The organism is Mycobacterium sp., from assembly GCF_965229265.1.
Taxonomy (GTDB): Bacteria; Actinomycetota; Actinomycetes; order Mycobacteriales; family Mycobacteriaceae; genus Mycobacterium.
The window spans coordinates 1-57,671 of record NZ_CBDDIY010000011.1; the positions used below are offsets into that span (position 1 = coordinate 1).

A 57,671-nucleotide genomic window follows, 5' to 3' on the forward strand; every position below is an offset into this window, starting at 1 on the left:
GCATCCGGCGAACGATCGGTGATATCAAGTCCAACGTGCGGCAGCTCACGGTCTGCCTGATGTCGGCGCTCTGGCTGGCTGCGTGTGCCACGCAGCCGGCCGGCCCGGCAGCGCCGCCGTCGGCGACCAGCACCACGGCCGCCGCGGGTCCGATCAATCCGGCCAACATCAAACGGATCCGGCCGGCACTGCCGGCCGGCTACGAGATCGCCGACGTGTCCGGTCCGGTGAGCGCCGCCGGGATGTGGGGCTTCGGGTCCGGCTGGACCGCCGAACCCCCGCAGTGCGGGGTGCTGGCCGACCCGGCCCCGGCCGACCCGTCCGCCCGGGGCTATTCCGCGTCGGGGCCGGGCGGCATCGTGTACGTCGTCGTCGCGGCACCCGGCCACCCCGCCCCGGACCCCGGGTTGATGGGCGAGTGCGGGCAGTGGACGATGACGTTCGCGCACACCAGCGGAGCGGCGCGGCTCGTCGATGCCCCGCACATCGATGGCGTCGACAGCGTCGCGATGGACGTCGACACCCGGACCGTTGTGGAATCCGGCACCGAGACCGATGGGCAGGCGTCCACGGCGATGGCCTACGCCGGCGACCATGTCGTGTTCGTCACCCTCGTCACCGATCCCGGATCCCCGCATCCGCCGCTGAACTCGCATTTCGTCGGTGAGCTGCTGGTGGAAACGGTGTCAGCCCTGCGCGGCTGAGCGGGCCGGGTTGGGTACATTTGCCACGATGTACACCCCCAGGGCGGTCATCGCGATCCTGTGCGCCGGCCTGCTCGCCGCGTGCGGATCAAGCGGATCGGGGCAACCGAGCGCCGACATCGCCAAGATATCGACGCTGAAGGCCAGCTTCGGTCCGCAGTACAAGATCACCGAGGTGGCCCCGACGGGCATCGACCCGAAACTGCTGACCGCCCAGAAGCTGCCCGACGGCCTGACGTTCGACCCGGCCGGCTGTGCGAAGTTCGCCACCGGGCAGCTCGTGCCGCCGGGCACCGAAGGCAACATGGCCGCCCTCTCCGCCGAGGGCGCGGGAAACCGGTTCATCGTGATCGCCGTCGAGACCAACGCACCGGTGCCGGTCACCGAACCAGGGCCGGATTGCCAGAAGGTCGCCTTCAGCGGCGGTGCCGTGCGCGGTCTGGCCGAGACCATCGAGACACCCACGATCGACGGCACCCAGACCCTGGGCGTACACCGGGTGCTGCAGACGGTGATCAACAACCAGCCCCGCACCGGCGAGATCTACAACTACTCCGCCCACTTCGGCGACTACCAGGTGATTGTCACCGCCAACGCGCTGGTGGCACCCGACAAGCCCATCGTGCCGGTGAACACCCAGCGGGCGCGCGAACTGCTGGTCGCCGGCGTCAACGCCATCCGGGGCTGAGTTCAGCGCACGTCGCGCGGCCGGAACTGGATGCTGATCCGCGGGCCCTTCGGGACTGCCGTCTTGGGAACCGCGTGCTCCCAGGTGCGTTGACACGAGCCGCCCATCACGAGCAGGTCGCCGTGGTGCTGCGGAAGCCGCAGGGACGGTCCGCCGCCGCGCGGGCGCAGCGCGAACACCCGGGTCGCACCGAGGCTGACGATGGCCACCATGGTGTCCTCGACGCTGCTGCGGCCGATGGTGTCCCCGTGCCAGGCGACGCTGTCGGAGCCGTCCCGGTACAGGCACAGCCCGGCGCTGGTGAACGGCTCGCCGAGCTCCCCGGCGTAGATGTCGTTGAGCCGACGCCGCAGTTTGGTCACGACCGGATGCGGTGGCGGTTCGGTGGTCAGGTCGTGGAAGCTGACCAGCCGCGGAACGTCGAGCACCCGGTCGTACATCTGGCGGCGCTCGGCCCGCCACGCGACGCTGTCGAGCAGGCCGGCGAACAGCAGGTCGGCATCCTCGACCCAGGCCGACCGGATGTCGATCCAGGCTCCCGCGCCCAGGTCGCGACGCTCGCTGTGTTCGAACAGCGCGCCTTGAACCGCCACAGACACCCGGCCAGAATATCGCACGTCTGTTCGAACAGGCTAGAGTCGGGCCGCCCCGGGTCCCTGGCCGGCGAGCACGTCCTCGGGATTGGACAGCGCACAGCTGCGCAGGCTCATGCATCCGCAGCCGATGCAGTCGGCGAGGTTGTCACGCAACCGCTGCAGGTGTCCGATCCGCTCGTCGAGGTCCTCGCGCCAGCCCGCCGACAGCCGCGCCCAGTCCCGGCTCGTTGGGACCCGGTCTGTCGGCAACGACGCCAGTGCTTCGCGGACCCGGGCGAGCGGGATGCCCAACCGTTGCGACATTCTGATGAAGGCCACCCGCCGCAGCGTCTCGCGGGCGTACCGGCGTTGATTGCCCGCCGTGCGCCGGCTGCTGATCAGGCCCTCGCGCTCGTAGAAGTGCAGTGCCGAGATCGCTACCCCGGCCCGGCGGGCGAGTTCACCGGGTGACAGTTCCTGCTCGGTCACACCTCAACGATAGTTGAGGTGAGTGGGATGTTGTTACGGTGCTATGTGTGACTGCGACCGCGCTGGGCTCCAACTCCGAGGTCGGGACTCTGCGGGTCGTCATCCTGCACCGGCCCGGCGCCGAACTGCAACGGCTGACCCCGCGCAACAACGACAAGCTGCTCTTCGACGGCCTGCCCTGGGTGTCGCGGGCCCAGCAGGAGCACGACGTGTTCGCCGAGTTGTTGCGCTCGCGCGGCGTCGAGGTGTTGCTGATGGCGGACCTGCTGACCGAGGCGCTGGCCAGTGGTGCGGCCCGGATGCAGGGGATTGCCGCGGCGGTCGACGCCCGGCGCCTCGGACTGCCCCTGGCGCAAGAGCTTTCGGCCTACCTGCGCAGCCTGGAACCAGCCCCGCTCGCGCACGTGCTGACTGCGGGCATGACGTTCACCGAATTGCCTTCGAGCGCCGAGGCCGACACCTCGCTGGTGCGCCGGATGCACCACGGTGGTGACTTCGTCATCGAGCCGCTCCCCAACCTGCTGTTCACCCGTGACTCTTCGTTCTGGATCGGCCCTCGGGTGGCCATCACCTCGCTGGCGTTGCCGGCCCGGATCCGCGAAACCTCGCTGACTGACCTGATCTACGCCCACCATCCGCGCTTCCTCGGTGTGCGGCGCGCCTACGAGTCGCACACCGCGCCGGTGGAAGGCGGAGACGTGCTGCTGCTCTCGCCCGGTGTGGTGGCGGTCGGCGTCGGGGAGCGCACCACACCGGCGGGCGCGGAAGCCTTGGCGCGCAGCCTGTTCGACGACGGCCTGGCGCACACGGTGCTCGCTGTGCCGATTGCCCAGGAGCGTGCGCAGATGCATCTGGACACCGTCTGCACGATGGTCGACGTCGACGCGGTGGTGATGTATCCGGCCATCAGTGACTCGTTGTCGGCCTTCACCATCAAGCGCACCCCGGGCGGGGTGAAGATCTTCGATGAGGCGCCCTTCGTGCGGGCGGCCGCCGAGGCGATGCAGATCGAGCGGCTGCGGGTCATCGACACCGGGCTGGACCCGGTGACCGCCGAGCGCGAGCAATGGGACGACGGCAACAACACACTGGCGCTGGCCCCCGGCGTCGTCGTCGCCTACGAACGCAATACCGAAACCAATGCTCGCCTTCAGGATTCGGGTATCGAGGTGCTGCCGATCGCGGCCTCCGAGCTCGGCACCGGGCGAGGCGGCCCTCGATGCATGTCGTGCCCGGTCGCCCGGGATCCATTGTGACCCAACTGCTCATCGACGGGCGGCTGGTCGACGGCGGCGCGGGTAGGTTTCCCACCCTCAATCCCGCCACCGAGGAGGTCCTCGGAGTGGCGGCCGATGCCGATGGCGCGGACCTGGACCGGGCGATCGGCGCTGCGCGTGCCGCCTTCGACGACACCGACTGGTGCCGCGATGTCGCCCTGCGGGTGCATTGCCTGCGCCAATTGCGTGCGGAGCTCAACGTCGAGATCGAACTACTGCGTGCCGTCACCGTCGCCGAGGTGGGTGCTCCAGTTGCCTTCACCGCGGGCCCGCACCTGCAGGGACCCGTCGACGATCTGGACTTCCCGGCGAGTACCGCCGAAAATTATTCCTGGACAGCTGATCTCGGTGTAGCCAACCCGATGGGTGTCGCCACGGTGCGGGAACTCGTCCGCGAGCCCTACGGTGTCGTCGGAGCGATAACGCCGTTCAATTTCCCGCACCAGATCAACTTCGCCAAACTCGGCCCGGCCCTGGCGGCCGGCAACACCGTCGTGCTCAAACCCGCCCCGGAGACGCCTTGGTGTGCCGCGCACGTCGGGCGGATCATCGCCGAGCGCACCGACTTTCCGCCAGGAGTGGTCAATATCGTCACCTCCGGTGACGCCCGGCTGGGGGAACAGTTGTGCGAGGACACCCGGGTGGACATGGTGTCGTTCACCGGGTCGACCGCCACCGGCGCCGCCGTCATGCGCACCGCCGCGCAGACCGTCAAGAAGGTCTTCCTCGAACTCGGCGGCAAATCGGCGTTCGTGGTTCTCGATGATGCCGATCTGGTGCGGGCCTGTGCCACCGCGGCGGTGGCCGTCGCCCGCCACGGCGGGCAGGGCTGCGCCTTCACCACCCGCCTGCTCGTTCCGCGCGCCCGCTACGACGAGGCGGTCGACGCCGCGGCCGAGGCGATGGCCCGCGTTGCGGTCGGAGATCCCACCGACCCGGCCACGGTGTGCGGGCCACTCATCTCGGCGCGCCAACGGGACCGCGTCCAGAGCTATCTGGACCTTGCGACGGCCGAGGGTGGCTCGTTCGCTTGCGGTGGCGGTCCGCCCGCCGAGCTGACCCGCGGATACTTCATCACGCCCACGGTGATTCGCGGTCTCGACAATGCCGCGCGGACCGCCCGCGAGGAGATCTTCGGGCCGGTCCTGGTGGTGCTGGCCCACGACGGTGACGACGACGCGGTCCGTATCGCCAACGACTCGCCCTATGGGCTTTCGGCTGCGGTGTGGGGCGCCGACGCCGACCGGACCGCCGAGGTGGCGGGGCGGCTTCGCGCCGGTACCGTCAGCGTCAACGGGGGTGTCTGGTATTCGGCCGACACACCATTCGGCGGCTACAAGCAGTCGGGCATCGGCCGCGAGATGGGTCTGGCCGGCTTCGAGGAATACCTGCAGACCAAGGTGATTGCCAGCCTGGTCGATCAGTAGCGCCGGCTCGGCGCCCGGTGCGCCACGGGTTCACCTCCGCTTCACCTTGAACAGTCATCCGGGGGGCGAAGTCGTGATAGATATGCCGCTGATACGCGGCGAATGGCCGGGCCGGGTTCTCGACCGAATGGAGCTGTTGATGGGCACTGCTGTGGGCCGGGTTGGGGGCTTGGCGATTGCGCTGGGTGCGGGTGCCGCGGTGCTGGCATTCATGCCGGTCGCGTCGGCGGACACGACGGAATCGTCGGCCGGGAAGGCGCGGCCCTCGGCGGCGCATGCAGAGCACGCGCGGACCGCGCTTGGCTCACAGGCGCCCGGTTCGACCCCATTTTCATCGCGCTCAGGTGTGCAGAAGTCGACGGCATCGTCGAGATCCGCCAGGCCGGCGGCGCAGCCGCGACTGGCTTCGACCGATCGGGGCCGCCGCGTGCCGGCGGCGGCAGTCACCGATCTTCCAACGCCGGAGACGGTTTGGCGGTTCTTCGTCGGCAACGGGACGGCCGCGCATCCCAATGGCGGGATTGTGATCGGCAATGGCTACAGCTGGGATGCGTCATCCTGCACCTCGATGTGCAACGGCGGCAACGGTGGGCTGTTAGGCAATGGCGGTGCTGGTTACAACGGCGGCAATGGTGGTTCGGCGGGATGGATCGGCAACGGCGGTAACGGCGGAGCTGGAGTCAACGGTGGTGCCGGCGGCGCGGGTGGGGCCGGCGGCCTGTTTGTCGGCAATGGCGGCAAGGGTGGCACCGGTGGCGCCGCCACGGTAGCCGGCGGCAACGGTGGTGCCGGCGGCGGCGGTGGCCGGGTGGGACGAATATCGTTGTGGGGCAACGGTGGTGATGGTGGCGCCGGTGGCGCGGGATCGTCAGGTGGGTCCGGTCAGGCCGGCGGCAACGGTGGTAGCGGTGGAGCGGGCGGGGTAGCCGGATTCTTTGGTGCCGGTGGTGCGGGCGGTTCCGGTGGCGCCGGCTCGGCCCTTGGCTACGGCCTGTCGGCGGGTGTCGGCGGCAGCGGTGGCGCCGGTGGCGATGCGGGCTGGATTGGCGCGGGCGGGGCCGGTGGCTCCGGGGGTACGGGTCAGGCCGGTGGCGCCGGCGGCAGGGGCGGCCTGGTGCTGGGCGATGGCGGTGCCGGCGGCGTTGGTGGTGGGGCGAGCCCCGCTGCGCACGGTGGGGCGGGTGGCGCCGGAGGCAGCGCGGGCCTGTTGTCGCTGTGGGGCAACGGTGGAGCCGGTGGAGCGGGAGGCGCAGGTGGTTTCGGCTTCGCCGGCGGACGCGGTGGTGCCGGCGGCAGCGGCGGGACGGGTGGCGCCCCGGGGCTGTTCGGCGTCGCCGGTGCCCGGGGCGCTGCCGGTGTGACCGGCGTGGACGATACGGTTCCAGCGCTCGACCCATCCGGGTGGACGAGCACCGTCTACCAGAACCTCACCCAGGCCATCAGCCGCGACGCCGGGCAGGGCAAGATCGCCGTCTTCGACTTCGACAACACCACCCAGGCCCGCGACATCAGCGAGGCGATGATGGCCTATGTCCAACTGAACGGAGTCATCGACCCCACCACGTTGCCGACTGCATTGTTCCCCTCGTTCGCCACATCTGACAGTGCCGGTGAAGCGTCCATTACCCAGGGTGTGTACACCTATTACGAGGCCGTGCTCGACTCCCTTGCGAATGATCCATTCGGCGAATATTCAAGCCTGACAATGCCGAGTTCGGTGTTCAACGGATATTCGATCGCCGATTTCCTCGGGGTGACGTCGGCCGTCTACGACAATGGTGCGGCCGAGGCTGATCTGACAACCGGGCAAGAGTCGATGATATTGAGTGCGGGGCAACCCTTCATCTATCCGCAGATGGCCGATTTGCAAGGCAACCTGATCGCCCACGGCTACCAGGTGTATATCGTCTCGGCCGGGATCACCTGGGCGGTGCGCTGGATGGTGCAGAATGCCGAGAATCCCACCATCACTGCCAAGTACGGCGACGGCGCGGCGATTCCGCTTGACCACGTGGTCGGGATCAACACCCTGATGAAGGACACCACGACCGGGCAGATCGTCACCGACTATCAACTTGTCTTCCAGAATCCGGATGAGGACTACATCAATCTCGATCCGCAGAGAATGTCGCAGCTGCAGATTCTGGGCACCCCGGACGGTCTGTCGTCCTGGCGCGGGGGCAAAGTGGGCGCCATCGTCAACTACATCACCCAGGGCCCCATTTCGGTGGGTGATCTGTTCCTGGTGGGTGGTGACTCCACGGGTGACATCGAGATGTTGAACGAGGCGGGCATCCATTTGACGATCGATCGCATGGATCAGCCCGCCCTTGTCGACGCCTTCGTTCAGAATGCCGATTCGTTCCCGGACGGACTGTGGCTGATGCAGCCCACCATCGAAACGGCGCCGGTCGGATTCCTGCCGACACAATGCGTCATGAACACCAAGATCGCCGGATACCCGAACCTGACTCAATCGGTCGCCGAGTCGATGGCGGCATTGGAGGGCTCGGGACGAATGGGGTCATTCGGGGCCTGCTAGCCGACGGCCGAAATCCGGCTGATCGCCGACGTTGCCCACATATAGTGCGGACAACGTGATTGATCTGCCCTTCGACCCCGATGAACTGCGCGCCCGTTACGCCCGCGAGCGCGAGGTCCGGCTGCGCCCCGACGGCATCGGCCAGTACGTCGAGGTGGCGGGCGACTTCGCGGGATTCGCACGCGACCCGTGGTCGGGCGAGCCGGAACCCCGCGACCGGCTGACCGATGAGGTCGACGTCGCGATCATCGGCGCCGGATTCGGCGGACTGCTGACCGGCGCGCGGCTGCGCGAGCGCGGGGTGGACAGCATCCGGTTGATCGACAAGGCCGCCGACGTGGGCGGCACGTGGTACTGGAACCGTTACCCGGGCATCGCCTGTGACGTCGAGTCGTACGTCTACATGCCGTTACTGGAAGAGGTCGGCTACCTGCCGACCGAAAAATACGCCAAGGGCCAGGAGATCCTCGCCCACTGCCGCCGCATCGCCGAGCACTACGACCTCTACCGGGACGCCTGCCTGCACACCGAGGTGACGCAGATCCGGTGGGACGAGCGGCTGTCACGGTGGATCGTGGCGACCGACCGCGGCGATGCCATCCGTGCCCGGTACGTCGCGATGGCCAACGGCTACCTCCAGAAGCCGAAGCTTCCCGGCATCCCCGGGATCAGTCGGTTCGGCGGACACATGTTCCACACCAGCCGCTGGGATTACGCCTACACCGGTGACAACCTCGAACGGCTGGCCGACAAGCGAATCGGCATCATCGGCACGGGGGCGACCGCGGTGCAGTGTGTGCCCCACCTGGCTTGCGCAGCGGGCCAGCTCTCGGTGTTCCAGCGCACACCGTCCTCGGTCGACGTCCGGAACAACCAGCCCACCGACTCGCACTGGGCGGCCGCGCTGACACCGGGCTGGCAGCGCCGCCGCATCGAAAACTTCCAGCAGCTCACCGCGGGCGGGGAGGCCGAGGAGGACCTGGTCGCCGATGCCTGGACATCGATCACCAAGACCCTGCTGGTGCTCAACGACGGTGAGCTGGCCGATTTCGCCAAGATGGAGGAGGTCCGGGCCCGGGTCGATGCGGTGGTCGCCGATCCGGCCACCGCCGAGGCGCTCAAACCCTGGTACGGCTACTTCTGCAAGCGGCCCTGCTTCCACGACGACTACTTGGCGACCTTCAACCGGCCCAACGTGACTCTGGTCGACACCCATGGCCGCGGCGTGCAGTGCATCACCGAACGCGGGGTGGTGGTCGACGGGGTCGAGCACGAACTCGACTGCCTGATCTTCGCGACCGGATTCGAGGTCGGCACCGAGTACGCGCGGCGCACCGGGTTCGACGTGGTCGGCCGCGACGGGCTCACACTGACCGACAAGTGGAACGAGGGCGTGCGGACGCTGCACGGCCTGCTGGTGGCCGGGTTCCCGAATCTGTTCGTGGAGAGCATCGCCCAGTCCGGATTCACGGTGAACTTCCCCTACCTGCTCGACGTGCAGGCGTCGCACGTCGCATGGATCATCGACTGGGCGCTGTCCCACGACGTCATCAGCCTGGAGCCGACGCCGGCGGCCGAGGCCGCATGGGTCGACACCGTGCTCGTCCGATCGGCCGGTACCGCCGACCGGGCCCGGGCGTGCACCCCCGGCTACTACAACCGGGAAGGCCAGGCCAACACCCGAACCCGGCAGGGCAGCTTCTTCTACGGCGCACCAACCGAATACGGTGACCTACTGCGGTCGTGGCGCGACGGCGGCCTCGACGGACTGGACATTCAGCGGAGCGATCCCCGGTGAGCAACCGTTACCTGGCCGGCCGTCTCAGGGCAGCCGCTCGCCGCGGTCGCTCGCCGCGGGTGGCGATCATCGGTGCCGGTTTCGGCGGTCTGGCCGCGGCGGTGGCGTTGCGCCGCATCGGCATCGACGATCTGGTCATCGTCGAGCGCTGCGACGGTGTCGGCGGAACATGGCGCCTGAACACCTATCCCGGCGCGGCCTGCGACATCCAGAGCCATCTGTATTCCTTCTCCTTCGCGCCCAACCGCAACTGGAGCCGGACCTATGCCCATCAGCCCGAAATCCTGGCCTACCTGGAGTCGGTGACAGACCGGTTCGACCTGAGGCGACATCTGCTCACCGATACCCGTATGCGCGCCGCGCGCTGGAACGAGCACACCCAACGGTGGGACCTTGACCTTGAATCCGGCTCCAGCGGAATCAGTTTCGGATTGACGGCCGACGTGGTGGTCAGCGCGGTCGGCTTGTTCGGGGAGCCCAAGCTGCCCGACATCGATGGTCTGCGCGAGTTCGGCGGGACCGTCATGCACACCTCCCGGTGGGACCCCCGCGCCGACCTCGGCAACCGCCGGGTGGCGGTGATCGGCACCGGAGCCAGCGCGGTGCAGGTGGTCCCCGAACTGGCCAGGGTGGCCGCCGAGGTGACGGTCTTCCAGCGCACCCCGCCGTGGATGGTGCCCAAGGACGACCGGCCGTTCAGCGCCGACGAACGCGCCCGGTTCCGTCGCAGCCCGTTGGCGGCCCGCTGGGAGCGGTGGCGGTTGTGGAAGGAACAGCACGACAACACCGCACTGCGTCTCGACGATCCCTTGGTCACCGGCCGGCAGGGGATCGCCGAAGAGTTCCTGCGCCGCAGCGTCGATGATCCGGCGTTGCGTGCGGCCTTGACCCCGGACTACCCGTTCCGGTGCAAGCGGGTGCTGCTCGGCGGCGACTATTACGCCGCCCTGCAGCGCGACAATGTGCGACTGGTCACCGAACCGATCCGCGCGATCAGCGGCGGCGCGATCTGCACGGCGCGGTCGGCCACCGATGTCGATGTCATCGTGGCGGCCACCGGGTTCCAGACCGACCGCTATCTGGCGGGCATCGAGGTGACCGGTGTCGGAGGGCAGTCGCTGCATCAGCGGTGGGGCGAGGATCCGAGCGCCTACCTCGGTGTCGCGGTGAGCGGGTTCCCGAGCTTCTTCATGCTCTACGGGCCCAACACCAACCAGGGCGGCAACTCGATCGTCTACATCCTGGAGGCTGGTGCCAGGCTGGTGGCCGACGCCGTCGGCCGGCTCGCCCGCCGGGGCGGAACGCTCGAGGTCCGTCCAGACGCCGAGCAGCGATTCAATGCCGAGATCTCCGCGGAACTCGAGCACACGGTATGGACCCAGTGCGGCAGTTACTTTCGTTCGCCGAGTGGCCGGATCGTCACCCAGTGGCCCTATACCGAGATCGACTACGCGCGGCGCACCTGGCGGTTGCGGTCACGGGATTGGGTCCAGCGGTAGTCACATTCCCAACGGCCAGGATCCGATGACCGCCTCGCCCTCCAGTCGGGCCAGTTCCTGATCGGTCAATCCCAGTGAACCACCCAGGATTTCGCTGTTGTGCTGGCCGAGAAGCGGGGCCGGGCCGGTGACGAAGTCACCGACGACCGGCGGCCGGGGATAGGCCAGCGGACCGCACAGCGGGTGGGTGTGCGTCTGGAAGAAGCCGCGGGCCCGCAGCGCTGGGTTGTCGAACACATCGGGCGGTGACAGCACCGGCGCGGCGGGAACCCCCGCCGCCAGAAGCGCGGCCACGGCGGCGTCACGGGGTTGCGTCGTGAACCAGCCTGCCAGCGCGGCGTCGATTCGGTCGGCTGACTCCGCGGTGTAGGGCATCCGGCCCCAGTCGGATCTCCCGAGAGCTGTTGTGAGGGAATGCCAGTCGCCGGCATGGCGGAGGCTGACGGCGATCCACTGGTCGTCATCGGCGCAGGCATAAACGTTTTGGACGGCGAACTCGTGGCCGCGGTTGCCCCGGCGCGTCAGCACGACGCCGGTGGCATCGTGCTCGATGACCTGCAGCGCGCTGGCGTTGAGCACCACCTCGATCATGGGTACTTCCACCAGCTGCCCCAACCCGGTGCGGCGCCGGTGCTCCAGAGCCGCGATGGTGAGGAAGGCGGCGTGCACGCCGGCCAGCGGATCGCAGGCGCCCCGCGGCGCGGTGGGCAGGCCGTCGGGGTATCCGGTGATCCAGGCCAGGCCGGCGAGTTGTTCCATCGTCATCGCGAAGCCCACCCGGTCCCGCCAGGGGCCGTCGAGCCCGAAGCCGGGCATCCGGACCTCGATAATCTGGTCGTTGAACCCCCGCAGCACGTCGTAGCTCAGCCCGAAGTTATCCATCACCCTGGGGGTGAAGTTCTCCACCACCACATCGGCTTGGGCGACCAGGCGTCCGAAAAGCTCACGGCCCGTGTCTGATTCGAGGTCCAGGGTGACCGACCGCTTGCCGGAGTTCACCCCGTGGAACACCCAGCTGTATTCCCACCAGCGTTCGACGTCGTCGCGGAATCCGCCGGCGAAGCGCATCCCGTCCGGGCGTTGCACGGACTCGACCTTGACCACGTCGGCGCCGAGCATGGCCAGCAGATGGGTGGCCGACGGGCCCGCCCAGAATGCGGTCAGGTCCACCACCTGGACCCCGTCGAGCGGCAGGCCGGTGATATCTGACGTGGGTCGCTCGCGGCCCGGCCACAGCGCCGCCGGGTCTGCCCCGGCTAGCGGTGGGGGCGGTGCCGGCGGCACCGGCTCGGCGCGGCTCATCCGCCACGGTGCCCGCGGCGCACGGAATCCGCCGGGATGGTCCACGAATGACCCCCGCGCCACGAAATGGTCCATCGCGGGCAGGGTTTCGCCGTTGCCGATGGCCGCCATCGGGATCCGGAACAGCGCGGCCAGTTCGACGATCTCCTCGACGGTGTGCGAGGTGAACCACTCGGCGGTGCGGGACCGGATGAGGTCGCGCTGCTCCCAGCGTCCGACCTGGAACCGCAGTTCGGGGATGTCGGCCAGGTCCGGGCACTCGACCATGGCGCAGAAGTCCTGCCACTGCTGACCGGTGGCCATCGAGACGCCGACGTAGCCGTCCTTGGCCCGTTCGACCGAGGGCACCTCGGTTGACCGCCCAAGCACCTCGAGCAGCATCAATTCCCTACGCAGCCAGGAGAACACCTGCATCGAGGTGGTCATGGCCTCCAGTACAGACAGGTCGAAGCGTCGGTTGCCGGCCCGGTGCGCGGCCAGCGCGAAGAAGGCGGCGTAGCTGCCGGCGATGAATTCGCCGAGGTCGCCGCCGACGGCCACCGGGGGACGGCCGGGCTCACCGCGCGAGCCCGTCGACCCGCACCACGCCTGCAGGGTGAACTCGGTGGCCGCAACGTCGGTCCACGGACCGGTCCAGCCGAAGTCGGAGACGGTGACGATCGCGGTGGTGCGTGCCAGAAGCGCCAATTCGTCGGTACCCAGGCCCAGGGCGGCCGCCTCGGAAGGGGTCGCGCCGAGGATCACGACGTCGGCCGAATCCAGGTGTTCGGGCCGAATCCGGTCGGTGGCGACGCTGCGTTTGCCACCGGCCAGGAACGCGAAGAACGGGCTGTCGGTGTCGCTGGGCCCGACGCCGGTGGGCCGCAGGCGCCGCAGCCGTTGGCCGGCAACGGGTTCCACCATCACCACGTCGGCCCCGGCGTCGCGCAGCAGCTTGCCGCAGTAGGCGGTGGCGAGCCGGTCGCCGATCTCAACGACCCGCAGACCCGATAACGGAGATGGCATGGCGATCAGGCGATCCCGAAGTCGATGACGCCGCGGACCAATTCGCCGCTGCGCAGGTCGGCGAAGGCGTCGTTGATGTCGTCGAGGCGGTAGCGGCGGGTGATCATCTCGTCGAGTCGCAGTTGCCCGGCGGTGTACATCGCGGCCAGTTGGGGGATGTCGGAGCGCGGATTGCACGAGCCGAACACCGTCCCGCACAGGTTCTTGTTCATCAGGACCAGATCCTGGATGTCCAGCGGTACGGGCTGGCGGCCGGTCGGAGCCATGCCGGTCAGCACGCAGGTGCCGCCCTTGCGGGTCAGCGCGAGCGCGGCCGGTACTTGCTCGCCGGTGATGTCGGAGGGCGCGACGATCACGGCGTCGGCCATCACACCACCGGTGAGCTCGCGTACCAGATCGATCGCGGCGCCGCCCGAGGCGGCGGTGTGGGTGGCACCGAATCCGAGTGCCGATGTCAGCCTGGCGGGGACGGGGTCGACAGCCACGATGGTGGTGGCACCGCTGATCCGCGCGCCCTGGACGGCCGCGGTACCGATGCCGCCGACACCGATGACCACCACGGTGTCCCCGCCGCGGACGTTGGCCCGGTGCGCAGCCGATCCGTATCCGGTCGGGACGGCGCACGACAACAGGGCGGCGGGCACAAGGGGGATGGCCTGGTCGATCTTGACCAGCGAATCTTGCGCCACCACAGTGTGTTCGGCGAATGCACCGATCTTAGAGGTGTGGCCCAGATCCATGCCGTCGACGGTGTGGTGGCGGAAGGTCCCGTCGGTGGGCATGCCGGGGGTCAGCACACCGGCGCCCTTGTCGCACAGGTACTGCATGCCGGAGGCGCACCAGCGACAGCGGCCGCAGACCGCGACGAACGACGCGACCACGTGGTCGCCCGCGGCCAGGGTGGTCACCCCGTCCCCGACCTCGACGACCACCCCGGAGGCTTCGTGCCCGCCGATGGTGGGCGGGCGCGTTCGGGGACCGTCGCCGGGCGGTGCCATGAAGCCGTTGCGGATGTGGTCGTCGGAGTGACACAGCCCGGCAGCGGCCACCCGCACCAGCACCTCGCCGGCGCGCGGGGGATCGAGTTCGAACTCCTCGACCGACCAGTCCCCGCCCATCTCACGCACGATCGCGGCGCGGCTTCTCATGCCCTGCGACATTACGGGTCGCGAGGCGTGGCGATTCGCCCACAGCGAAACGGGGCGCACGCCCCGTTTAATCGTGGTTACGTAGGACCCGTGACGATCAAACTCGGACTTCAGATCCCCAACTTCTCCTACGGCACCGGTGTTGCCGAGCTGTTTCCCACGGTGATCGCGCAGGCTCAGGAAGCCGACGCGGCCGGTTTCGACTCGGTGTTCGTGATGGATCACTTCTATCAGCTGCCCGGCCTCGGTGCCCCCGAGGAGCCGATGCTGGAGGCCTACACCGCCCTGGGGGCGCTGGCCAGCGTCACCGAGCACGTCCAATTGGGCACGCTGGTGACGGGCAACACCTACCGCAATCCGACGCTGCTGGCCAAGGCCATCACCACACTCGATGTGATCAGCCAGGGCCGCGCCGTCCTGGGTATCGGTACCGGCTGGTTCGAACTCGAACACGATTCGCTGGGCTATGAGTTCGGCACGTTCACCGACCGGTTCAACAAGCTCGACGAGGCGCTGCAGATCATCCTGCCGATGCTCAAGGGCGAACGCGTCACCGTCGACGGCAAGTACTACCGGACCCAGGAGGCGTTCGCCAACCCGCGCTTCCGCGACCACATCCCGCTGATGATCGGCGGCAGCGGGGAGAAGAAGACCATCCCGCTGGCGGCCCGCTACTTCGACCACCTCAACATCATCGCCGGGTTCGACGAGCTGCCCCGCAAGGTGCAGGTGGTCAAGGACCGCTGCGAGGAGATCGGCCGTGACCCGGCTACCCTGGAGACCAGCGTGCTGGCGGTGGCGATCATCGACGACAACGTCACCGCCGAGGTCATTCCGCCGGACTTTCGTCAGCAAGCCGTCTTCGGCAGCCCTGAGCAGATTGCCGAGCAGGTCCAGACCAAGATCCTCGACGCCGGCGTCGACGGCGTCATCCTGAGCTCGGTCACCAGCCTCGACGGCTACCACCCGGGCCGAGTCACCGCCGTCGCCGAGGCGCTGAAGCCGCTGCTCGGGCTCTAGTGCCGCCGAGATCGACACCAGGGTTGTAAATCGGCGCGATTCACAACCCTCATGCAGATCTCGTCAGGCTGATGCGCCGGCGGGCGAATGCGTCGCGAACCCGCTGCAGGATGTACCCGCGGCTGTGTTCCTTCACCACCCGGATCATCAGCCAGCCCAGGTCCTCGAAGACGTCGTAACGGCCGATATCCCGCACGAATTGACGCCGATCGGACTGGTGGTGCCCGCCTTCGTACTCCAGTCCGATCTTCGGCTCGTCCCAACCGAGGTCGACGAACAGCGTCGTACGGCCATCGCAGACCGGAATCTGCGTGGTCGGCCGGGGAAAGCCGGCGTCGATCACCAGCAGTCGTAGCCACGATTCCCGTGGTGACTGTGCACCGGCGTCGGTCAGTGCCAATGCGGTGCGTGCGCGTTGAATTCCTCTCGCTCCCGGGTAGCGGTCGGCGAGAGCCAGGACGGCAGCAAGGTCGACGGTGGTTGCGGCGGTGAGCGCGTCGAGGTGCGCTACCGCATCCGCTCTCGGCAGGTGACGCGCCAGGTCGAGCGCGGTGCGTTCCGGTGTTGTCACCACGACGTCTCCAAGCGGGGTGAATTCGTCCACCCGGATGCGCTCCGCACGCACGATGACACCGGCTTGGGGGCGGCGCGCAGTCCCGATGAGCTCGATCGGGGCTGCCGCCGCGACCCACGACGCCCCATGCCGGGCGGCGGCCGCTCGACCGGTGACGATGCCGCCCGGCACCCACAGCGCCGCTGCCCGGGTGCGCACGTCGAGGGTGCGGGCACACCCCTTCGGGAGGTAGACGTCGGGATGGATGGCGGTGTAGTTCCAGCGCAGCTGACCACGGGTGAGGACGCCGCTGGCGACCGCTGCGCTTCCGATGATCGGGGACGACATACCCGCATGCTGTGGTGCGGGCCCGACAAACTCGCGACCGAGACACCGAAAACGACTGAGGGCTGTGGAATTCTCGAGATCGCGACCCTGGTGTCGATCTCGCGCTGGGGATAACAGTCAGCGCCAGCTGGGCAGCCAGATCTCCATGTTCCACGTCGACGGCGAGATCGGAATGCCCGTCAGCACCGGGTACAACCAGGCGAAGTTGGTGATCACCAGGGCGACATAACAACTCACGACGATCAGCCCCAGCGTGCGCCGCTCGGTGTTCTGGTTCGGCGCGTGCAGCAGGTCGCCAAGGATCAGCGCGATCGCCATGACCAGGAACGGCGCCATCGGTACCGCGTAGAAGAAGTACATCTGCCGGTCGATGTCGGCGAACCACGGCAGGAATCCCGCACCGTAGCCGGTGAGCACGACGGCGTAGCGCCAGTCGCGGCGGACGAACGCCCGCCACATCGCATAGACCAGGACCGGCACCGCCAGCCACCACATCGCCGGCGTGCCCACCAGCATGACGGCCTTGACGCACGAGGCCGCCCCGCAGCCGGGAACGTTCTGGTTGTCGATCGCGTACAGCACGGGCCGCAGCGACATCGGCCACGTCCACGGCTTGGACTCCCACGGGTGGTGGTTGCCCGCCGAGTTCGTCAGCGTCGAGTGAAAGTGGAAGGCCTTGTACGTGTAGTGCCACAGGGACCGGATCGCATCCGGCGGCTGGTACCACTGCCGTTCGCCGATCGACTCGCCCACCTCGTAGCGGTTCACCGCGGTCTCCGAGGAGAACCAGAACGCGTAGGAACCCAGATAGATCGCGAACGGGATCAGGCCGAACACGTAAGCCGTCGGGCCGAGGTCCCGCCGGATCACCCCGAACCACGGCCGTGGCACTCGGTAGGCGCGCCGCGCCGCCACGTCGAAGGCCAGTGACATCAGACCGAAGAACAGGATGTAGTACAGCCCCGACCATTTCGTCGCGAATGCCAGGCCCAGCAGCGCCCCCGCGCCGAACCGCCACCACCGGACCCCGAGCCGCGGGCCCCACGGCGTTTCGGCGATGCGGCCTTCCAGCAGGGCGACGTGCATTCGCTCACGCACTTGGTCGCGGTCGACGAGCAACGCGCCGAACGCCGCCACCACGAAGAACGTTAAGAAGCCGTCCAGCAGGGCCGTGCGCGCCGCCACGAAGCTCACGCCGTCGGCGATCAGCAGTAGGCCGGCGATCGCGCCGACCATCGTCGAGCGGCTGATCCGCCGCACGATGCGCACCACCAGGGCCACCAGCACCACACCCAGCACCGCGCTGGTGAACCGCCAGCCCACCCCGTTGTAGCCGAACAACGCCTCACCGAGTGCGATCAACTGCTTGCCCATCGGCGGGTGCACCACCAGCCCGAAGCCGGGATTGTCCTCGACGCCGTAGTTGTGCAGCATCTGCCAGGCCTGCGGCGCGTAGTGCTTCTCGTCGAAGATCGGCGTGCCCGCGTCGGTGGGCGAGCCAAGGTTCATCAACCGGGTCAGTGCGGCCAGCGCGGTGACGATTGCGGTGGCGACCCAACCCTCGATGCGGTCGGTCGGGCCGAAGTCGGCGACCGGCACCAGCGGGCCCGGGCTGATGACGGGAGCCCGGCGCGGATGCGCGACGAGGTCATCGGCTGTGGTGGTCATCGCCTGCGATCGTAGGCTGTCTTGGTGGGATTCCCCGAGTCGCTTCGCTCCAGCCCGCCGGCGGGTTTCCCCGAGTCAGTTCACCCCGGCCCGTCGGAGTCGGTAGGGCGACTGCTGCTCGGCGCGACGCCGCTGGGCCATCCCGCCGACGCCTCGAAGCGGCTGGTCGAGGCCTTGTCCACCGTCGATGTGGTGGCCGCGGAGGACACCCGCAGGGTGCGCACTCTCGCCCAGTCGCTGGGCGTACGGATCAGCGGGCGGGTGGTCAGCCTGTTCGACCAGAACGAGGCGGCGCGGGTGCCGGCGCTGGTCGACGAGATCGCCGGTGGCGCGACCGTGCTGGTAGTCAGTGACGCCGGGATGCCGCTGATCAACGACCCCGGCTATCGGATGGTCACCGCATGCGTTGCGGCCGGCCTGCCGGTCAGCTGCCTGCCCGGCCCGTCGGCGGTCACCACCGCCTTGGCGGTGTCCGGCCTGCCGTCGGACCGGTTCTGTTTCGAGGGGTTCGCGCCGCGCAAGGAGTCGGCGCGCCGCGCCTGGCTGGCCGGGCTGGCAGCCGAGCAGCGAACCTGTGTGTTCTTCGAGTCGCCGCGGCGGCTGGGTGACTGTCTGCGTGACGCCGTCGCCGAGCTCGGTGGCCAGCGTCGGGTGGTGGTGTGCCGGGAGCTGACCAAGCTGCACGAAGAGATCGTGCGGGGGTCACTGGCCGATCTCGCGCAGTGGGCCACCGACAAGGTGCTGGGTGAGATCACCGTCGTGCTCGCCGGTGCCGTCCCCAGCACCGACGTGGCGAGCCTGGTCGCCGAGGTCGAGGCAATCGTCGCCGACGGGTTGCGGGTCAAGGACGCCTGCGCGCGGGTGGTCGAGGCCAACCCGGGCGCGCCGTCGCGGCGCGAACTCTATGACGCGGTGCTGCGCTCGCGCGAACCGTAGATCGGCGTGCGCTCCAGAACCGGCCGGGCCTTGTGCAGGCACTCCTGCCACTCGGCTATCGGGTCGGAGTCGGCGGTGATCCCGCCGCCGACGCCGAGCACCGCCGCGCCGCCGGCGTCGAACTCGACGGTGCGGATCGCGACGTTGAGCTCGGTGCCCGCGACCGGCGATGCCATGCCGACCGTGCCGCAGTACACCCCGCGCCGCCGCGGCTCCCATGACGAAAGCAGTTCGCGGGCACGTCCTTTCGGTGTCCCAGTCACCGAGGCCGGCGGAAACGTCGCGGCCAGCAGCGTCGCGGTGGGCAGGTCGGGGCGCACGGTCGCGGCGACCGTCGACACCAGATGCCACACTCCCGGGGCGGCCCGCACGGCCAGCAGTTCGGGCACGGTCACGCTGCCGACGTCGGCGACCCGGCCCAGGTCGTTGCGCACCAGGTCGACAATCATGATGTTCTCGGCGACGTCCTTGACCGAAGCCTGCAGCTCGGCGGGCGAGCGATGCAGCGGCAGCGTTCCCTTGATCGGGCTGGACGCGACGGCGTCGCCGATGCGGCGCAGAAACAGTTCCGGAGACAGCGACGCCACCGCGCCCCAATCCCCGGCCAGGTAGGCCGCCCGCGCGGGAACGGTCCGGGTCACCGCGTCGGCGAAGAACTCCAGCGTCGAACCGACCAGCGTCCCGCTGAACTGGGTGCAGACACAGGCCTGGTAGACCTCGCCGGCGCGGATCGCGTTCAGGCAGGCCAGCACGCCGGCCTGATGGCGGTCGAAATCGGGTTCATCCCAATCAATCTGGTATTTCTGCGGCGGCGGTGGCGACGAGAGTGCGCTGGCCACCTGCGGCGTCATCGGTGCGCCGGTCAGGCTCTCGTACCACCAGCAGCCGTCCCGGTCGAGCCGCAACACACTGTCTGTCCAGCCCCCGGCGGCCTCGGGAATCCGGGGCGGGCGGGTGTCGGCCGCGGCATCGGGATACGACAGGTAGCCGAACCAGCCGCCGCCGATCGCCCCGGAATTCGCGCCCGGCGCGACGGCGAACACCTCGGCGGGGTCGACGGGGTGCACCGCAACGCTGGGCGCGATCACCGCCCGCGAACCGAACCATTCGCCGACCAGGGCGGCCGGGGGCGGCTGTCGGTGGCGTGCGGCCGCGGCGGCGAGGGCGCGCAGCACGTCGGCGGCGGTGCCGACATCCCCGAGCCGGTCGATGCGCATCGCCCTAGCCTGACAGATGCCCCCGCTAGCGGCTGATCTCCCTGCGCACGGTGACGGTGGCGAGCTTGTCGGGGTTGCGCATCGCGTAGAAGTTGGTGATCTTGCCGTCGCCGACCTCGATCAGGAACACGCTGTCCGGCTGCCCGTCGCGGTAGACGATGGCAGCCGGGGCACTGTTGTAGGACGCGAGTTCCACCCGGTACTCCGAGCCGGCCCGGCTCATCAGGCCGATCAGCAACCGGGCCACCTTCTCGGCGCCGGCGACCGGCCGTCGCGCCGCGCTGACCTTGCCGTCGCTGTCGGAGGTGAACACCACGTCCGGGGCGAGCATCGCCATCAGTCCCTCGATGTCCCCGGTGGCCGCCGCGACGAGGAACTGGCTGGTGATCTGCTCCGAACGCTGGGCGTCGACGGGCTCGAACCGGCGCCGCCGGGCGTGCACGTGCTCACGGGCCCGGTGCGCCATCTGGCGCACTGCCGTCGCGGATTTGCCGATGGCACTGGCGATTTCGTCATGGCCGAAGCCGAACACCTCGCGCAGCACAAAGACCGCGCGTTCGTCGGGAGTCAAGGTCTCCAGCACCACCAGCATGGCCATCGACACCGATTCGGCCAGCACCACATCGGCGGCGGCATCGGTGTCGTCGAGCAGCAGCGGTTCGGGCAGCCACGGCCCCACATAGTCTTCTCGACGGCGTGCCTGCGTTCGCAGCGTGTTGAGGGCCTGCCGGGTGATCAGCTGGGCCAGGTAGGCCTTGGTGTCGCGCACCTGCGCCAGATCCACCGCGGCCCAGCGCAGGTAGCCGTCCTGCAGCACGTCGTCGGCCTCAGTCGCCGAGCCGAGGATCTCGTAGGCGATGGTGAACAGCAGCGGGCGGAGCAGGGTGAAGCGTTGCGCGTGTTCATCGCCGCCGTTCATCGGGTCTGCACCGCGTGCGGCGTCGGGCGCTTGCCGCCCTTGAGCCAGAAATAGGACCCCGGCTTGCGGGCTTCCCGGCGCAGGAACCCGACGGTGCCCTTGCAGACGGCCTCCTTGATCACCGCGGCGGCACGCCCGCCGACATACAGCGGCAGCGGGGTGTCGTCGGTGCGGGCGAGCTGCACGGTGCCCGCACCGCGGCCCAGGCTGATGCACTGCCCGGTGAATGCCTGGCTGATCGCGGCCGGCTGGGTGCCGGCAATGCGGGCCAGCACGGTGTTGGCGGCCTGCGCGCCCAGCGGGATGGCCGCCTGGCAGCTCATCCGCAGCGGCGCACCCGAGGGCGCCGCGGCATCCCCGGCCGCCACGACCCGGATATCGTCGATGCTGGTCAGGGTCTCGTCGGTGAGCAGACGACCGAGTGCGTCGGTACGCAGCCCGGAGCGCGTCGCCAGGTCGGGCACACCGAACCCGGCGGTCCAGATCGTTACGAAACTCACCAGCCGCCGCCCGTCGTCGAGCACCACCGCGTCGGACTCGACGGCCGACACCATCGCGCCGGGCCCGTCGACGATCTCGACCCCGAGCTTGCGCAGCCGCGTGGCCACCGACCGGCGCCCCGGCGTGCTCAGGTACGGGCCGAGCACCGATCCGCACACCAGCGTGACGGCGCGACCCTGCTCGGCAAGTTCGGCGGCGGCCTCGATACCGGTCGGTCCGGCGCCGACCACGCACACCGGCGCACCGTAGTGCAGCCGCCCGAGCGCGCCGGCCAGCCGCTGTGCCTCTTCGAGATCAGCGATGGGATAAGCGAATTCGTCGGCACCGGGCACAGCAGGCCCGCCCGAGCCGCTACCGACGGCATAGATCAGGTAGTCGTAGTCCAGCGACTCGCCGCTGAACAGGTGCACCTGACGGGCGGCGGTGTCGATCCCGGTGGCGGCGTCGACCACCAACCGGATGCCCTCGCCCAGGATGTCGGGGTAGGCGACCACCGCGTCGTCGGAGCCGGTGAGCAGCTGGTGCAGGCGGATCCGTTCGACGAACTCCGGGCGGGGGTTGACCAGGGTGATGTCGACGTCGGGACGCAGACGCAGATGATTGGCCGCGATCACCCCGGCGTATCCGCCGCCGATCACGACGACGCGGGTGTTGTGCTGTGCGTTGTGTTCAGTCATGCCCTCAAGACACCCCAGCGGCTTTGACTGTGACTCTACGTGACGCAGATCACTCGGCTTGGTAGCGCGGGAACACCCCGCTGGGGGCGGGCAGCGCGGTCCCGGGCGCGATCCGCACGCAGGTGGCGGTGAAATCCCGCTGCGACTCCGGCTGCCCCAGCAGGTCCAGGAGCTTGGCCGCCGACTCTGGCATGACGGGCTGCACCAGCAGCGCGGCGATCCGCACCACCTCCAGCGTCACGTACAGCACGGTGCGGAACCGCTCCTGATCCGCAGCGGACTCCGACTTGCGCAGCACCCACGGCTCCTGGGCGGAGAAGTAACGGTTGGCTGCGCCCAGCATCAGCCAGATCGTCTCCAGCGCGATGTGCATGGCCTGCTCGTCGAACGCCGCCCGCACCTTGTCCAGCAGCCCGTCGGCGACGGCCAGCAGCGTGGCGTCGGCGTCGGTGAACCCGCCCGGGGTGGGCACCGCCGCGTCGAGGTTCTTGTTGACCATCGACAGCGAGCGTTGTGCCAGGTTGCCGAACTCGTTGGCCAGATCGGCGTTGATCCGGCCGACGATGGCGTCCTCGCTGTAGCTGCCGTCCTGGCCGAACGGGACCTCGCGCAGGAAGAAGTAGCGCACCTGGTCGACGCCGAACTCGTCGACCAGAGCTATCGGGTCGACCACGTTGCCCACCGACTTGCTCATCTTCTCGCCCTTGACGTTGATGAAGCCGTGGGCGAAGACGCGGCGGGGGAGTTCGATCCCTGCCGACATCAGGAACGCCGGCCAGTAGACGGTGTGGAATCGGACGATGTCCTTGCCGATCACATGCAGATCGGCCGGCCAGTAGCGTCGGAAGCTCTCGGACTCGGTGTCTGGGAAGCCAACGCCGGTCAGGTAGTTGGTCAGGGCATCGACCCACACATACATGACGTGGTCGGGATGGTCGGGCACCGGCACGCCCCAGTCGAACGTGGTGCGCGAGATCGACAGGTCGCGCAGCCCACCGGAGACGAAGCTGACGACCTCGTTGCGTCGGACGTCGGGACCGATGAAATCCGGATTGGCCGCGTAGTGCGCCAGCAGCTTGTCGGCATAGGCGGACAGCTTGAAGAAGTAGGTCTGTTCTTCGGTCCAGGTGACCGGGGTCCCGGTCTCGACGGCGTAGCGCACCCCGTCGTCGCGGACCTCGGTCTCGTCCTGGGTGAAGAAGCGTTCGTCGCGCACCGAGTACCAGCCCTGGTAGCTACCCAGGTAGATGTCGCCGGCGTCGTTCATCCGCTGCCAAATGGCTTTCGACGACTCGTAATGGTCGGCATCGCTGGTCCGGATGAACCGGTCGAAGGAGATGTTGAGGCGTTCCTGCATCTGCTGGAAGACATCGGAGTTTCGTCGCGCCAGCTCGGCGGTGGGAATGCCCTGCGCGGCGGCGGTCTCGGCCATCTTCAGCCCGTGGACGTCGGTGCCGGTGAGGAAGCGCACGTCGAAACCGTCGAGTCGCTTGAACCGCGCGACCGCATCGGTGGCGATCTTCTCGTAGGCGTGCCCGATGTGGGGAGCACCGTTGGGGTAGTCGATCGCCGTGGTGACATAGAACGGGGTCTTCTGGCTCATTTCAGCTCCCACCTTATTGTGTTGCGGTGGGTTCACAGCGTTCGGCACCGCCACCGCCAGAGCCGTTGACGCCGTTGATCGATGCGCACACCCACCTCGATGCGTGCGGTGCCCGCGACGCAGCCGGCGTCCGGGCCGTCCTCGACCGCGCCGAGGCCGTCGGGGTGGTCGCCGCGGTCACGATCGCCGACGACCTCGACGCCGCCCGCTGGGCCGCCGACGCCGCCACCTGGGATCCCCGGGTTTATGCGGCGGTAGCGCTGCACCCGACCCGCGCCGATGCCCTCACCGAAACCGCGCGCGCCGAACTCGAGCAGCTGGCCGCTCAGCCGCGGGTGGTCGCCATCGGGGAGACCGGCATGGACCTGTTCTGGCCGGGCAAGCTCGACGGCTGCGCCGAGCCTTCGGCTCAGCGGGAGTCTTTCGCCTGGCACATCGATCTGGCCAAACGGACCGGCAAGCCGCTGATGATCCACAACCGGGACGCCGACGCCGAGGTGCTCGACGTGCTGCGCGCCGAGGGCGCCCCGGACACGGTGATCTTCCACTGCTTCTCCTCGGGGCCGCAGATGGCACGCACCTGCGTCGAAGCCGGCTGGGTGCTGAGCCTGTCGGGCACGGTGAGCTTCAAGAACGCCCGTGACCTGCGGGAGGCGGCGGCCCTGATCCCGCCCGAGCAGCTGCTGGTGGAGACCGACGCGCCCTTTTTGACGCCGCATCCCTTCCGTGGGGCCCCCAACGAGCCCTACTGCCTGCCCTACACCGTGCGGGCGCTGGCCGACGTGGTCGACCGGCCGGCGCAGCTGGTGGCCGAGCAGTCCTGGGCGACGGCGCGGCGCGTCTACGGTCTCTAAGGGTCTCTTGAGAGCTGTCACCCCGGGTTGCCCGGTTCTAGGCCGGTTCGTTACCGTCTTGTGATCAAAGGGGGCTCGCTGTTTGACGGGCCCCCGCTTTGTTCTTAGTGCCGAGGCGGGACCCGAAACTCTTGAATGCGTTAACCAAGCTCCACCAATCGCCCTCACCGATCCTTCGACTGGTTGTCGCTGCGCTGCTGCTGACGCTGGCCGGTGCCGGCGCGGTGGCGGTGGCCTCCCAGAAGACCGTGACGCTCAACATCGACGGCACTCAGTTGAAGGTCACCACGATGAAGTCGCGGGTCATCGACGTGATCCAGGAGAACGGCTACTCCATCGGCGACCGGGACGACCTGTTCCCGGGCGCCGGCCAGCCGGTACACGACGCCGAGACGATCGTGCTGCGCCGCAGCCGCCCGCTGCAGATCTCGCTGGACGGCCAGGACGCCAAGCAGGTGTGGACCACCGCGTCGACCGTGGACGAGGCCCTGGCGCAGCTGCGGATGTCCGACACCGCCCCGGCCGCGGCCTCGCGCGGCAGCCGCCTGCCCCTGGAGGGGATGGCCCTGCCCGTGGTCAGCGCCAAGACCGTCCAGATCAACGACGGCGGCGTTGTCAGCACCGTTCGTCTGGCCGCACCGACCGTCGCCGGCCTGCTGGCCGCCGCCGGTGTCCCGCTGGAACAGGCCGACACCGTCGTCCCCGCGGCGTCCTCCCCGGTGATCGCCGGTATGCAGATCCAGGTGACCAGAATGCGGATCGAGAAGGTCACCGCGCGGGTGCCGCTGGTGCCGGTGGCCCAGCGGATCGAGGATCCGACGATGAACATGAGCCGCCAGGTCGTCGAGGATCCCGGAACGCCTGGCATTCAGGACGTGACTTTTGCTGTATCGAAGGTCAACGGTGTGGAAACCGGACGGCTGCCCGTTGCCAACACCGTGATCGTCCCGGCCCGTGATTCGGTTCTGCGGGTGGGGGCCAAGCCCGGCACCGAGGTGCCTCCGGTCTCGAACGGACCCATCTGGGATGCGATATCCAGGTGCGAAGCGGGCGGAAACTGGGCCATCAACACCGGTAACGGTTACTACGGTGGCGTGCAGTTCGACCAAAACACCTGGGAAAGAAACGGTGGACTGCGCTATGCTGGCCGTGCCGACCTGGCAACCAGAGAAGAACAGATAGCAATTGCTGAAGTAACGCGTTCACGTCAAGGCTGGGGGGCCTGGCCCGTGTGCGGGAGGGGAGCATCGTGACAATTCGTCTCCTCGGGCGAACCGAGATTCGAAATCTGGCCAAGGAACTCGACTTCAAGCCGCGTAAATCTCTGGGCCAAAATTTCGTCCATGACGCAAATACCGTGCGTCGAATCGTCTCGGCGTCCGGCATCAACAAGCACGATCACGTCCTCGAGGTCGGTCCCGGCCTCGGTTCGCTGACGCTGGCCCTGCTGGACCGCGGCGCGACCGTGAGCGCCATCGAGATCGATCCCGTGCTGGCTCAGCGACTGCCCAAGACCGTCGCCGAGCACTCGCACAGCGAGATCCATCGCCTGACCGTGCTCAACCAGGACATCCTCGCGCTGGAGCGCTCCGATCTGGCTGACCCGCCGACCGCCGTGGTCGCCAACCTGCCCTACAACATCGCGGTGCCCGCGCTGCTGCACCTGCTGGCCGAGTTCCCCTCGATCCGCACCGTGATGGTGATGGTCCAGGCCGAGGTCGCCGAGCGGCTGGCCGCCGAGCCCGGGGGCAAGGACTACGGCGTGCCCAGCGCCAAGGTGCGCTTCTTCGGCAAGGTACGCCGCTACGGCATGGTGTCGCCGACGGTGTTCTGGCCCATCCCGCGGGTGTACTCCGGGTTGGTCCGCATCGACCGTTACGAGACCTCGCCCTGGCCGGCCGACGACGACTTCCGGCAGCGGGTGTTCGACCTGATCGACATCGCCTTCGCCCAGCGCCGCAAGACCGCCCGCAACGCCTTCCTGGAGTGGGCGGGCTCGGGCAACGAGTCCGCCGAACGGCTCCTGGCCGCCAGCATCGATCCGGCTCGTCGCGGCGAGACGCTGACGATCGCCGACTTCGTGCGGCTGCTGCAGCGCTCCGGAGGCTTCACCGCCGCACCGGATTCCTCGGACGGGCCGGCACGCCCAGCTCAGGTGTTCTGAGCGCTTCGGCGCACCGTGTCAGCGATGTGATGCACCAGTTCGGTGCATGACGGATACCTGCGGTCCGGATCCTTGGCGATTGCTCGGGCCAAGACCAGGTCAAACGATCTCGACAACCACCGCACCTCCCGCGATGTCTCCGGTGGCGGCAGGTGCAGGTGCGCGTCGACGAGCGCCATCGGGTTGTGTGCGGTGAACGGCGGGAAGCCGGTGAGCAGTTCCAGGGCCGTACAGGCCAATGCATATTCGTCGGTCGCCGCCTGGGGGAGGCGACCCTGCAGGAGTTCGGGGGCGGCGTAGGGCAACGACGCCACGACCTCGGCGGGCCGGTGCCAGACATCCTCGGCCAGCACATGCGCCACGCCGAAGTCGATCAGGATCGCGCCATCCCGCGAAAAGTCTTGGTGGATAAGGATGTTCGCTGGTTTGACGTCGGTGTGCACAACACCGCAGCGGTGGGCGTGGTCAAGCGCATCGGCGATCTGGGCGAGGGCCTCGAGCTTGGTGTCCAGCGAGTGCAGTCCGGTCGCGTTACCGCCGTCGACGTACTGCAGGGTCATCCAGTACCTGTCGTGGTCATAGACCCGCACGATGTGGCGGTGCCGCAGGCCGGCGGTGATGCGGTACTCCCGGGCCAGGCGGGCGGTGTTGGCGTCATCGCGGTGCTGGTCGTCGAGCACCTTCAAAGCGAGGACCGATCCGTCGGCTCCGCGGGCCCGATAGACCGCCGCACCACCGCCGCGCCCGAGCAGTGCTTCGACGGGGTGGCCCGCGAACTCCTGTCCGGGGTGCACCATCCTTCGACCCTAGATTCACCGATCGGCGGCGGAGGAGGGAATCGGCCGCGGCGCGATAGTCTCGTGCGATGTCCTCGTCCAACGGCTCCGTTGCCCCCGAATGGGTTGCGACCGGGTCGGTGACGGTACGCGTTCCCGGCAAGGTGAACCTGTATCTGGGCGTCGGTGACCGCCGCGACGACGGCTACCACGAACTCACCACCGTTTTCCACGCCGTGTCGCTGGTCGACGAGGTCACGGTCCGCAATGCCGACGTGTTGTCGCTGCGAATGATCGGGGAGGGCGCCGATGAGCTGCCCGCCGACTCCCGCAACATCGCCTGGCAGGCTGCCGAGTTGATGGCCGAGCATGTCGGTCGCGCGCCCGACGTCGAGATCACGATCGACAAGTCGATCCCGGTGGCCGGCGGTATGGCCGGAGGTAGTGCCGACGCGGCCGCCGTGCTGGTCGCGATGAACAACCTGTGGGAGCTGGGGGTGCCGCGGCGCGACCTGCACGCGCTGGCCGCCGAACTCGGCAGCGACGTCCCCTTCGCGTTGCACGGCGGAACCGCTCTCGGTACCGGTCGCGGTGAAGAGTTGGCAACAGTGCTGGCGCGCAGCACATTTCACTGGGTGCTGGCATTCGGTAGGGGTGGGCTTTCGACGGCGGAGGTCTACCGCGAGATCGATCGGCTGCGCGAGACCGGTGATCCGGCACGGCTCAGTGATCCCGAGCCCCTGCTGGGTGCGCTGGCCGGCGGCAACCCACGTGAACTGGCTCGCGTGCTGGGCAACGATCTGCAGCCGGCCGCGCTGAGTCTCAACCCGGATCTGCGCCGAACCCTGCGCGCCGGAACCGACGCGGGTGCGCTGGCCGGCATCGTGTCCGGCTCGGGGCCGACGTGTGCGTTCCTGTGCGAATCGGCGGCCGCGGCGCTCGACGTGGGCACCGAACTGGCCGGCGCGGACGTCTGCCGGACGGTGCGGGTGGCCTGCGGCCCGGTCCACGGTGCCCGCATCGTGGCCTCCTGAGACGCTGCGCTGCCCGGTCTCAGGTGTGACGCGCTTCTCAATACCCAAGAAAACTTGGCGGTAACTTAAGGGAAGTTTAAGATGAGCGGCGGTGATGACTAACGGCCAGGCACTGCATACGTGCGAATCGCCCACCCGGTCCCGGGCGGGCGGTGGCCCGGCGGCGCCGGTCGATGTCGCCAATGCATCACCGTTTCGAGACCGAACCGCTCCCCAGTTGTACTGGCGTGCCTCCTATGCGGCGCGTTCAGGCAGGCGGAGCATGAAAATCCGGGCGTTCGCGCCCAGTCCGATGTCGCTGAGCAGCCAGCTCCGGTGCCCGACGGCGCGGATCAGCCAGCTCCGGATGCCGAGGAGGTCGTCATGAGCCGTTTCACGGACAAGATGTTCCATAGCGCCATGACCAGCAGTAAGGGCATGGTCACCGGGGAGCCCTACGAGCCGGTGCGGCACACCTGGCGCGAGGTGCACGAGCGGGCCCGGCGCATCGCCGGCGGTCTGTCCGCGGCTGGGATCGGCCTCGGCGACGCGGTCGGCGTGCTGGCCGGCGCACCGGTGGAGATCGCCCCGACCGCCCAGGCGCTGTGGATGCGGGGTGCCAGCCTGACGATGCTGCACCAGCCGACCCCGCGCACCGACCTCGAGCAGTGGGCCAAGGACACGGCCAACGTCATCGACATGATCGAGGCCAAGGCCGTCGTCGTCTCTGATCCGTTCCTGGTCGCCGTGCCGGTGCTCGAGGAGCGTGGCGTCAAGGTGCTGACCGTCGAGGCGCTGCTGGCCGCCGAGCCCATCGACCCGGTCGAAACCTCCGAAGACGACGTCGCCCTGATGCAGCTGACCTCCGGCTCGACGGGTTCGCCCAAGGCCGTCGTCATCACCCACCGCAACATCCACTCCAACGCCGAGGCGATGTTCATCGGCGCCAAGTACGACATCGACACCGACGTCATGGTCAGCTGGTTGCCCTGCTTCCACGACATGGGCATGGTCGGCTTCCTCACCATCCCGATGTACTTCGGTGCCGAGCTGGTCAAGGTCACCCCGATGGACTTCCTGCGCGACACCCTGCTGTGGGCCAAGCTCATCGACAAGTACAAGGGCACGATGACCGCGGCGCCGAACTTCGCCTACGCGCTGTTCGCCAAGCGTCTGCGCCGCCAGGCCAAGCCGGGTGAATTCGATCTGTCCTCGCTGCGGTTCGCCCTGTCGGGTGCCGAGCCGGTCGAACCCGCCGACGTCGAGGACCTGCTGGACGCGGGCCGGCCGTTCGGTCTGCAGCCCGAGGCCATCCTGCCGGCCTACGGCATGGCCGAGACCACGCTGGCGGTGTCGTTCTCCGAGTGCGGCGCCGGCCTGGTGGTCGACGAGGTCGACGCCGACCTGCTGGCCGCGCTGCGCCGCGCCGTCCCGGCGAGCAAGGGCAACACCCGCCGGTTGGCCACCCTGGGTCCGCTGCTGACGGATCTCGAGGCCCGGATCGTCGACGAGGACGGCAATGTGTTGCCGGCGCGTGGTGTCGGCATCATCGAACTGCGGGGTGAGTCGCTGACGCCGGGCTACATCACGATGGGTGGCTTCGTGCCGGCCCAGGACGAGAACGGCTGGTACGACACCGGCGACCTGGGCTACCTGCTCGAGAACGGCCACGTCGTGGTGTGCGGTCGCGTCAAGGACGTCATCATCATGGCCGGCCGCAACATCTACCCGACCGACATCGAGCGTGCCGCGGGGCGCGTCGAGGGTGTGCGCCCCGGCTGCGCGGTCGCGGTGCGCCTGGACGCCGGCCACTCCCGGGAGACTTTCGCGGTGGCTGTCGAGTCCAACGCCTGGCAGGATCCCGCCGCGGTGCGCCGCATCGAGCATGAGGTCGCCCACGAGGTCGTCGCCGAGGTCGACGTTCGACCGCGCAACGTCGTGGTTCTCGGACCGGGCACCATCCCGAAGACACCGTCGGGCAAGCTGCGCCGGGCCAACTCGGTCGCGCTGGTCACCTAGGCGGCCTCAGCCGGGTGTGCAACGCGGGCGCCGAGTGTGCGTCCAGGGCGCAATTGCGGGCGATCTCCCGCCGTGAGTGCACCGTCGACGCCGTCAGTGCACGCTCGAGTGGGAGTTCGTCAGAGTCAGACGCGGCTCGAGCACTCGAGCAGTTGTAGCACCGGCAGATAGAGGTTTTTCCAGCCGTCGAGCAGGACTGAGTCCACCGGCGGCCCGTGGCCGGTGAGCGTCTGCACCGCATCGCCTTCCAAGACGGTGATCAGGCCGTCCAACCCGACCTCGGCGGTCCGGGGCCACGACCCGGCCGGTGCCGTTGTCACGCACTGCGCTGGCCAGGTGAACGGCGAAGAGCCCCAACGGCATCCTGAACTCCACCACGGTATGCGGGTGGACCGCCCGGACGAGCGTGTAGAGCGGCCGGCCGGATTCGGGTGTCACCACGACGCTACTCGGCTCCGACTGCAGCGCTACCAGTACAGAAAGTTGCTGCTTCACATGAATTCTACGGAAAGCCGTGACGTCAAACATTTGTCGCAACCTTAATTGTTTGCGGATGTGAAGCGAAACCCTAGCGAAGCAGTCGCCACGCCACCGACCGTCTGGTTCGGTTGTCACATACACGTCGGGTCTCAGGGGTGCGGGGGCAACTGGTGAGTGAAGCGCCGATAAGTTCGCCGGATACGTCGGTGGGGATGCACGGCAGTCAGCCGCGTGTCTTGCCGGTGCGCGGTGCTTGGTACGTGGGCCGAGTCGGGGCACTCGCGGTCGCGCTCGGTGTCGGTGCGGCGATCGCATCAATACCCGCGGTGGCATTTGCGGACACGTCGGCATCGACCGGAACCAGTGCCGCCGGTTCGGCGGGGCCGGTTCATTCCGGTCCGGCCCGGTCACAGGCGCATTCCCGCGGGACTGCCGCGGCGCGGCCCGTGGGCGTCGGTTCGCCGGCATCCGCCGCCAGGTCGCGGTCACAGTCACCGGCTCGGTCGACGGCCGCCGGCACGGTCGCGTCGAGCCCGGCGGACGGCGACGATTCGGCACGCGCACTAGCCGCGAACACCGCTGTGCGAACTCTGGTGACGGCTCGCTTGTCGCCGGTGTCCTCGTTGCGTGCAGGCTCGGTTGCCGGCGTTGCTAGTCGCAACGCCGCTGCTGCCCCGAATGTGGAACGCGTCCAGTCACTTCCGGCATCGGTGACGGTGCTCGACCGACGCCCGACTCTGCTCGGCGCGCTGTTCAACCTGATTTTCAGCTACCGACCGACAGTCGGCGCGAACGTGTTCTCCGCGCCGGGGCGCCCGACCGTTGCGGGCAGTATCAACGCCTACGCCAACGGCCAGAGCTTGACGTACACGGTGGTGGGGCAGCCCGTCAATGGGGTGCTGCGAGTTGACCCGAACGGCTTCTTTTCTTACGGGCTTGTCAAGATAACTGTGTAAGGAGTGCGGGCCGGTTGGTCATTGGTCGGTTCTCATAGTGGGAGTCGGTCGGGGAATTGGATGGCGAAGTTGTTGAGCGCTTCGGTCCAGCGGTAGGTTCCTTGTCCTTGGTTGTCTCGTTTCTGGTTGATGTTGCGGATGGCCAGATAGAGCAGTTTCATCGCGGCAGCATCGGAGGGAAACGAGCCGCGGGCTTTGGTGACTTTGCGGAGTTGGTAGTTCAGCGACTCGATCGCGTTGGTGGTGTAGATGATCTTGCGGATCTCCACCGGGAACGCCAGAAACGGCGTGAACTCTGTCCACGCCCGGTCCCACACAGCCACGGCTCCAGGGGATTTGGACTTCCATTCGGTCCGGAACTGCTCGAGCGCCAGTGCGGCGGCCTCTTCGGTGGCCGCGGTGTAGATCGGGCGCAGCGCTGTGGCCATGGCCCGGCGGTCGGTGTAGGACGCGTAGCGCATCGAGGCCCGCAGCAGGTGCACCACGCAGGTCTGGATGACGGCCTGGGGCCAGACCGCGGCGATGGACTCAGGCAAGCCCGTCAGTCCGTCGCAGCAGACGAACAACGCATCGCGGCAGCCCCGGTTGCGCAGCTCGGTGAGCACCCCGTGCCAGAACTTGGCGCCTTCGCTCTGCTGGATCCAGATCCCCAGGACCTGCTTGATCCCGTCGATGTCGACCCCGATCACGATGTGGGCGGCCTTGTTGGCCACCACGCCGCCGTCGCGGATCTTGATCCGGATCGCGTCGATGTAGAGGATCGGATAGACCGGATCGACCGGGCGGGACTGCCAGGCCGCGATCTCCTCGACCACGACATCGGTGACCCGCGAAATCGTCGCCGCCGACACGCTGGCCCCGTAGACCTCCTCGAGGTGCTCGGTGATGTCGCGGGTGCTCATCCCGCGGGCGTACAGCGACAAGATCATGTCCTCGACCTGGCCCAGGCGCCGCCTGCGTTTGGGCACGATCGCCGGGGTGAAGCTGCCATTGCGGTCGCGGGGAACCTCCAGCTCGACCGGGCCGGCGGTGGTCAGCACGGTCTTGCGGCCGTGCCCGTTACGGGAATTCCCCGAGCCATTCCCGGCTGGATCGCCATGCTCGTAACCGAGGTGATCGGCGATCTCAACATCCAGAGCCCGTTCCAGCACAGCCTTGGTCATCTGGGCCAACAGCCCCTCGGGACCATCAATCGGGGTGCCCGAGGCCTCGGCATCAGCCAACAAGGCGTCTACCGCTGCTGGCGGCAACACCTGCGACAGCCGCTTAGCGGCCTCGTCACGTGAATCAGATCGGGACAACACTCACTCCTGTCCGGCGGTCAGTATGCCTGACCACCATTCAGGCCCAACCCCTTACACAGTCAATGAGACACGCCCTTTCTTACACGCCTCGCCCGTTGTTCGCCGTCACCGGCGGCGCCGACACCTTCACCGTGCGGGTCACCAACACCGCCCCGACTCTGCAGAATCTGTTCGGGCTGCTCCCCGGATCCGCCACCACCGTCACGGTGCCGGTGAAGGTCGTCCCACCGGGCACAGTCGACCGCGACACGCTCGCTGCTACCGCGAGCTCCAGCACCGACTCGGACCAATTCAACGTCATCAACACCGGCTATCAGTCCATCCAGATCGCCGGATACACGGTCAACCAGGCGACCCTGTCACCTGCCGTCGGCACTGTGATCGCCCCCGCCGGCCAGGTCGGGAATTCCGCGGTCTTCGTCGTTCCGAGCGGACAGGTGACCGTCGGCTTGAACCCGGCGGGCGTCAATCACTACGGACAGGTTCAGGCCTTGCCCATCGACACACCCACCTCGCTGGCGATCAGCCCGGACGGACGCTATCTCTACATCGGCCAGAACATGTTCGACTACACCGATTACCAGCGAGGTGGCGGGGTATCGGTGCTCGATACACAGACCAACCTCGTCGTCGCCACCATCCCGGTCGGGTCACCGCCGCCAATGCCGTACCTGTTCGGTGGCGCCCCGTGGGCACTGGCGATCAGCACTGATGGCAAAAAGCTTTATACCGCCAACACTTTCGATAACTCCGTGTCGACGATCGATACCACCGACAACACCGTTACCGCGACGGTGGGGGGCCTGACGGCTCCGTCGGCCCTGGTGGTCAGTCCCGACGGCGGGCGGGTCTATGTAGCTTCCGGCGACGGCATCGCAGTGCTCGACACGGTCAGCGAGAGCGTTGTCGGCGCTCTCACCTCCACCCCCGGCGCCTCCTGGCTCGCCGTGAGCCCGGACGGCGCCACCCTCTACGCCACGATGTACAACAGCAATACCGTCTCGGCGATCAGTACCACCACCGGAGCGGTCCTCGCGACGATCCCCGTCGGCACCGGCCCCTACCGGGTGGCGGTCAGCCCGGACGGCTCTCTCGTCTACGTCGCCAACGTCAACGCCAACACGGTCTCGGTCATCCAAGCCGCCACCAACACCGTCTCGGCCACGATCGCCGTCTCGGGGACATACCCCCAATCGTTGGGCGTTAGTTCCGACGGTTCCCGGCTCTACGTGGCGAACCAAGGAACCAGCACGGTGTCAGTGATCGACACTGCCACCAACAACGTGGTGTCGACCATGCCGTTGTCGGTGACTTCACCGGCGGCGTTGGTAGTCAGCCCGGATGGCAACTGGGTTTACACCGCTGACATGAGCAACACCTACACCGGCGCCATCTCTGAACTCAATACCAAGCTCGCCGGCTCGGACGGCGGTTCGTTCTACTACACCGTTACGTTCACCGCGGCAGGAGCCTCGTGCTCCTCGAGCCATGGTGTCGAATGCGGGGGTTCGGGAACCGACGCTTACCTGGAGGATGCCCCCGGGACGATCGTCGTCGTTGGCGCGGACAATGCCCAGCAGCAGTCCGACTACCTCGGGGACCTGTGCGTCGAGGGCGCGACGAACTGCATCTTCACCTATCACAGCCCGCAATACACCGGGTACTCCAACCCCGTCCTGCCCAACGGATTCACGCCCTACGTCAACCTCACCACATCGCCCAGCACCGACACCTACCTCGTTAGCACTACCGAAACACAGACCAGCAGTTGGCAATACGCCGTCAACGTGTCGGGGAAGACGTCTGCCAAACTGGGGGATCTGGGCGCCGAAGTGTCGTCGTCCTACACCGAAACGACGGGAAAGACGCTGGCTGAGGCGGCGACGTACTCGCAGAGCACCACTCAGACCGTTCAACCCGGGGAGGAACTGTTCCTCTATACCGAGACACCGGTGTACCGGTTCTACGGCGACTGGCAGATCCTCTACGGCAATACCACCTATGTGCTCAAGGATGTGTGGTTCGACAGCCCGGACACTATGTCCGGCGCCCACGCGGTGCTGGTGGCGTACACGTGTGAGGTCGGGTCAGCGAAATGCGCCGAGCTCAGTGCCGGAAACCTGCCCACGCCATCGGGATTGCCCGAACCGATCTATGTCACCGACCCGCCGCAGGCATCGAGTACGAGCGCGTCGGCAGCCACGCGAAGCAAGCCAGCCATGAGTGGGGAGTTCGATCGGGGGTAGGGCGGGCTGATTGCCCGCCCACGCGTCACCCACCTGAGTATGGTGTACTGTACTCAGATATGAGCGTGCCGCCCCGTTTGACCGACCACCCGACGGTGCAGGCCGTGCGATCCAGGAAGCGCTCCGATCCACCGCCGGGCGTCATCGATGCCGACTGGCTGCGCGAGGTCTGCCTGGCCGCCGGCGCCGACGACGTGGCGTTCGCCGCCGTCGACAACCCCGAGTTGGCTTCCGAGCGTGAGCATGTCGAGGCCGCCCTGCCGGGGACGAAGAGCTTCATCTCCCTGGTGGTGCGGATGAACCGCGACAACGTGCGGTCGGTCGCGCGCAGTGTCGCCAACCAGGAGTTCCACCGCAGCGGCGAGATCATCAACGAGGCCGCGCACCGGATCACCCGCGAGCTGCAGGACGCCGGCCACCGCGCACTCAACCCGTCGGCCACCTTCCCGATGGAGATGGACCGCTTTCCCGGGCGGATCTGGGTGGTCGCCCACAAACCCGTCGCGGTGGCCGCGGGCCTGGGCGTGATGGGCATCCATCGCAACGTCATCCACCCCAGGTTCGGCAACTTCATTCTCCTGGCCACCATTCTCGTCGACGCCCCGATTAGTAGTTACGGTGCGCCGCTGGACTATTCGCCGTGTCTGGAATGCAAACTCTGCGTCGCGGCGTGCCCGGTTGGCGCGATCAAGAAGGACGGCGAGTTCGACTTCGTCGCCTGCTCGGTGCACAACTACCGCGAGTTCATGGGTGGGTTCACCGACTGGGCGCAGACTATCGCCGACAGCGAGGATGCCGCCGACTTCCGCTCCCGGGTCAGCGATTCCGAGAATGCCTCGATGTGGCAGAGCCTGTCGTTCAAGGCCAATTACAAGGCCGCCTACTGCCTGGCGGTATGCCCGGCCGGCGAGGATGTCATCGAGCCCTACCTTGACGATCGCAAGGGATTCATGGATCTGGTCCTGCGACCATTGCAGGAGAAGGTTGAAACCCTTTACGTCCTGCCGGGTTCGGACGCCAAGGCGCATGCCGAGCGGCGCTTCCCGCACAAACCGGTCAAGATCGTCGACAGCGGGATCCGGGGGCGCGCGTAGGCTGGGTCGATGGCGCGTGCGCTCGGCTGGATCGCTGTGTTCGGTGCGGTCGTCGCGATGGCCGTGGTACTCGCCCTCGACGCCACTCTGGGCGGCCAGCCGGGCCGGCGTGGGCGACTGCGCGCGGCGACCATCTCCGAATACGTATACACCTCAGGCCGTTGGGCTTTCGTCATTGCCGTGCTGGTGCTGGCCGGCACCTCGGCGGCCTTGTTGTACGGACTGATCCGAGTCGGGCGGGTTCGGTCGCTATCGGCCGGTTCGGTGTTGCTGACGCTCTGGGTGCTGGGCCTCGTTGGTGTGGTTGCGTTTCCCAAGCACGACTGGGTCGTCGGGCCGAGCACGTCCGGGACCGTTCACCGGGTGGCGACCATCCTGGCCTTCGTCGCTCTACCGTCGGCGGTCTTGGTGATCGCGCATGGCCGAGCCGGTGCCGCCCGGGTGGCGCGGTGGCTCGCGGTGATCGGAATCTGTTGGCTGACGGTGCTGTTCGGGGCCATTGCGGTCGGCGTGCTGACCGATCGAGCGTGGTGGCGACTGATCCCGCTCGGCCTGGTGGAACGGGGGATCGCCGGATTCGAGGTCGCCGCGCTGCTTGCGCTGGGACTTTGGCTGGCCCGCGGTGAGGCCGACGAGCCGGCGACCAGGCGGTCGCGATGAACAGATCCCGATTGTCATCGCCCGGAGGCGGCGGGCGCAGGCGCAGGGCTCGGCGCCATCGCATCGAGGGCGTCGTAGACCTGCCACCAGCGTGCCTCGTGCTCGGGTCCGGAGATCCGGCCTTCCTCTAGATCGAGATCGGCCTGATCCAGTGCCCGGGCCAGGACCCGCAGCCGCGTGTAGCGGTCGTCGACCTCGGCGTGGCTGTATCCGGCGATCGTGGTGGCCCACAGTGTGCGGACCCGCATCCGGGTCTCCCCGGTCATCGCGAACGCCAGCGCACCGGCGGCGATGTAGATCATCGTGCCGCCGATCAGGGCCGTCTCGGGCATGCCCAGCACGGCGCCGCCGACCTGAAGCCCCAGCCACAGCGCGGCGCCCCACAGCGGCCAGCCGCGCCACAGCCGCAGCATCTGCCGCTCATGGGCGGCGATGCCGGGCGGGAACACGACGAGGCGATAGCGGCCCACGCCGTAGCGCGCCGGGTAGATATCGAAAGAACCCCAAACACGGGAAATACTCACGTACTCAGGTCTACGTCCCCGCAGCCGCGGCGTCGGCGATCTCTACGGAATCCTGACGCCCCGGCGGCTAATTCTTACGGAGCTTCACCAGGCGTGTACCTGGTTCTGGGCGGTCTCCAGACCGACCTCGATCAGCAGTTCGGTGGCGTCGGCGGCCTGCTCGCAGATGGCGGGGACCTCCGGGCGCTCGTTGGTGTTGAACGCCTCCAGGACGTACGCGGCGGGATCCTTACGGCCCGGCGGCCGACCGATCCCGATGCGTACGCGTTGGAAGTCTTTGGTGCCCAATGCGTTAGCCACCGACCGTAACCCGTTGTGCCCGCCCTCGCCGCCACCGAGCTTGAGCCGGATCCGGCCGAAGTCGATGTCGAGCTCGTCGTGGATGACGACGATGTCGGCAGGGCTGACCGAGTAGAACTTCGCCAACGGACCGACCTGGCGTCCGGACTCGTTCATGTAGGTGCGCGGCTTGGCCAGCACGACGGGCCGGTGGCCAAGCCGCCCCGTGACGATCTCGGCGCCGGAGCGCTTGTGCACCTTGAACTGTGCGCCGAGCCGGCCGGCCAGCAGGTCGGCCACCATGAAGCCGAGATTGTGCCGGGTCTTGGCGTACTGCGGTCCGGGGTTGCCCAGGCCGACGACCAGAAGGGGATCGGCCACGGCTCGCGCCTACTCGGCCCCGGCCGACTCGCCCTCGCCCGCAGCGGCCTCGGCGACCTGCTCCTCGATCGACTCGCCACCGCCCTCGGCCTCCAGCTCCTCGGCGGACGGCGCGGCGACGACGTTGACGACCAGCAGGTCGGGATCGCTGATCAGGATCACACCGGCGGGCAGCTCGACCTGGCCGGCGGTGATCTGGGTGCCCTCCTCGACGCCCTCGACCGACACGGTCAGGCTTTCCGGGATGGACAGCGCCTCGGCCTCGATCTCGATGGTGCTGGCGTCCTGAGTGACCAGGGTGCCGGAGGCGGCCTCACCCTCGATGCTGACGGGGACCTCGACGGTGACCTTCTCACCGCGCCGGACCACGATCAGGTCGGCGTGCTGGATGGTGCGCCGGATCGGGTGCACGGCCAGCGCCTTGGTCAGGGCCAACTGCTCCTTGCCTGCGACGTCGAGCGTCAGGACGGCGTTGGTGCCGGAGTGCCGCAGGACAGCGGCGAAGTCACGGGCGTTGAGCTCGAGATGCTGCGGGTCGGCGCCGTGGCCGTAGAGAACGACCGGAACCTTGCCCTCGCGGCGCGCGCGGCGCGAGGCGCCCTTGCCGGTGGTGTCCCGCACGTCGGCGGTGAGATTGTTGGTGGCGCCTTTGGCCATGATCGGTGCTCCTGTGTTGCCTGTCGTGGACTTCTGCACGGCGAAGGCAGGCACCAAATACTGGAAGCCTCGTCGATAACGGTGGCTGCTCCACCCTCGCCGTGACGCGGCACCCAGGGTAGCCGATCAGGGCCTCAGAGCGGAAATTCGATGCCGGTGAGCTGCTCGGACAGTCGCCACAGCGACTTTGCGGTGCCCTGGTTGCGGGCCAGCGGGCTGCGCGGTGACGGGCCGGTGGGGCCGCGCATGGCGAACCTCGGGCCGATGAAGGTGTTGCCGGGCAGCTCCTGGGCGGCGGCGTAGAGGGTCTGGCGGGCGCCGAAGTCGGCGCTGGTGGCGAACATGCTGTTGCCGAGGTCCCAGACTCGGGTGCCCATCCGGTTGCCGGTGTGGCCCTGCAGGTTGGTGGCCGAGTAGCCGGGGTGGGCGGCGTGCGACTTCAGCGGCGATCCGGCGGCGTCGAGGCGCTTCTGGAGTTCGCTGGTGAACAGCAGGTTGGCCAGTTTCGACTGGCCGTAGGCCAGCCACGCCGAGTACGGCCGGGCCTTCCAGTTCAGGTCTTTGATGCTGATCTTGCCCAGCAGGTGCATGAACGACGACACCGTCACCACGCGATTGGTGAGCTTGGGCAGCAGCAGGTTCGTCAGGGCGAAATGCCCCAGGTGGTTGGTGCCGATCTGGCTTTCGAAACCGTCCTTGGTCAGTGCGTACGGGACGGCCATGATGCCGGCGTTGTTGATCAGGACATCGACGCGGTCGACGCCCTCGGCGAATGCGCGGACCGAGGCCAGGTCCTGCAGGTCGAGCGCGCGCACCTCGACGTCGCCGGTCATTTCGGCTGCTGCCGCGGCGCCCTTCTCCGTGTTGCGGCAGGCCAGGATGACGTGCGCGCCCACTCGGGCCAACTCGCGGGCGGTGACCAGACCCAGTCCGCTGTTGGCTCCGGTGACGATGGCGCTGCGGCCGGCGAACGACGGCAGATCGGCGGCGGTCCAACTCATGGCGACCACTGTAAGGGCGCCCACGGTAACGGGGCTACGTCAGCGCGACGGTGAAGCCCCGGATGATCGCCTCGACGTCGTCGGCGTCGGCCGCGGCCTGGTTGGCCAGCGTGGTGACCGTCAGTTGCACCAGGTAGCGCTGGAAGGCCGGCGCCTTGGTGACCGGGATGACCACCCGGTTGTAGGAGTGCAGGCGCTTGTCGTTGAGGTCGTAGCTGCCCTCGATCATCGCCGATGGGAACCCGTCGAAGTCCTTGCTGGACTCGTTGAGCTTGGTGAAGTTCTTCGACATCTCGGCATCGACGCTGGCGTGCTTGAGTGCCTCGGCCACATCGAAGTTGCCGCTGAGCTTGAACACGATCACCATTGCCGTCGGGTAGGTGTTGTTCTTCGCGATCACCTCGGTGCCGGGCGAGAAGTTCGAGTTGCTGTACTTGGTCCAGCCCGGCGGCCGCGGCAGCGTCACCTTGATGTCGGTGAGCTTGTCCAGCGGGATCTGCTCGCCGTTGACGCCGACGCCGTAGAGGTACTCCGAGATCGTTTGGGGCTTGCTCGACGTCGTGGTCGTCGGCGCCGTCGTGGCCGGCGTCGACCAGATCGACGAATAGTCCGGCGGTGTCGACCCGCACGCCGCCACGGTCATGGTCAGCGCGACGGCTAGGGCTGCCGCGAGCGCTCTCACAGAATTTCGTGGACCGCGTCGATCGGCCGAGCCAGGCGGGTGCCCTTGCCGGTCACGACGAAGGGGCGCTCGATGAGGATCGGGTTGGCCGCCATCGCGTCGAGCAACTCGTCATCGCTGGCCTGCGCCAGATTCAGCTCGCCGTAGAGAGATTCCCGCTTGCGCACCGCGGTGCGTACGTCGATCCCGGCGTCGGCGATCAGTGTGGCGATCTCGGCGCGAGACGGCGGCGACTTCAGGTATTCGATGATCGTCGGCTCGATGTCGTTGTCGCGCAACAGTTCCAGAGTCTTGCGGGACGTACTGCAGCGGGGGTTGTGGTAGATGACAGCCGAGCGTGGCACCGATTCTCCCTACGCGTCCCCGTCGAAAAGGCCGGTGACCGAACCATTTTCGAAGACTGCCCGAATGGTGCTGGCCAGCAGCGGGGCGATCGACAGCACGGTCAGCTGTGGGAATCGCTTGGCCTCGTCGATCGGCAGGGTGTTGGTGACGATCACCTCGCGCGCACCGCAGTCGGCCAGCCGCTCACGGGCCGGATCGGACAGCACGCCGTGGGTGGCCGCGATGATCACGTCCTTGGCACCGGCGGTGTACAGCAGCTTGACCGCACCGGCGATGGTGCCGCCGGTGTCGATCATGTCGTCGGTGAGCACGCAGGTCTTGCCTTCGACCTCGCCGACGACCCGGTTGGACACCACCTGGTTGGGCACCTTCGGATCACGGGTCTTGTGGATGAAGGCCAGCGGGGTTCCGCCCAGGGCGTCGGCCCACTTCTCGGCGACCCGCACGCGGCCGGAGTCGGGGGAGACCACGGCGACGTTCTCGCAGTTGTAGTTGTCCCGGATGTAGCCGGTCAGCAGCGGTTGGGCCCGCATGTGGTCCACCGGACCGTCGAAAAAGCCCTGGATCTGGTCGGTGTGCAGGTCGACCGAGACGATGCGGTCGGCGCCGGCGGTCTTGAGCAGATCGGCCACCAGGCGTGCGGAGATTGGCTCGCGGCCGCGGTGCTTCTTGTCCTGGCGGGCGTAGGGGTAGAACGGCAGAATCGCGGTGATCCGCTTGGCGCTACCGCGCTTGAGCGCGTCGATCATGATCAGCTGTTCCATCAGCCACTTGTTCAGCGGCGCGGGATGGGACTGCAGGACGAAGGCGTCGCATCCGCGCACCGATTCGTCGAAACGGACGAAGATCTCGCCGTTGGCGAAATCTCGTGCGGTCTGCGCGGTGACCTGAACGTCGAGCTCTTTGGCGACCTGCTCGGCCAGCTCCGGGTGCGCGCGGCCCGAAAAGAGCATCAGATTCTTGCGGTTGTCGGTCCAGTCCGTGCCCACTGTGTGCTGCCCTTGCCGGTCGGAGGTCGGTACGCGCTCATCGTACGGTGCGAGGTCCCCGGGTTACCAAAAAGGCAACATCTGGCGACGCTAGTCACTCTTGGTTGTCGCTCGCCGTCGCTTGTTTTGCCTTGGCGGCCGCCTCGGCCGACGCGCTGCCCGGCCGCTTGTCGAGCACCCAGTCCTCGATGTTGCGCTGCGGACCCGCCGACACCGCCAGAGCGCCCGGGGGCACGTCCTCACGCAGGACGGTGCCCGCGCCGGTGTAGGCGCCGTCGCCGACGCGGACCGGGGCGACGAACATGGTGTCCGACCCGGTGCGCACATGCGAGCCGATGGTGGTGCGGCTCTTGTTCTCGCCGTCGTAGTTGACGAAGACGCTGGAAGCGCCGATATTGCTGTACTCGCCGATGTCGGCGTCGCCGACGTAGGTCAGGTGCGGCACTTTGGTGCCGGTTCCGATGACGGCGTTCTTGGTCTCGACGAAGGCGCCGAGCTTGCCCTGATCGCCCAGCTTCGTGCCGGGCCGAAGGAACGTGAACGGGCCGACGGTGGCTCCGGCCCCGATGACCGCTGAACTGCCGTGGGTACGGGCCACACACGCCTCGTCGCCGACGGTCACATCGGTCAGGGTGGTGTCGGGCCCGATCTCGCAGCGAGCGCCGATGCGGGTTGCACCCAGCAGCTGCGTGCCGGGCTGGATGACGGTGTCCCGGCCGATGGCGACGTCCACATCGATCCAGGTGGTCAGCGGATCGACGATGGTGACGCCGGCGCGCTGATGGCCGATCACCACGCGGCGATTGAGCTCGCGGGCCAGTTCGGACAGCTGTACCCGGTCGTTGACGCCGGCGACCAGGGCGTGGTCGTCGATGTGCGTGGCGTGCACGATCTGGCCGTCGGCGCGGATGATCGAGATGGCGTCGGTCAGGTACAGCTCGTGCTGGGCGTTGTTCGCCGACAGCCGGCTCAGCGCCGAGCGCAGCGCGGCGATGTCGAAGGCGTAGACGCCGGCGTTGACCTCCCGGATGGCCCGCTGCTGAGGGGTGGCGTCGGCCTCCTCGACGATGGCGATGACCTCGCCGTCCTGGGTGCGCAGGATCCGGCCGTAGCCGGTGGCGTCGGGCACGGTCGTGGTGACGATGGTGACTGCGGCGCGTCCGGCGTTGTGGCTGGCGATCAGCTCGGTCAGGGTTGGCGCGTCCAAGAGCGGCACGTCACCGGCGGTCACGACGACGGTGCCGGAGAAGTCGTCGGGCAGACCCGAGAGCCCGCACAGAGTCGCGTGGCCGGTGCCCAGCTGTTGCTCCTGCACGGCCACCTCGATGGGGCGGTCCAGGTCTAGCGCCAGTTGCCCGACGACCGCGGCGATGCGTTCCCGGTCCTTGCCCAGCACGACGACGAGGTGTCGGGGTGTGATCTCGGCGATGGCGTGCAGCGCGTGCGAGATCATGCTGCGGCCGCCGAGAGTGTGCAGGACCTTGGGGAGGTCGGAGCGCATGCGGGTGCCGGCTCCCGCGGCGATGACCAGCACGGCTGGCTCGGTGTCTGTGCTCACCTGCGTCTCCAAGAGCTCGCTCCCTGCTCAATGGTCGCTCGCCAAGAGCTCGCTCCGTGCTCAATGGTCGCTCGCCAAGAGCTCGCTCCGTCGCCAGGACTCGAACCTGAACTATCTGAACCAAAATCAGAGGTGCTGCCGATTACACCACGACGGACTGGCCGAAATATCCGCCTGAGACTCTAGTGCAAGGGAATAGGTCCGGCGGGCAGGAGCGTAGCGACGGGGGAATAGGTCCGGCGGGCAGGAGCGTAGCGACGGGGGAATAGGTCCGGCGGGCAGGAGCGAAGCGACGGGGGAATAGGTCCGGCGGGCAGGAGCGAAGCGACGGGGGAATAGGTCCGGCGGGCAGGAGCGAAGCGACGGGGGAATAGGTCCGGCGGGCAGGAGCGTAGCGACGGGGGAATGGGTCCGGCGGGCAGGAGCGTAGCGACCGGGGGAATACCCTGAAGCGGTGGCAGCACCCGAGAAGGAGCCCAGGGCCCCGCGCGCGCGGATGACCGGCACCGAACGCCGGCGCCAGTTGATCGACGTCGCCCGGACGCTCTTTGCCGAGCGAGGCTATGAGGGCACCTCGATCGAGGAGATCGCCCAGCGTGCCAACGTCTCCAAACCAGTGGTCTACGAGCACTTCGGCGGCAAGGAGGGCTTGTATGCGGTGGTCGTCGACCGGGAGATGTCTGCCCTGCTCGACGGCATCACCTCGTCGCTGACCAACAACCGCTCCCGGGTCCGCGTCGAACGGGTCGCGCTGGCCTTGCTGGCCTACGTCGAGGAGCGCACCGACGGGTTCCGCATCCTGATCCGGGATTCGCCCGCGGCGATCAGCACGGGGACCTACTCGAGCCTGCTCAACGACGCGGTCAGCCAGGTCGCCTCGATCCTGGCCGGCGATTTCGCCCGCCGCGGCCTGGACCCGGAACTGGCCCCGCTGTACGCCCAGGCCCTGGTCGGCTCGGTCTCGATGACGGCACAGTGGTGGCTGGATACCCGGGAGCCGAAGAAGGAAGTGGTGGCTGCCCACCTGGTGAACCTGATGTGGAACGGGCTCACCCATCTGGAAGCGGACCCGCAGCTCGAGGGCGAGTAACCCCTACCACGCGTTCTACCAGCGCAGGAGGGGAAGCGATGCGGCCTGCGTCACAGGGTGCGAGCGAATCGCGGCCCGCCGCAACGAGTTCGGCACCGTTGCCTAGAATGGTCTCAACATGACCGCACCGGGGCACCCGCATGTCCATACCCCGTTAGCGGGGCTGGTTGACCTGGCGCTGACCGCCCCCACCTTCGCCGCACTCGCGCAGCGCGCCGCCGAGCGTCCCGAGGAGCTCGCCCTGGTTGGGCCGGCCAGTGCTCAGCTGTATGCCGCGTGCGCGCTGGCCCGCGGCGGCCCGCTGCTCGTGGTGACTGCCACCGGACGCGAGGCTGACGACCTCACCGCCGAACTGCGCGGGGTCTTCGGTGACTCGGCGGCGATGTTCCCGTCCTGGGAGACGTTGCCGCACGAGCGCCTGTCTCCCGGTGTGGACACCGTGGGCGCGCGGCTGATGGTCTTGCACCGGCTGGCGCACCCCGACGACACCCGCCTGGGCCCGCCGCTGCGGGTGGTGGTGACGACCGCGCGTTCGCTGCTGCAGCCGATGGCTCCCGACCTGGCCGACATCGAACCGGTGACCCTGTACGTCGGCGCCGAGTTCGATTTCGATGCGCTGGTGGCGCGGCTGGTCGAGCTGGCCTATTCCCGCGTCGACATGGTCGGGAAGCGGGGTGAATTCGCCGTCCGCGGCGGCATTCTCGACGTGTTCCCGCCGACCGCCGAGCACCCGGTGCGGGTGGAGTTCTGGGGTGACGAGATCACCGAGATGCGGATGTTCGCCGTCGCCGACCAGCGTTCGATCCCCGAGATCGAGGTCGGCACGGTGGTCGCGGTGCCCTGCCGGGAGCTGCTGCTGACCGACGAGGTGCGGGCTCGGGCCACCACGCTCATCGAGACCCGCCCGGTCGATGACAACCACATCACCGGCAGTGTCGGGGAGATGCTGGTCAAGATCGCCGAAGGCATCCCGGTCGACGGCATGGAGGCGCTGCAGCCGGTGCTGCGGCCCGATGAGCTCGCCCTGCTGATCGACCATCTGCCGGCCGACACCCCGTTGCTGATCTGCGACCCGGAGAAGGTGCGCACCCGTGCTGCGGACCTGATCAAGACCGGCCGCGAGTTCCTCGAGGCGACGTGGTCGGTCGCCGCCATCGGCGGTGACGCCCCGATCGACGTCGAGCAGCTCGGCGGTTCCGGCTTCCGCGATCTCGAGGACGTCCGGGAGGCGGCCCGGGCGGGCAACCACCCCTGGTGGACGTTGAGCCAGCTGGCCGCCGAGAGCGCCGTCGAACTCGAGGTCCGCACCGCACCGTCGGCGCGCGGCCAGCAGAGCACCGTCGACGAGATCTTCGCGATGCTGCGCGCCCACGTCCTCACCGGTGGGTACGGCGCGGTCGTGGCCCCCGGCACGGGCACCGCCCACCGCGTCGTCGAGCAGCTCGGCGAGCGCGATATCCCGGCTGCCATGCTCGAACCGGGTGAGGCGCCCCGGCCAGGGGTGGTGGGGGTGCTTCGGGGCCCGCTGCACGACGGCATCGTCGTGCCCGGCGCCAACCTGGTGGTCATCACCGAGACCGACCTGACCGGCAACCGGGTCGCCGCCCCCGAGGGCAAGCGGCTGGCGGCCAAGCGGCGCAACACCGTTGACCCGCTGGCGCTGGCCGCCGGCGATCTGGTGGTCCACGATCAGCACGGCATCGGCCGGTTCGTCGAGATGGTCGAGCGGACCATCGGCGGCGCGCGGCGCGAATACCTGGTGTTGGAGTACGGCTCGAGCAAGCGGGGGCAAGGCGCCGACAAGCTCTTCGTCCCGATGGACTCCCTCGATCAGCTGTCGCGCTACGTCGGCGGCCAGGAACCAAGCCTCAGCCGCCTCGGCGGCAGCGACTGGGCCAATACGAAAACCAAGGCGCGCAAGGCGGTTCGCGAGATCGCCAGTGAGCTGGTGGCGCTCTACGCCAAGCGGCAGGCCGCCCCCGGGCACGCGTTCGGCCCGGACACCCCGTGGCAGGCCGAGATGGAGGACGCTTTCGGGTTCACCGAGACCATCGACCAGCTCACCGCGATCCAAGAGGTCAAGTCCGACATGGAGAAGCCGGTGCCGATGGACCGGGTGATCTGCGGTGACGTCGGGTACGGCAAGACCGAGATCGCGGTGCGGGCGGCGTTCAAGGCCGTGCAGGACGGCAAGCAGGTCGCCGTGCTGGTGCCCACCACGCTGCTGGCCGACCAGCATCTGCAGACGTTCACCGAGCGGATGGCCGGCTTCCCGGTGACGGTCAAGGGCCTGTCGCGGTTCACCGACCCGGCCGAGTCCCGTGCGGTCGTCGAGGGCATGTCCGACGGCAGCGTCGACATCGTGATCGGCACGCACCGCCTGCTGCAGACCGCGATCCGCTGGAAGGACCTCGGCCTGGTGGTGGTCGACGAGGAACAGCGGTTCGGCGTCGAGCACAAGGAGCACATCAAGGCGCTGCGTAGCCACGTCGACGTTTTGACGATGAGCGCCACCCCGATTCCACGCACCCTGGAGATGAGCCTGGCCGGCATCCGCGAGATGTCGACGATCCTCACTCCGCCCGAGGAGCGCTACCCGGTGCTGACCTACGTCGGCCCGCATGACGACAAGCAGGTCGCCGCCGCGCTGCGCCGCGAGTTGCTGCGCGACGGGCAGGTCTTCTACATCCACAACCGGGTCGCCAGCATCGACAGCGCCGCGGCCCGGATCCGGCAGCTGGTGCCCGAGGCGCGGGTGGTGGTCGCGCACGGCCAGATGCCCGAGGAGCAGCTGGAGCGCACCGTCGAAGGCTTCTGGAACCGCGAATACGACATCCTGGTCTGCACCACGATCGTCGAGACCGGGCTGGACATCTCCAACGCCAACACGCTGATTGTGGAGCGGGCCGACACCTTCGGCCTCTCGCAGCTGCACCAGCTGCGGGGGCGGGTGGGCCGCAGCCGCGAGCGGGGCTATGCCTACTTCCTGTACCCCAAGGAGATGCCGCTCACCGAGACCGCCTTCGACCGGCTGGCCACCATCGCGCAGAACAACGAGCTCGGTGCGGGCATGGCAGTGGCGTTGAAGGACTTGGAGATTCGCGGTGCCGGCAACGTGCTCGGTGTCGAGCAGTCCGGTCACGTCGCCGGTGTCGGCTTCGATCTGTACGTCCGGCTGGTGGGGGAGGCCGTCGAGGCCTACCGCGCCGCCGCCGACGGCAAAACAGTGACCACGACCGAAGAGCCCAAAGACGTCCGGCTCGACCTGCCCGTCGATGCGCACCTGCCGCCGGACTACATCGGCAGCGACCGGCTGCGCCTCGAGGCGTATCGCCGGCTGGCCGCCGCCGCGGACGACGCGGCCGTGGCCGCCGTCATCGAGGAGCTCACCGACCGCTATGGCCCGCTGCCCGAACCGGCACAGCGGTTGGTGGCGGTGGCGCGGCTGCGGCTGCTGTGCCGCCACTACGGCGTCACCGAGGTGTCGGCAACCGGAAGTGGTTCGGCCACAACACTTCGGCTCTCGCCGTTGACGTTGCCCGATTCCGGGCAGTTGCGCCTGGCGCGGGTGTATCCCGGCTCGGGCTACCGTGCCACCACCTCGACGGTGCAGGTGCCGATCCCGCGGGCGGGCAGCGGGGTCGGGGCCCCGCGGATCCGCGACCTGGCGCTGGTGCAGATGGTGGCCGACCTGCTGCTCGCGCTCGACGGACGCCCGAAGGGCGAGGTTGATATCACCACCTTCGTCCCGGCCGGTGCGGAGAAGGGGCAGTAGCGATGACGGTCATCCTCGTCGACCCGCGCCGGCCGTCGCTGGTCCCCGTCGAGGCGGTCGAACTGCTCGGCGGCGACGTGCAATACACCGAGGAGATGCCGGTCAAGGTGCCGTGGTCGCTGCCGTCGGCGCGGCCACTGCTCACCAGTGTCCAGGAACAGCAAGCGCCGGTGCTGCTGTCCTCGGACCGTGAACACCCGGCCGTGCGTGCTCGGCTGGCCGCGGGGGAGCGGTTGATCGCCGTCCCCGGGCCGCAGGCCGGCGAGCGACTGGTCGACGCGGTGGCGATCATGGACAAGCTGCGGACCGCCGGGCCGTGGGAGAGCGAGCAGACCCACGACTCGCTGCGGCGCTACCTGCTGGAAGAAACCTACGAGCTGTTCGACGCGGTACGGGGCGGCAACCTCAACGAATTGCGTGACGAACTCGGAGATGTGTTGCTGCAGGTGCTCTTTCACGCCCGCATCGCCGAGGAAGCCACCCAGCATGCGTTCACCATCGATGACGTCGCCGACGCGCTGGTGCGCAAGCTCGGCAACCGGGTGCCCGCGGTTCTGGCCGGTGAATCGATCTCGCTGGAGGACCAGCTGGCGCAATGGGAGGAGCGCAAGGCGCTGGAAAAGAGCAGCGTGCGAGCGTCCTGCGTCGATGACATCCCGACCGGGCAGCCGGCGCTGGCCTTGGCACAGAAGGTGATCGCCCGGGTGCGCAACGCCAACCTGCCCACCGATCTGATCCCGCCGTCGATCCTGTCGATCACCGTGGCCGCCGAACGAGACGCCGAAAACGAGCTGCGCACCGAGGTTCTCGACTTCATGGACACGGTGCGCGGCGTCGAATGCGCCGTCGCAGCGAGCCGGAGCGGACCCACAACCGGACTCGACCCGACAGTGCCGCTGGGGATGGTCAGTGCCGACGAGTGGCGCCGGCACTGGCCGATGTCGGTCGACGAGCTGCTCGACATCCCGGACGTGCCCGAGGTCGTGACCGCCGATGACATGGAAGACCCCGACGAGTTGGTCGACGTCGACTCGCTGGCTGACGACCTCGACCTTGAGCTGGACGCCACCCTCGAGGACTCCACTCCCGGCGAGGACCTCGCGCGCTGACTGTGCGTCCACGGCGTCGACTGTGCGGCCATGGCGGCGTTCCGCCGAGAACCCCGCCCTCCCCGCACAGTCGACGCCCTGAGCGCACACTTGAGCCCCAAACGATCAGCCGAGCAGCGTCGACCCCCAGTAGTCGCCGTCGCGCAGCCCCGGCGGTACGGCGAAGATCGCACTGCCGGTGTGGGTGATGTACTCGTTGAGCGCGTCGTGGCGGGCCAGCTCGGTCTGCATGGGGATGAACTGGGTTGCCGGGTTGCGCATGAACGCGATGAAGAACAGCCCGGCGTCCAGGTGGCCGAACCCGTCGGAACCGTCGGTGAAGTTGTAGCCGCGGCGCAGGATCTGGATACCGCCCAGGTGTTGCTGGGACGCCAGCCGCACGTGGGCATCGCGGTCGATCAGCGGCTCGTTCTTGTCGTTGACGATGTCGAAGTTGAGCTCCTCGAACTCTTGCTTGAGCCCGTTGGGCGCGCCGCTGCCCTTCTGCCTGCCGATCACCCGCTCCTGCTCGAGAAGCGTTGTGCGATCCCATGCTTCGATGCGCATCCGGATCCGGCGGCTGACCATGTAGCTGCCGCCGGTCATCCAGTCCGGGCCGTCGCCCTTGGCCACCCACACCTGCTGGTTGAGGACGTCGGTGTCCTCGGCCTTGATGTTGGCGGTTCCGTCCTTGAACCCGAACAGGTTCCTCGGCGTCGACTGCTCGCGGGTGGTCGACGAGGTGCGGCCGAACCCGAGCTGCGAGTAGCGCACGGCTACCGTGCCGAACCCGACGCGGGCCAGGTTGCGGATGGCGTGCACCGCGACCTGCGGGTCGTTGGCGCAGGCCTGCACCACGATGTCACCGCCGCAGCGGGCCGGGTCCATCGTCTCGTTGGGGAACTTCGGCAGGTTCTCCAGGAGCGCAGGCTTCTGGCCGGCGATGCCGAACCGGTCCTTGCCGTCCTTGTGGAAGAACGACGGCCCGAAGCCGATGGTCAACGTCAGCTGGGAGGGCGGCAGTCCGAGTGCCTCACCGGTATCCGACGGTGGCGCATAGGGATTGAGCCCGATGGCGCCGTCGCGGACGGCCTCCTCGCCGGCGGTCATCCGCTCGGCCATGCCGGTCCACTCCTTGAGCATCGCGACCAGGTCGGCCCGCGAGTCGGTGGTGATGTCGAAGGTCGCGAAGTGCATCCGGTCCTGCGCCGGGGTGACGATGCCGGCTTGGTGCTCGCCGCGGAACGGCACCGGTTTGTCCAGCCCGCCGGTGGCGACGTCAGCGGCGGAGGCGCGCCCGGCCAGCGCCCCGGCGCCAGCCGCGCCGACTACCGCCGCGGTGACGCCGGCGGCGCCGAACAACTTGCGCCGGGACAGGCCGGACGGCGGTGCCGGCTCGGGGGCGGTCATGTCGGGGTTACTGGGGAGCGATGACACCCTGCACCTGACTTACCTCCTTGCCCAGCGCGTCGATGGCGCGGGACAGTTCCTGACGCTGCGGCTCGGTGACGGTGTCGTAGAGCACGAACCCGTCTCCCTGGCGGTACTTGGCCAGCAGCGCTTCGACGTCGGTGAAGCCCTTGTCGACGCGCTTGCCGAGGTCGGGGTTGCGCTCGTCGAGGATCGGCCGCACCGAGGCCACCGCGGTCTGCGACCCGTCGACGTTGGCCTGGAAGTCCCACAGATCGGTGTGGCTGAAGATGTCCTCCTCGCCGCTGATCTTGCTGGCCGCGACCTCATCGAGCAGACCCTGGGCGCCACCGGCGATCTGGGTCGAGTCGATGGTCCAGCCGGGGGCCTTCACACCCTCGTCGAGTTCCTTGACGTCGGCCACCAGCTGGTCGGCGATCGCGTTGGTGTCCGGTTGCAGCCCGCTCACCCACAGGTCCTTCTCCAACCGGTGGAAGCCCGTCCACTTCTGGCCCGGCTCCAGGTCGGCCTCGCGCAGGTCGATGCGCGGATCCAGATCGTTCGGGAACGACTCGGCCACCGGCTCGATGCGCTCGTAGTAGGTGCGGGTGGTCGGGTACAGCGATTTGGCCTTGGCGACGTCACCGGCCTTGATCGCCGCGACGAACGCCTCGGTCGCCGGCACCAGGGCATCGGACTGGCTGTTGACGTAGCGCTTGTAGCTGTCGGCGGCTTCCTTGAACTTGCCCTCGGTGTCGACCGGTACCGCGTTGCCGGTGACCACGAAGTCGCCCCGGATGCCGTCGCCGATCATTCCCGGCTTGCAGGCCGTCTGGTAGGTGCCGGGCTCGGCGAGTTGCACGATCAGCTTGCGCTGCAGGCCGGGGGAGATGTTCTCGACCTCGCCCATCACCCGCTCGCCCTCGCCGTAGACGTAGAACTCGGTCACCTTGGTGCCGTTGTTGGTGATCACGAAGGTGCTCGGTCCCGTCGCGGCCTGGGTCCCCGACAGCTTGCAGTCGGAGTCGGAGGCGTCGACGGCGATCTCGGCGGCCTTGCTGCTCGAGTCGGCGGACTTGGTCTCCTTGGCCGTGCAGCCGGCCAGGGAAACCCCGGCCAGGATCGCGGCTGCCACCGCGGTGGGAGTCTTCATGCCGTGGGTGAGCGTCACGTAGCGGACCTTTCGGGGAGGGGGGAGTGCTCCGATTTCTCGGAGGCGTCGGGGGTGTGGGTGGGAAGCTTGTCGGCCGGACCGTGCTGCGGTCGCGGAGCGCCGCGGGTGGGCCGCAGGAACACCGCGAGCACCACGACCAGGTAGGTCAGCCAGCAGATCAGCTGCAGCACGGTCGGGGTCGGGGTGACATTGAAGACGCCCTGGATGATCTCGCCGTACCAGGCCGACCAATCGAAGGCGGCGCTGATGTCGAAGGCTTTCGATCCCAGGCCGGGCAGCCAGCCGACGGTCTGCAGCGCCCCGATGCCGTAGGACAGGATGCCCGCGGCGACCACGATCAGGAAGGCGCCGGTGTAGGAGAAGAAGGTGGCGAGGTTGATTCGCACGGCGCCGGCGTACATGCCCCAGGCGATCGAGGCGGCCAGCAGCACCCCGATCAGCAGTCCCAGCAGTGGCCAGGCGGTTTCGGCTTCGGCGTAGCCGACCATGAACAGCGCGGTCTCGAAGCCCTCCCGGCCCACGGCCAGGAAGGCCAGCATGAACACCGCCGGCGCGCCGGTTTCGAGCGCCTTGGACATTCCGGCGCGCAGTTCACCGGACAGTCCGGCGGAGGCTTTGCGCATCCACAGCACCATCGAGGTGACGATCGTGACGGCCACCAGCGACGCCACCCCGGCGATGGCCTCGGCGGCCAGGTCCTTGATGGTGTAGGTGCCGTACTGGATCGCCAGGAACACTCCGACCGTCATCAGGACCGCGGCCCCGACGCCGAGCCACACCCATTTCAGGGCGTCGCGGCGACCGGATTTGACCAGGAACGCGGTCAGGATCATCACGACGATGCCCGCTTCCAACCCCTCGCGCAGGCCGATCAGGCCGCTGCCGAAGAGTTGGGCGGTGACGTTGGGGGCGGCGGCGCTGAACGTGGTGTGGGCGCCCGCCACGAGACCGCCCGAGATGTCCGCCAGATCGGTCATCGGCGAGTCCTCACGTCGTCGGAAAATTTCAAGTAAGCAAGGCTTACCAAACAAAGGATCGGCTCACCTTAACAGACCCCAGGTAACGGAGTTACCGCCCTTTGGCACCGCCGCTGGGGACTAATGACCCTCGAGCCGTGGGACGATGACAAGACGTGAGTGGGTTCGAGGAGTCTTGTGTCGTCAACGCGTTGGCTGCGCGCTGTCGTCGTCGTTGCGGCGGCCGCCATGCTGCTGGCATCGAGCTGTTCTTGGCAGCTGGCCACACCAATCCCCGACGGTGTGCCACCGCCGCCCGGTGATCCGGTGCCCGCTATCGATACCCATGCCACCGGCCGGCCGGCCGCTCAGCTGCACGATTGGGCGGCGCAACGGGCACCCAAGCTCGGCATCCCGATCCAGGCGCTTGAGGCCTACGCCTATGCCGCACGGGTGGCGCAGGTGGAGAACCCCAACTGTCATCTGGACTGGACGACGCTGGCCGGCATCGGCATGGTGGAGAGCCACCACGGCACCTATCGGGAGGCGACGATCGCCCCCAACGGCGACGTGAGCCCGCCGATTCGCGGGGTGCACCTCGACGGCACCAACGGAAACCTCGAGATCATCGACAGCGAACAATCGCTGGACGGCGGCGAGCCGGTGTACGCCCGGGCCATGGGGCCCATGCAGTTCATCCCCGAGACCTGGCGGCTCTACGGCGTCGATGCCAACAACGACGGGGTGATCAGCCCGGACAACTTCGACGACGCTGCGCTGTCGGCGGCGGGGTATCTGTGCTTCCGCGGCAAGGACCTGGCCACTCCGCGCGGCTGGATGAACGCGCTGCACGCCTACAACCACTCCGACCAGTACGCCCGCACCGTCCGGGACTGGGCGACGGCCTACGCCGACGGCCACGCGCTCTAGGCCGCGGTCATCGGGGGCAACTGCGTGCCAGCCCGCCCGCTTCCCCTTGACCATCTAGGCTATGGGCGGTCAGCCCAACCGCCCCGACGAGGACATTCGTCGCGCACCAAGGACGCAAGGAGAAGCCAGTGCCCATCATCGAGCAGGTCGCGGCCCGCGAGATCCTCGACTCCCGCGGCAATCCGACCGTCGAGGTCGAGGTGGCCCTGATCGACGGCACCTTCGCCCGCGCCGCCGTCCCGTCCGGCGCCTCGACCGGCGAACACGAAGCGGTGGAACTGCGCGACGGCGCGGCCCGCTACGGCGGTAAGGGCGTGGAGAAGGCCGTCGAAGCGGTGCTCGACGAGATCGCGCCCGCTGTCATCGGGTTGTCCGCCGACGACCAGCGCCTGGTCGACCAGGCTTTGCTCGACCTGGACGGAACGCCGGACAAGTCCCGGCTGGGCGCCAACGCGATCCTGGGCGTCTCGCTGGCGGTGGCCAAGGCGGCCGCGGACAGCGCCGGCCTCCCGCTGTTCCGCTACCTGGGCGGCCCCAACGCCCACATCCTTCCGGTGCCGATGATGAACATCGTCAACGGCGGTGCGCACGCCGACACCGGCGTCGACGTCCAGGAGTTCATGGTCGCCCCGATCGGTGCGCCCAGCTTCAAGGAAGCCCTGCGCTGGGGCGCGGAGGTCTACCACTCGCTGAAGTCCGTGCTCAAGAAGCAGGGCCTGTCGACCGGGCTGGGCGATGAGGGTGGGTTCGCCCCCGACATCGCCGGCACCCGGGCCGCTCTGGACCTGATCAGCTCGGCGATCGAAGGGGCGGGCTTCAAGCTCGGCACCGAGGTGGCGCTGGCGCTCGACGTCGCGGCCACCGAGTTCTACACCAAGGGCACCGGTTACGCCTTCGAGAAGGAGACCCGCACCGCCGCGCAGCTGACCGCGTTCTACGCCGAACTGCTCGACGCGTATCCGCTGGTGTCCATCGAGGACCCGCTGTCGGAGGACGACTGGGAGGGTTGGGTCGAGCTCACCACCGCGATCGGCGACCGGGTGCAGATCGTGGGCGACGACCTGTTCGTCACCAACCCCGAACGGCTCGAGGAAGGCATCGAGCGGGGGGCGGCCAACGCACTGCTGGTGAAGGTCAACCAGATCGGCACGCTGACCGAGACGCTCGACGCTGTCGCGCTGGCCCACAACAGTGGCTACCGCACCATGATGAGCCACCGCAGCGGTGAGACCGAGGACACCACCATCGCCGACCTCGCGGTGGCTGTCGGCAGTGGGCAGATCAAGACCGGCGCGCCGGCCCGCAGCGAGCGGGTCGCCAAGTACAACCAGCTGCTGCGCATCGAGGAGACCCTCGGCGACGCCGCCCGCTATGCGGGCGATCTGGCGTTCCCGCGGTTCGTCGCCAGCGAGTAGGACCCGAAAGAGACTGTGGCGGAAAGCAAGCGGCCCGACCCGAAGCGGCGCCCACCGGCCTCTCGGCCGGGGGCGTCGGGGCGGATTCGCTCGCGTCCGGCACCGGTGGCCAAGCCACTGTCGGCCGAGGCCCGCGCCGCTGCCGAGCCGGTCACCGTCACCGAACCGATCCGGCGGGCCATCGCGGCCGCTGTCGAGCACCAGAGCGAGCAACGGCTGGGTTTCACCGCGCGCCGCGCGGCCATCCTGGCGGCGGTGGTCTGCGTGCTGACGCTGACCATCGCCGGACCGGTGCGCACCTACTTCGCCCAGCGCACCGAGATGAAGCAGCTCGCGGCGTCCGAAACCGCACTGCGCAAGCAGATCGCCGATCTGGAGTCGCAGAAGGCCAAGCTGGCCGACCCGGTTTACATTGCCGCCCAGGCCCGCGAGCGGCTGGGCTTTGTCATGCCCGGCGACATCCCGTACCAGGTGCAGCTGCCGCCCGGGGCGGAGATCGAACCCGAAACCGGTCCGCAGGCCGAAGCGGTTCGCAACACCGACCCTTGGTACACCTCACTGTGGCACACGATCGCCGACACCCCGCACGGTCCGCCGGCCACCCCGACCAGTGATCCGGCCCAGCCCGGCCTGTCTCTTCCGCCGCCGCCGGAACCCGTTCCGGCGCCAGCCCCGGCCGCCGGTGGTTGATCCCGCCGATCTCGACGCGGTGGCGCAGCAGTTGGGGCGCGAGCCACGCGGCGTGCTGGAGATCGCCTATCGATGCCCCAATGGTGAACCAGCCGTGGTGAAGACCGCGCCCCGGCTGCCCGACGGCACCCCGTTCCCGACGCTGTACTACCTGACGCACCCGGTGCTGACGGCCGCCGCGAGCCGGCTCGAGTCCGAGGGGCTGATGCGCGAGATGAGTGAACGGCTGCACCAGGATCCGGAGGTGGCTGACGCCTACCGGCGGGCCCATGAGTCTTATCTGGCCGAGCGCGACGCCATCGAACCGCTGGGCACCACCTTCTCCGGCGGCGGGATGCCGGACCGGGTCAAGTGCTTACACGTGGTGATCGCGCATTCGCTGGCCAAGGGCCGCGGGGTCAACCCGTTCGGTGACCAGGCGTTGGCGGTGCTGGCCGACGAACCCGCCATGGCGGGCATCCTGGCGAAGGAGGAGTGGACATGAGCCCGACGGCCAACCGCGTGGCGGCCATCGACTGCGGCACCAACTCGATCCGGCTGTTGATCGCCGACGTCACCGACGGTCGGCTGCGCGACGTGCACCGGGAGATGCGGATCGTCCGGCTGGGCCAAGGTGTGGACGCCACCGGGCAGTTCGCTCCCGACGCGCTGGCCCGAACCCGTGCAGCCGTGGTCGACTACGCCGCGCTGCTGGAGCACTTCGGCGTCGGCACGGTGCGGATGGTGGCGACCTCGGCCACCCGCGACGCGGCCAACCGCGAGGTGTTCTTCGCGATGACCGCAGAAGTGCTCGGCGCGGTGATCCCCGGCGCGGTGGCCGAGGTGATCAGCGGGGCGGAGGAAGCCGAGCTGTCGTTCAACGGCGCGGTCGGCGAACTCGACGCCGCCGCAGCGCCTTTCGTGGTGGTCGATCTCGGTGGTGGCTCGACGGAGGTGGTGCTGGGCAGTGCGCCCGCCGACGGTGGCGTGCGGGCCAGCTTCTCGGCCGACATCGGCTGCGTGCGGCTGACCGAGCGGTGCCTGCATTCCGATCCGCCGACGACTGCGGAGGTGGCCGCCGCGCGGGACGTGGTGCGCGAGCGGCTGGGGGAGGCGTTACGGGTGGTCCCGGTCGCGCAGGCGAAGACCTGGGTGGGGGTGGCCGGAACCTTTACCACCATCGCCGCGTTGGCCCAGCGCATGACCACCTATGACGCCGAGGCGATCCACCTGTCCCGGGTGGCGTTCGGCGACCTGTTGGGAGTGTGCGACCAGCTGATCGGCAT

Annotated in this window: 49 protein-coding genes, 1 tRNA gene and 1 pseudogene (1 of these 51 running past the window's edge); 26 read left to right on the forward strand and 25 right to left on the reverse strand. The window is 68.3% G+C overall.

Annotated features, from left to right (window positions below):
- On the forward strand, window positions 1–704 hold a 704-nt coding region (locus ADBZ9K_RS12520), incomplete at its 5' end, for a DUF5642 family protein (protein WP_526620970.1).
- Between the two features lie 28 nt (window positions 705–732).
- Window positions 733–1,392 (forward strand): DUF5642 family protein, encoded by a 660-nt coding sequence (locus ADBZ9K_RS12525; protein WP_526620972.1) that lies wholly within the window; start codon window positions 733–735, stop codon window positions 1,390–1,392.
- Between the two features lie 2 nt (window positions 1,393–1,394).
- Here ADBZ9K_RS12525 and ADBZ9K_RS12530 read toward each other — a convergent pair whose 3' ends face one another.
- The gene (locus ADBZ9K_RS12530) at window positions 1,395–1,991 is read right to left on the reverse strand and encodes an alpha-ketoglutarate-dependent dioxygenase AlkB (RefSeq protein ID WP_526620974.1); all 597 of its coding nucleotides are present in this window, start codon (window positions 1,989–1,991) and stop codon (window positions 1,395–1,397) included.
- A gap of 33 nt (window positions 1,992–2,024) precedes the next feature.
- Entirely contained in the window at window positions 2,025–2,456 is a 432-nt protein-coding gene (gene soxR / locus ADBZ9K_RS12535) for a redox-sensitive transcriptional activator SoxR (protein WP_526620975.1), read from the reverse strand.
- A 47-nt stretch (window positions 2,457–2,503) separates the two neighbouring features.
- Here soxR and arcA point away from each other — a divergent pair, with 47 nt between their 5' ends.
- From arcA to ADBZ9K_RS12560, 5 genes are all read left to right on the forward strand, one after another.
- The gene (arcA, locus tag ADBZ9K_RS12540; protein WP_526620976.1) at window positions 2,504–3,712 is read left to right on the forward strand and encodes an arginine deiminase; all 1,209 of its coding nucleotides are present in this window, start codon (window positions 2,504–2,506) and stop codon (window positions 3,710–3,712) included.
- Entirely contained in the window at window positions 3,676–5,160 is a 1,485-nt protein-coding gene (locus ADBZ9K_RS12545; RefSeq protein WP_526620977.1) for an aldehyde dehydrogenase, read from the forward strand. Before arcA ends, ADBZ9K_RS12545 begins: the two co-directional genes overlap by 37 nt.
- Before the next feature lie 139 nt (window positions 5,161–5,299).
- Window positions 5,300–7,702 (forward strand): HAD family hydrolase, encoded by a 2,403-nt coding sequence (locus ADBZ9K_RS12550; RefSeq protein ID WP_526620978.1) that lies wholly within the window; start codon window positions 5,300–5,302, stop codon window positions 7,700–7,702.
- A 55-nt stretch (window positions 7,703–7,757) separates the two neighbouring features.
- Window positions 7,758–9,500, forward strand: coding sequence for a flavin-containing monooxygenase (locus ADBZ9K_RS12555; RefSeq protein WP_526620979.1), 1,743 nt, complete (start codon window positions 7,758–7,760; stop codon window positions 9,498–9,500).
- A complete protein-coding gene (locus tag ADBZ9K_RS12560) occupies window positions 9,497–10,999 on the forward strand; it encodes a flavin-containing monooxygenase (RefSeq protein WP_526620981.1) in 1,503 nt (500 codons plus the stop codon). The genes ADBZ9K_RS12555 and ADBZ9K_RS12560 overlap by 4 nt, the downstream gene beginning before the upstream one ends.
- Here the strand turns inward: ADBZ9K_RS12560 and ADBZ9K_RS12565 are convergent, their stop codons facing one another.
- Together ADBZ9K_RS12565 and ADBZ9K_RS12570 are read right to left on the reverse strand one after the other, a co-directional pair.
- On the reverse strand, window positions 11,000–13,306 hold the full coding sequence (locus tag ADBZ9K_RS12565; protein WP_526620983.1) for a CaiB/BaiF CoA-transferase family protein: 2,307 nt from the start codon (window positions 13,304–13,306) through the stop codon (window positions 11,000–11,002).
- A gap of 5 nt (window positions 13,307–13,311) precedes the next feature.
- Entirely contained in the window at window positions 13,312–14,454 is a 1,143-nt protein-coding gene (locus tag ADBZ9K_RS12570) for an NDMA-dependent alcohol dehydrogenase (protein WP_526620984.1), read from the reverse strand.
- A gap of 90 nt (window positions 14,455–14,544) precedes the next feature.
- Here ADBZ9K_RS12570 and ADBZ9K_RS12575 point away from each other — a divergent pair, with 90 nt between their 5' ends.
- Window positions 14,545–15,474 (forward strand): LLM class F420-dependent oxidoreductase, encoded by a 930-nt coding sequence (locus ADBZ9K_RS12575; RefSeq protein WP_526620986.1) that lies wholly within the window; start codon window positions 14,545–14,547, stop codon window positions 15,472–15,474.
- Window positions 15,475–15,523: 49 nt separating this feature from the next.
- Here ADBZ9K_RS12575 and ADBZ9K_RS12580 read toward each other — a convergent pair whose 3' ends face one another.
- Window positions 15,524–16,375 carry a type IV toxin-antitoxin system AbiEi family antitoxin gene (locus tag ADBZ9K_RS12580; RefSeq protein WP_526620988.1) on the reverse strand — a complete coding sequence of 284 codons (852 nt, stop codon included), beginning with the start codon at window positions 16,373–16,375 and terminating at the stop codon, window positions 15,524–15,526.
- Window positions 16,376–16,492: 117 nt separating this feature from the next.
- Window positions 16,493–18,043, reverse strand: coding sequence for a dolichyl-phosphate-mannose--protein mannosyltransferase (locus tag ADBZ9K_RS12585; protein ID WP_526620989.1), 1,551 nt, complete (start codon window positions 18,041–18,043; stop codon window positions 16,493–16,495).
- 111 nt (window positions 18,044–18,154) lie between these two features.
- On the opposite strand from ADBZ9K_RS12585, the gene rsmI reads away from it, so the two are divergent.
- Window positions 18,155–18,979, forward strand: a complete 825-nt coding sequence (gene rsmI / locus ADBZ9K_RS12590) for a 16S rRNA (cytidine(1402)-2'-O)-methyltransferase (RefSeq protein ID WP_526622595.1) — start codon at window positions 18,155–18,157, stop codon at window positions 18,977–18,979.
- Here rsmI and ADBZ9K_RS12595 read toward each other — a convergent pair.
- The 4 genes from ADBZ9K_RS12595 to metG are packed head-to-tail and all read right to left on the reverse strand — an operon-like array spanning window position 18,946 to window position 23,896.
- Window positions 18,946–20,196: an aminodeoxychorismate synthase component I gene (locus ADBZ9K_RS12595; protein WP_526620991.1), complete on the reverse strand. Its 1,251-nt coding sequence runs from the start codon at window positions 20,194–20,196 to the stop codon at window positions 18,946–18,948. The genes rsmI and ADBZ9K_RS12595 overlap by 34 nt on opposite strands.
- Before the next feature lie 25 nt (window positions 20,197–20,221).
- Complete coding sequence (locus ADBZ9K_RS12600; RefSeq protein WP_526620993.1) at window positions 20,222–21,115, reverse strand: RNA polymerase sigma-70 factor; 894 nt, start codon at window positions 21,113–21,115, stop codon at window positions 20,222–20,224.
- Window positions 21,112–22,293, reverse strand: a complete 1,182-nt coding sequence (locus tag ADBZ9K_RS12605) for an NAD(P)/FAD-dependent oxidoreductase (RefSeq protein WP_526620994.1) — start codon at window positions 22,291–22,293, stop codon at window positions 21,112–21,114. Before ADBZ9K_RS12605 ends, ADBZ9K_RS12600 begins: the two co-directional genes overlap by 4 nt.
- A 49-nt stretch (window positions 22,294–22,342) precedes the next feature.
- Window positions 22,343–23,896, reverse strand: coding sequence for a methionine--tRNA ligase (metG, locus tag ADBZ9K_RS12610; RefSeq protein ID WP_526620996.1), 1,554 nt, complete (start codon window positions 23,894–23,896; stop codon window positions 22,343–22,345).
- 26 nt (window positions 23,897–23,922) lie between these two features.
- On the opposite strand from metG, the gene ADBZ9K_RS12615 reads away from it, so the two are divergent.
- The 3 genes from ADBZ9K_RS12615 to rsmA all read left to right on the forward strand — a co-directional run bounded on the left by ADBZ9K_RS12615 (window position 23,923) and on the right by rsmA (window position 26,914).
- A complete protein-coding gene (locus ADBZ9K_RS12615; protein ID WP_526620998.1) occupies window positions 23,923–24,750 on the forward strand; it encodes a TatD family hydrolase in 828 nt (275 codons plus the stop codon).
- Between the two features lie 131 nt (window positions 24,751–24,881).
- Complete coding sequence (locus tag ADBZ9K_RS12620) at window positions 24,882–26,003, forward strand: transglycosylase family protein (protein ID WP_526620999.1); 1,122 nt, start codon at window positions 24,882–24,884, stop codon at window positions 26,001–26,003.
- Window positions 26,000–26,914, forward strand: coding sequence for a 16S rRNA (adenine(1518)-N(6)/adenine(1519)-N(6))-dimethyltransferase RsmA (gene rsmA, locus ADBZ9K_RS12625; protein ID WP_526621001.1), 915 nt, complete (start codon window positions 26,000–26,002; stop codon window positions 26,912–26,914). Before ADBZ9K_RS12620 ends, rsmA begins: the two co-directional genes overlap by 4 nt.
- Here the strand turns inward: rsmA and ADBZ9K_RS12630 are convergent.
- Window positions 26,902–27,711 (reverse strand): serine/threonine-protein kinase, encoded by an 810-nt coding sequence (locus ADBZ9K_RS12630; RefSeq protein WP_526621002.1) that lies wholly within the window; start codon window positions 27,709–27,711, stop codon window positions 26,902–26,904. The genes rsmA and ADBZ9K_RS12630 overlap by 13 nt on opposite strands.
- Before the next feature lie 68 nt (window positions 27,712–27,779).
- Between ADBZ9K_RS12630 and ADBZ9K_RS12635 the strand changes: the two genes are divergently transcribed.
- Both ADBZ9K_RS12635 and ADBZ9K_RS12640 read left to right on the forward strand, forming a co-directional pair.
- The gene (locus tag ADBZ9K_RS12635) at window positions 27,780–28,724 is read left to right on the forward strand and encodes a 4-(cytidine 5'-diphospho)-2-C-methyl-D-erythritol kinase (protein WP_526621004.1); all 945 of its coding nucleotides are present in this window, start codon (window positions 27,780–27,782) and stop codon (window positions 28,722–28,724) included.
- A 363-nt stretch (window positions 28,725–29,087) separates the two neighbouring features.
- Window positions 29,088–30,722 carry a fatty acyl-AMP ligase gene (locus ADBZ9K_RS12640; protein WP_526621006.1) on the forward strand — a complete coding sequence of 545 codons (1,635 nt, stop codon included), beginning with the start codon at window positions 29,088–29,090 and terminating at the stop codon, window positions 30,720–30,722.
- Window positions 30,723–30,865: 143 nt separating this feature from the next.
- On the opposite strand, the pseudogene ADBZ9K_RS12645 reads toward ADBZ9K_RS12640, so the two are convergent.
- Window positions 30,866–31,166, reverse strand: a pseudogene (locus ADBZ9K_RS12645) (O-methyltransferase); the annotation flags it as partial.
- A gap of 746 nt (window positions 31,167–31,912) precedes the next feature.
- Between ADBZ9K_RS12645 and ADBZ9K_RS12650 the strand changes: the two are divergent.
- Complete coding sequence (locus ADBZ9K_RS12650) at window positions 31,913–32,158, forward strand: hypothetical protein (protein ID WP_526621008.1); 246 nt, start codon at window positions 31,913–31,915, stop codon at window positions 32,156–32,158.
- A 32-nt stretch (window positions 32,159–32,190) separates the two neighbouring features.
- Here ADBZ9K_RS12650 and ADBZ9K_RS12655 read toward each other — a convergent pair whose 3' ends face one another.
- Window positions 32,191–33,420 carry an IS256 family transposase gene (locus ADBZ9K_RS12655; protein ID WP_526622597.1) on the reverse strand — a complete coding sequence of 410 codons (1,230 nt, stop codon included), beginning with the start codon at window positions 33,418–33,420 and terminating at the stop codon, window positions 32,191–32,193.
- A 104-nt stretch (window positions 33,421–33,524) separates the two neighbouring features.
- On the opposite strand from ADBZ9K_RS12655, the gene ADBZ9K_RS12660 reads away from it, so the two are divergent.
- The 3 genes from ADBZ9K_RS12660 to ADBZ9K_RS12670 are packed head-to-tail and all read left to right on the forward strand — an operon-like array spanning window position 33,525 to window position 37,462.
- Window positions 33,525–35,708 carry a beta-propeller fold lactonase family protein gene (locus ADBZ9K_RS12660; protein WP_526621009.1) on the forward strand — a complete coding sequence of 728 codons (2,184 nt, stop codon included), beginning with the start codon at window positions 33,525–33,527 and terminating at the stop codon, window positions 35,706–35,708.
- Window positions 35,709–35,767: 59 nt separating this feature from the next.
- Window positions 35,768–36,802 (forward strand): epoxyqueuosine reductase, encoded by a 1,035-nt coding sequence (locus ADBZ9K_RS12665; protein ID WP_526621011.1) that lies wholly within the window; start codon window positions 35,768–35,770, stop codon window positions 36,800–36,802.
- Between the two features lie 9 nt (window positions 36,803–36,811).
- Complete coding sequence (locus ADBZ9K_RS12670; protein WP_526621013.1) at window positions 36,812–37,462, forward strand: DUF998 domain-containing protein; 651 nt, start codon at window positions 36,812–36,814, stop codon at window positions 37,460–37,462.
- A 14-nt stretch (window positions 37,463–37,476) separates the two neighbouring features.
- Here ADBZ9K_RS12670 and ADBZ9K_RS12675 read toward each other — a convergent pair whose 3' ends face one another.
- The 9 genes from ADBZ9K_RS12675 to ADBZ9K_RS12715 form a co-directional block, all read right to left on the reverse strand.
- Window positions 37,477–37,986, reverse strand: a complete 510-nt coding sequence (locus ADBZ9K_RS12675; RefSeq protein WP_526621015.1) for a DUF6611 family protein — start codon at window positions 37,984–37,986, stop codon at window positions 37,477–37,479.
- Between the two features lie 84 nt (window positions 37,987–38,070).
- Complete coding sequence (gene pth / locus ADBZ9K_RS12680; RefSeq protein ID WP_526621017.1) at window positions 38,071–38,646, reverse strand: aminoacyl-tRNA hydrolase; 576 nt, start codon at window positions 38,644–38,646, stop codon at window positions 38,071–38,073.
- A gap of 9 nt (window positions 38,647–38,655) precedes the next feature.
- Complete coding sequence (locus tag ADBZ9K_RS12685; RefSeq protein ID WP_526621019.1) at window positions 38,656–39,303, reverse strand: 50S ribosomal protein L25/general stress protein Ctc; 648 nt, start codon at window positions 39,301–39,303, stop codon at window positions 38,656–38,658.
- A 134-nt stretch (window positions 39,304–39,437) separates the two neighbouring features.
- The gene (locus ADBZ9K_RS12690; RefSeq protein ID WP_526621021.1) at window positions 39,438–40,304 is read right to left on the reverse strand and encodes an SDR family oxidoreductase; all 867 of its coding nucleotides are present in this window, start codon (window positions 40,302–40,304) and stop codon (window positions 39,438–39,440) included.
- A gap of 34 nt (window positions 40,305–40,338) precedes the next feature.
- A complete protein-coding gene (locus ADBZ9K_RS12695; RefSeq protein WP_526621023.1) occupies window positions 40,339–40,986 on the reverse strand; it encodes an LpqN/LpqT family lipoprotein in 648 nt (215 codons plus the stop codon).
- Entirely contained in the window at window positions 40,983–41,330 is a 348-nt protein-coding gene (gene arsC / locus ADBZ9K_RS12700; protein ID WP_526621025.1) for an arsenate reductase (glutaredoxin), read from the reverse strand. Before arsC ends, ADBZ9K_RS12695 begins: the two co-directional genes overlap by 4 nt.
- A 9-nt stretch (window positions 41,331–41,339) precedes the next feature.
- A complete protein-coding gene (locus ADBZ9K_RS12705) occupies window positions 41,340–42,320 on the reverse strand; it encodes a ribose-phosphate diphosphokinase (RefSeq protein WP_526621027.1) in 981 nt (326 codons plus the stop codon).
- A 94-nt stretch (window positions 42,321–42,414) separates the two neighbouring features.
- On the reverse strand, window positions 42,415–43,878 hold the full coding sequence (glmU, locus tag ADBZ9K_RS12710; RefSeq protein ID WP_526621028.1) for a bifunctional UDP-N-acetylglucosamine diphosphorylase/glucosamine-1-phosphate N-acetyltransferase GlmU: 1,464 nt from the start codon (window positions 43,876–43,878) through the stop codon (window positions 42,415–42,417).
- Between the two features lie 85 nt (window positions 43,879–43,963).
- Window positions 43,964–44,035: transfer RNA gene (locus ADBZ9K_RS12715), tRNA-Gln, on the reverse strand.
- A gap of 339 nt (window positions 44,036–44,374) precedes the next feature.
- Here ADBZ9K_RS12715 and ADBZ9K_RS12720 point away from each other — a divergent pair.
- The 3 genes from ADBZ9K_RS12720 to ADBZ9K_RS12730 all read left to right on the forward strand — a co-directional run bounded on the left by ADBZ9K_RS12720 (window position 44,375) and on the right by ADBZ9K_RS12730 (window position 49,852).
- The gene (locus tag ADBZ9K_RS12720; protein ID WP_526622599.1) at window positions 44,375–44,968 is read left to right on the forward strand and encodes a TetR/AcrR family transcriptional regulator; all 594 of its coding nucleotides are present in this window, start codon (window positions 44,375–44,377) and stop codon (window positions 44,966–44,968) included.
- Window positions 44,969–45,086: 118 nt separating this feature from the next.
- A complete protein-coding gene (gene mfd, locus ADBZ9K_RS12725; protein WP_526621030.1) occupies window positions 45,087–48,743 on the forward strand; it encodes a transcription-repair coupling factor in 3,657 nt (1,218 codons plus the stop codon).
- A gap of 2 nt (window positions 48,744–48,745) precedes the next feature.
- Complete coding sequence (locus ADBZ9K_RS12730; RefSeq protein WP_526621032.1) at window positions 48,746–49,852, forward strand: nucleoside triphosphate pyrophosphohydrolase; 1,107 nt, start codon at window positions 48,746–48,748, stop codon at window positions 49,850–49,852.
- Between the two features lie 105 nt (window positions 49,853–49,957).
- On the opposite strand, the gene efeB is transcribed toward ADBZ9K_RS12730, so the two are convergent.
- From efeB to efeU, 3 genes are read right to left on the reverse strand one after another with little or no spacing between them, the layout of a single operon-like run.
- Entirely contained in the window at window positions 49,958–51,241 is a 1,284-nt protein-coding gene (gene efeB, locus ADBZ9K_RS12735; RefSeq protein WP_526621034.1) for an iron uptake transporter deferrochelatase/peroxidase subunit, read from the reverse strand.
- Between the two features lie 7 nt (window positions 51,242–51,248).
- On the reverse strand, window positions 51,249–52,394 hold the full coding sequence (gene efeO, locus ADBZ9K_RS12740; protein ID WP_526622601.1) for an iron uptake system protein EfeO: 1,146 nt from the start codon (window positions 52,392–52,394) through the stop codon (window positions 51,249–51,251).
- A 14-nt stretch (window positions 52,395–52,408) separates the two neighbouring features.
- The gene (efeU, locus tag ADBZ9K_RS12745) at window positions 52,409–53,392 is read right to left on the reverse strand and encodes an iron uptake transporter permease EfeU (protein WP_526621036.1); all 984 of its coding nucleotides are present in this window, start codon (window positions 53,390–53,392) and stop codon (window positions 52,409–52,411) included.
- A gap of 177 nt (window positions 53,393–53,569) precedes the next feature.
- On the opposite strand from efeU, the gene ADBZ9K_RS12750 reads away from it, so the two are divergent.
- The 5 genes from ADBZ9K_RS12750 to ADBZ9K_RS12770 all read left to right on the forward strand — a co-directional run.
- On the forward strand, window positions 53,570–54,301 hold the full coding sequence (locus tag ADBZ9K_RS12750; RefSeq protein ID WP_526621038.1) for a lytic transglycosylase domain-containing protein: 732 nt from the start codon (window positions 53,570–53,572) through the stop codon (window positions 54,299–54,301).
- 128 nt (window positions 54,302–54,429) lie between these two features.
- The gene (eno, locus tag ADBZ9K_RS12755) at window positions 54,430–55,716 is read left to right on the forward strand and encodes a phosphopyruvate hydratase (protein WP_526621040.1); all 1,287 of its coding nucleotides are present in this window, start codon (window positions 54,430–54,432) and stop codon (window positions 55,714–55,716) included.
- A gap of 15 nt (window positions 55,717–55,731) precedes the next feature.
- Window positions 55,732–56,406 (forward strand): FtsB family cell division protein, encoded by a 675-nt coding sequence (locus ADBZ9K_RS12760; protein WP_526621042.1) that lies wholly within the window; start codon window positions 55,732–55,734, stop codon window positions 56,404–56,406.
- Window positions 56,399–56,890, forward strand: a complete 492-nt coding sequence (locus tag ADBZ9K_RS12765; RefSeq protein ID WP_526621044.1) for a DUF501 domain-containing protein — start codon at window positions 56,399–56,401, stop codon at window positions 56,888–56,890. The genes ADBZ9K_RS12760 and ADBZ9K_RS12765 overlap by 8 nt, the downstream gene beginning before the upstream one ends.
- Window positions 56,887–57,671 carry the 5' portion of a Ppx/GppA phosphatase family protein gene (locus ADBZ9K_RS12770; RefSeq protein WP_526621046.1) on the forward strand. 178 nt of this gene lie beyond the right edge of the window, so 785 of the gene's 963 nt are visible here — the first part of the coding sequence; it begins with the start codon at window positions 56,887–56,889; its stop codon lies off the right edge, out of view. The genes ADBZ9K_RS12765 and ADBZ9K_RS12770 overlap by 4 nt, the downstream gene beginning before the upstream one ends.

Coding starts and splice junctions, on each gene's coding strand:
- ADBZ9K_RS12525 (WP_526620972.1), top strand. CDS start 733: ATGTACACCCCCAGGGCGGTCATCGCGATCCTGTGCGCCGGCCTGCTC.
- ADBZ9K_RS12545 (WP_526620977.1), top strand. CDS start 3,676: ATGCATGTCGTGCCCGGTCGCCCGGGATCCATTGTGACCCAACTGCTC.
- ADBZ9K_RS12550 (WP_526620978.1), top strand. CDS start 5,300: ATGGGCACTGCTGTGGGCCGGGTTGGGGGCTTGGCGATTGCGCTGGGT.
- ADBZ9K_RS12565 (WP_526620983.1), bottom strand. CDS start 13,306: ATGCCATCTCCGTTATCGGGTCTGCGGGTCGTTGAGATCGGCGACCGG.
- ADBZ9K_RS12570 (WP_526620984.1), bottom strand. CDS start 14,454: ATGAGAAGCCGCGCCGCGATCGTGCGTGAGATGGGCGGGGACTGGTCG.
- ADBZ9K_RS12580 (WP_526620988.1), bottom strand. CDS start 16,375: ATGTCGTCCCCGATCATCGGAAGCGCAGCGGTCGCCAGCGGCGTCCTC.
- ADBZ9K_RS12585 (WP_526620989.1), bottom strand. CDS start 18,043: ATGACCACCACAGCCGATGACCTCGTCGCGCATCCGCGCCGGGCTCCC.
- ADBZ9K_RS12595 (WP_526620991.1), bottom strand. CDS start 20,196: ATGCGCATCGACCGGCTCGGGGATGTCGGCACCGCCGCCGACGTGCTG.
- ADBZ9K_RS12600 (WP_526620993.1), bottom strand. CDS start 21,115: ATGAACGGCGGCGATGAACACGCGCAACGCTTCACCCTGCTCCGCCCG.
- ADBZ9K_RS12605 (WP_526620994.1), bottom strand. CDS start 22,293: ATGACTGAACACAACGCACAGCACAACACCCGCGTCGTCGTGATCGGC.
- metG (WP_526620996.1), bottom strand. CDS start 23,896: ATGAGCCAGAAGACCCCGTTCTATGTCACCACGGCGATCGACTACCCC.
- ADBZ9K_RS12630 (WP_526621002.1), bottom strand. CDS start 27,711: ATGGTGCACCCCGGACAGGAGTTCGCGGGCCACCCCGTCGAAGCACTG.
- ADBZ9K_RS12635 (WP_526621004.1), top strand. CDS start 27,780: ATGTCCTCGTCCAACGGCTCCGTTGCCCCCGAATGGGTTGCGACCGGG.
- ADBZ9K_RS12640 (WP_526621006.1), top strand. CDS start 29,088: ATGAGCCGTTTCACGGACAAGATGTTCCATAGCGCCATGACCAGCAGT.
- ADBZ9K_RS12660 (WP_526621009.1), top strand. CDS start 33,525: ATGAGACACGCCCTTTCTTACACGCCTCGCCCGTTGTTCGCCGTCACC.
- ADBZ9K_RS12665 (WP_526621011.1), top strand. CDS start 35,768: ATGAGCGTGCCGCCCCGTTTGACCGACCACCCGACGGTGCAGGCCGTG.
- ADBZ9K_RS12670 (WP_526621013.1), top strand. CDS start 36,812: ATGGCGCGTGCGCTCGGCTGGATCGCTGTGTTCGGTGCGGTCGTCGCG.
- ADBZ9K_RS12685 (WP_526621019.1), bottom strand. CDS start 39,303: ATGGCCAAAGGCGCCACCAACAATCTCACCGCCGACGTGCGGGACACC.
- ADBZ9K_RS12690 (WP_526621021.1), bottom strand. CDS start 40,304: ATGAGTTGGACCGCCGCCGATCTGCCGTCGTTCGCCGGCCGCAGCGCC.
- ADBZ9K_RS12720 (WP_526622599.1), top strand. CDS start 44,375: ATGACCGGCACCGAACGCCGGCGCCAGTTGATCGACGTCGCCCGGACG.
- mfd (WP_526621030.1), top strand. CDS start 45,087: ATGACCGCACCGGGGCACCCGCATGTCCATACCCCGTTAGCGGGGCTG.
- ADBZ9K_RS12730 (WP_526621032.1), top strand. CDS start 48,746: ATGACGGTCATCCTCGTCGACCCGCGCCGGCCGTCGCTGGTCCCCGTC.
- efeB (WP_526621034.1), bottom strand. CDS start 51,241: ATGACCGCCCCCGAGCCGGCACCGCCGTCCGGCCTGTCCCGGCGCAAG.
- efeO (WP_526622601.1), bottom strand. CDS start 52,394: ATGAAGACTCCCACCGCGGTGGCAGCCGCGATCCTGGCCGGGGTTTCC.
- efeU (WP_526621036.1), bottom strand. CDS start 53,392: ATGACCGATCTGGCGGACATCTCGGGCGGTCTCGTGGCGGGCGCCCAC.